Consider the following 57,671-nt stretch of genomic DNA (forward strand, 5'->3'; position numbering starts at 1 on the left):
TCGGAGGTTGGATTTTGGGTCCAATGAGATAAAGAATTATAAAAACAACTAATACAGCGACCAATCCAATGATTATTCTTTTGAGTATCTTCATGATCTCTATTAATGGTTTTTAAAATAATGACCTAAAACAAATGCTCCCCCAGCTAACGCTATATCCTTCAGTAAAGAACTTGCCGCTAATTGATCACCTTCAAGAGCAAGAGGGAAATGCACAAAAAGTGCAAAAACTAATAACATAACAGCCAGTAGATTAGAAATTAGTTGTATTTGCTTTTTAATTAATATGCTTATACCTGCAGCTATAAGCGCTGCCCCTGTTAAGTATACCCAAAAAGTTTGGCCGGGAATAAAAGAGGGTACCACATTTTGTAAAGTTCTAGTGTTTACAAAATGAAATACCCCAAATACCACCATCGGGATGGCAAAAAGAAACCTTCCAATATTTGCTATTTGGCTCATTTTAATCTTCGTTTATTAAAACAACCCAATATAAAAAAAATTATCCTCTAATTTTATCCAATGCTTCATTAACTGCTGCTGCATCTTGTTCGGTCAAAACCATTTCCGCATTATGAAAATCTAAAAGTTCAGGTTCAATTTCTTTTAGTAATTTTTGACCAGCAGATGTAATGACAACATCTACTTGTCTTCTATCATACATGCAAGTAGATCTTTCCGCATATCCTTTCTCCACCAATTTATCTACTAAACGAGACGCGTTTGACATTTTATCAAGCATTCTTTCTTGGATAGAAGAAACGGTTAGAGGATCAGGAAATTTACCTCTTAAGATTCTCAAAACATTATACTGGGGAGAAGTTAATTTATACTTTTTAAAAATCTTATGCTGAATTGAACCAATCCAATTAGCAGTATAAATTACGTTTAAGATCGCTTTTTGTCTTTCGGTTTCGAATTTCGACTGCTTAATTTCTTCTTCTAACTTCATCTTTTTTCTTGTTTTAGACCTTTATGTATTAACTAATAGTTTACTTTATTATGTATTGTTAATACATTAAACACGAAAGTATCTTATTTGTTTCTATGTTTAAACATTTAATCGACCAACTATCTAAAAATTTTGATAAACGTTCCTATTCTACTTATTCCGAAGGACGAGGAGCTAATAAATTTGCCAATAGACGGTACGCTCCTGGGACCCCAGCAGGCAATTCCCTAAAAAAACTTAATCCGGTATAAACAAACTTGCCCTTTCCATAAGGCGCTACCAATAAAGCCCCTTTCTTTTCACTTTCACCAGGATCATTTCCTGCTAAGATTGGTACGTAGCTCTGATCCCAACTACTTGGAAAATATAGGCCACGCTCTTGTACCCAGCCGCCAAAATCATCTTTCATTATTTTATTTGGGTAATTTAAAGCAGGATGCTCCGGGCTGATAAACTCCAATGCAGCTTCTTCTACCGTAATCCTATCTCGTGACAACTGCAACGGGTACGGCCAAAAATCAGTATCAGGCAAACTGTAGGTAGTGTTATATTGCACCAAGTACACCCCACCTGATTTCATATATTCATTCATTTTTCCATAATGCACTTGCAAAGAACTATTAACATTATAAGCTCTGATCCCTGCAATTATTGCATCGTAATTTTTAAGTTCAGCAACACCTATTTTTTCAATATCGATAAAATCTACGGTATAGCCCATTGCTAATAATGCTTCATCGACTGCATCGCCTGCACCTTCTATATAACCTATTTTATCGCCTTTAATTTGTACGTCTGCCAATACCAATTTTTGCTGGGCGTCTCTAATAATCACTTGATTAGGTATATGATCATACTGTATCTCTTGGACACTTTTATCAATTGGCTTACCTTCTACGCTGACATAAGCTTTAAGATCAAATTTGCCTTGATTTTCACCCGCAGTGATATTGATTTTGAAATTTTTTGATGAATTCTTTACTAGATTTTCAAAACGCAAATCATTTTCCTTCATATTAGTTCTCCATCCCTTTGGAAGCTCCAGTTCCAACCTTCCTGAAATATCATCTTGTAAAGCCTTAATTTTAATAGATATCTCTTTTTGCTGGTCTTTGGTTGTAAATATGGACACCTCCTCAGCAAATTCAATTGAAAGCGGAGGGATAATATAAAACGGTTGAATGATTTCTCCATTAATCCTGTCTGAAGATTTATATTTCAGTGGAGTATTAAAAGTTAAATCATTTCCATTCACGTTTAAAGTCACTTCCGCTTCAATAGCAGGCTCATTTTCGGCTTTCCCAATTAATTTTTGATCCTCCACTTTGTACAATCCATTCGAGGAAGGATCATTTAACCAATATGGATTAGAATAAGGAAAATCAGTTGGAATTCTGACTTCAAAGCTGTTCATTTTTACCTGATTATTTTTCAATTCTCCTGAAATACCTAAGTCCATACTAATTTGATTTAATTTAGCTGAAACTATGGCAATTTTGACATCTGAACGATTGACTAGTTCTAGGTTGATGTTCATATTATCGCCAGGAGATGCATATTGATTATCATAAAAAAGCATATGATAAAACCCTGCGCATTGAAGAATGAGATCTTTTACTGCTTTTAGCTTTTCTTTTTTTACTGCTGATTCATCAAGGTTTTCTATAAGTTTCTTAATTGCAAAAAGCTGATCTATTGAGGCCTCAGGATGGTTGAACTGGAAATCAGCTATTAATTTACTAATGGCTTTTTGAATCTTCTGTCCATTTTCGAATTTCGCCCATGAGTGTTCTACCCCTAAAAAAAGCTCCTTATCATCAACTGGCCCATCCCAGTACTCAAAATATTCGGTCTCATCACCCCTGCTTCCTGCGGTACCAAAAGCTTGAGATTTATGCCTACTTCTACTCAAAGCTGCCATTTCCGTATAAGAGATACCCAACAGCGGAGAATAGCCACCGGCATTTTCAGTAACATATTTCGACTTATCAAAATCAGCACCTCTGCTGAAAAACCAAGAAGATGTATTCCAATAGATTTTTTTGGGCTGCCAAGCATTTACCAACTCTAATTGCTCAGGGAAAGCTTTTGGATCACCTGCTTTATCAAAAGCTTCTTTGGCTAATATTGCTGAAGCAGTGTGATGACCATGTGTTATGCCGGGTGTTTGATTAAATCTTGTTATGATAATATCAGGTTGGAAATTACGAATGGTCCAAACTACATCAGAAAGGACTTCTTCCTTTCCCCACTTATTGAAGGTCTCATCGGGATTTTTAGAATACCCGAAGTCATTGGCTCTTGTAAAAAATTGCTTTCCTCCATCTATTTCTCTAGCAGCTAACAGTTCTTGCGTCCTGATTAGCCCCAGACCTTCCCTTAATTCCGGCCCAATTACGTTTTGTCCACCATCCCCTCTGGTAAGTGAAAGATAGGCAGCATCAAATTGCTTTCCATTTTCTAGATAAGCAATGAGTCGGGTATTTTCATCGTCAGGATGAGCTGCAACATATAAAACTCTAGTAGTATTTTCCAGCTTCTGCATCTGATGTAAAATTTCTGAAGCAGGTACAGGATCTTTTACCTGTGCAGAAGTATTATAAGTAAGAATAATGAATAAAAAAATCGATAAGAAATATCTCATTTTGGTAAAATTTTTAGGCGATTTAAGCAAAATCTGATCACTGCGCAAACTATTATGGTTCAACGGCTCTTTTCTGTTTTGAATGCAGCTATGACAATTAATAAAAGTGGTACGAGCCAAACTAAATCATTCATGAGTAAATGAAACATGAATTTTTTAGTGAACTGAGAGTCCATGACAATCAAATAGACTACCAATCCCCCAAAAAGCTTAGCCAAAAAAGATAGTAAAATTGGCCATTTGAACTTTAGGGGTTTAAGAAAACCCATGAATAACATGACGGCCACCACCAATATACCAATAGCTTGATAAAAAACCCATTGATTCTCACTTTGAGCACCTTCCGTCATCCACTTGATATAACTATCCGGACTCCAGATTAGAAAAACACCCCATGCCATATTATAAACTGAGGCAATTAAAAGTACCCCACGCATCCAAGCTTGTATCATCTTTTACTTCATTTTATTAATCCAAAAATACTGCTTCGCTTTAAAGATCCCTAGATTATGTCTTCTTAGTTGAAATTAATCCCAACTTTAATGATTGATTCCAGTATCAACAAGGATAGAACTTATCATCATCAAAAGAGTTAAAGCGAAATGCTAAAATTACAATCTATAAAATTACCCTACATCACATTTTCAATTATTCTTATACTTTCAATCTTTTACCTTTCAGGCTGTAAGGTGACTAAATCGAAAGACATCAGTTATATGGAGCAAGACTCTAGCACTAACTTACCAGAAAAGCAGTTAAATATATTTTCTCCCAAAAAAGTGACTAACCTAAAACCCGTTTTCATATTTGTTCATGGTGGCAGCTGGAATTCCGGTAAAAAGGAGCTATACAATTATTTTGGCAAACGACTAGCCCGTAAAGGAATCGTAGCAGTAAACATTGACTACCCGCTTAGTCCCGAATACAATATTAAAGACATGAGTATTGCCGTTGCAAAATCTGTAAAATGGGTGAATGAACATATCGAGGATTATGGAGGAGACCCCAGTCAAATTTATATTTCGGGCCACTCAGCTGGAGGACACTTGGCAGCACTTGTTAGTTTGAAAGAAGAATATTTTGAAGAATTGAACATAGAAAACCCTATAAAAGGAGCTATTTTGATTGATGCAGCAGGCTTAGACATGTATGGCTTTCTAAAAAAGAAGAATTATCCTGCCGGTACCTCATATTTGAAAACATTCACCAATGATTCTGAAATCTGGAAACAAACCTCTCCTATTTATTTTATAGAAGAAAATGATCCTCCATTATTGATTATGATGGGAGGAAAAACACTACCTGGGATCATCTCCAGCACAGATAGGTTTTTAGAGGAGTACAAAAAAACAAATCCCAACCCCAACTATCACTTACAAGAGGGGAAAAAGCATATTCCTATGATCTTGCAATTCTTCAATAGCAACAATAAGGCCTATGATTGGATAGAATCCTTTATCTCAAATAATAATAAAGATTGAAATCCAAAATTTGACAAACCTCAGAGTATTTCATTAGTTAAAACTTATATAGTTTTGTGCTAATTCTATTTCTTTAAAAATAATTTTCATGGAAAATATTAATATACTTTTAGAAACAGCTTCATCTTACTGCCAAAAAGGCGATTTTAAACAAGGAATACATCTATATTCACAATACATTACAAAAAACAATCAAAATCCTGTTGCATTCTATCAAAGAGGCAAAGCTTATTTTAAGATTAAAGATTATCAGGCTGCTCAATCAGATTTAAGTAAAGCAATAAAACTTAAGCCCGATAGCGCTGAACTTTACGCTGAGCGAGGTTTGATTTATTATATGGCCAAGAAACAAGACGCTGCTATGTCCGACTTCAACATTGCAGTAGAAATGGAACCCGAGAACCCATTCCGATATGCTAGTAGAGCCTTCATTAAAGATCACTTAAATGATCTGCAAGGAGCTAAAAATGATTATCAAAAGGCACTTGAATTAGATCCGGAAGATGCTATTTCGCATAATAACTTAGGATTAGTTTTAGGTAAAATGGGCAATCATAAAATAGCGGAAAAGCATTACAAGGATGCTGAAAAATTAGATCCCAAGAATTTTGGCATGAAAAAATCGAGTGATGAAAAAGCCGATGTCACTCCTCAGCCTAAACCAGAACCTGCTCCGTTACCTACCATTAAGTCAAATCAAAAAGAACAGGCTAAATCAAATTTTGGAAATACGGTAAAAGCGTTATTAACGTCCTCAGAGGAGAGAAAGGAATTTTGGGATTTTGTAAAAGGGAAAGTGTTTGGTAGTTAGAAGTTGGGAGTTGGAAGTCAGAAGTAGGAAGTATTAACTCTTGGTTCTAGTATCTATACTCTAGATTCTAGACTCTATTTTCTAAATTCTAGCTAGTCAATCGTTAGCACTACCTTACCTGTGGTTTTGCCAGACTGAAACAATTTCAACGCTTCATGCATTTGTTCAAAATTGAATCGATGGCCAATAAAAGGAGGTTCCATATGAAGGGCTTCCAATTCTTTCAAGATCTGTTGCATCAACTCTTTCTTCTCGTAAAGCCAAATCAAATTGAATCCTAATATTCCCTTATTGTTTTCAATCATCTTCTGAGGATCAATCTTCGGGCGGGTTAAATATAACCAAGCAAGTCGAGGCCAATTAGGGGAATTACTAGTACCACCATATCTGGCTGAACCATAATTCACAACTCGGCCTTGCGGAGCCAGCATATCATAACCAATCTTAAATATCTTCCCTCCTATGCATTCCATGATTACGTCAAGCGCTCTTCCATGCAAGGCTTCTTCTAAATCCTTTTTAAAGTGTTTCGAACGGACTATATACTTTTGATATCCTTCTTTTTTGAGTAAATTAATTTTAGCCGCAGAGCCAATAGTACCGATAGTGAAAGCTCCACTTTTTTGAGCCATCCTATTCGCTAATATACCAACTCCACCTGCAGCAGAATGAATTAACACCGTATCCCCTTTTTGCAAATTCCCTAAATAAAATAATCCATAATAAGCTGTTAAAGCCTGGACCAAAAAAGAAGCGCCCTCCTCATAAGACCAGCTGTCGGGAATTTTACTGACATACGCACCATCTATATTGATGTGAGTGGTATAAGCTCCAAAGCGCGTTACTCCCATTACTCGATCTCCTATTTCAAAGTCTTGCACTTTAGAACCTTTGGCGATGATTTCGCCTGAGTATTCTAGGCCTGGAATAAACGACCCTTCTGGAGTTGCACTATACAAACCTAGAATAGCAAAAACATCTGCAAAATTAAGTCCGACCGCTTTTACCTTCACCTGTACTTCATGATCCTGAGGATTAGCCAATTCTTCCTCTACTAATTTTAATCTCTTAAAAGAGCCTGCTTTGTGCGTACGATATGATTTTCTTAGTGGCATAGTTTTACTTTATAGCTCAAAAATACGGAATCATGATGGTTTTATTTTCATCTCCATCAACTAATAGGAGCCAATCTCAGTTCTTCACGGCAGCAACGCTTATTGATATCTCACGTTTTGACTCTAGTTTCTAGTTTCTAGACTCTAAATTCTAGTAATTAATCTATTTTCAAATTTGCTATTATTTCCTTGCTAAGCCTTTTATATTTGCAGCCACTATTAAATATTACGACTTTCAACACTAATTAATATGCAAAAGAATTTTATAGAAGAGCTTCAATGGAGAGGAATGATTCATGATATGATGCCAGGAGTTGAAAAACAACTGGCTAAAGAAATGAGCAGTGCTTATGTTGGAATTGACCCAACTGCCGACTCTCTTCATATTGGTCATTTAGTTGGTGTGATGATGTTGAAGCATTTTCAAGATGCAGGACACAGGCCCATCGTATTGTTAGGCGGAGCAACCGGTATGATTGGTGACCCTTCCGGGAAATCAAAAGAACGCAACCTTTTGGATGAGCCTACTTTACGCCATAATGAAGCCTCTATAAAAGCGCAAATTCAAAACTTCTTAGATTTTGATGCTAAAGGAGAAAATAGTGCGCAGTTAGTCAATAACTACGACTGGATGAAAGATTTCAGCTTTTTGGGCTTTATCCGAGATGTTGGGAAGCATATTACAGTCAATTATATGATGGCCAAAGACTCCGTTAAGACACGATTGTCATCAGAATCAAGTGAAGGAATGAGTTTTACAGAATTTACTTATCAATTGGTGCAAGGATATGATTTCCTGCATTTGTTTCGCGAAAAAAACTGTAAGCTCCAAATGGGTGGGTCTGATCAATGGGGAAATATCACCACTGGAACTGAAATGATTAGAAAAATAGATCAAGGAGAAGCTTTTGCTGTCACTTGTCCTTTGATCAAAAAGGCTGATGGTTCAAAATTTGGTAAAACAGAAAGTGGTAACATTTGGCTGGATCCAAAAAAGACGTCCCCTTATAAATTCTATCAATTTTGGTTAAATGCTTCTGATGAAGATATGAGTAATTTCATCAGAATCTTTAGCACTAAAGGCAAAGAAGAAATTGAAGAACTGGAAAAGGAACATCATGAGGCTCCGCATCTTAGAGTTTTACAAAAAGCTTTAGCAGAGGAATTAACTGTTAGGGTTCATTCACAAGCAGCCTTGGAGATGGCCTTAAAAGCTTCTTCTATTCTATTTGGTAAATCTACCACAGTAGAATTGCAAAGCATTGATGAAGACACTCTCTTAAGCGTATTTGAAGGCGTACCGCAGGTAACGGTATCTCGATCCGATTTGGACAAAACTGAAAATGTAACAGACTTCTTGTCTGAACTGACTGAAAAAGTAATTTTCCCTTCCAAAGGAGAAGCTAGAAAGATGATTAAAGGCGGTGGCGTAAGCATCAATAAGGAGAAGATCTTGGATGCCAATGCTGCAGTTGAACTAAGCTTGCTACAGGGCAAATATATACTAGTTCAGCGAGGTAAAAAGAATTATTATTTGGTGACAATAAACTAAGTGAACAAGTTTCCAGCTTGTCAAGTTGAAAAGTTGGATGATAGTTGAAGTCAACAGTTAGAAACGCGAAGTCAGGACTGGAGTGTACAGGTAACCTTAAAACATTGTTAGTCTATATTTAAAAAGACAGAAGATAACCACTACAGTATTTGAAAACAAAGGTCTAGAATCTATTATCTAGGCTCTATAATCTTAAGAAATGAAAGACATAATCATAATTGGTGGCGGTATTGTTGGACTAGCAACAGCTTTGAAAATAAAGCAAAAAAACGGCAAGCTTTCTGTTCTGTTGTTGGAAAAAGAAGATAAACTAGCACAACATCAGACTGGTAATAACAGTGGTGTGATTCATTCAGGTGTATATTATAAGCCTGGCAGTCTAAAAGCCAAAAACTGCATAGACGGCTATAATCAACTACTTAAATTTTGCAATGAAGAGGGTCTACCTTATGAATTATGCGGTAAGGTCATAGTAGCCACAGATAAAAGCGAGCTCCCCACCCTTTCCATGATTGAAGAAAGAGGCGAACAAAATGGATTGAAAAATTTGTCTAGACTCACCAAAGAAGAAGTAAAAGAAAGGGAGCCTTATATAAATGGAATAGCCGGAATCCATGTCCCTCAAACTGGCATTATAGATTATACTGCAGTTTCCTTAAAATATGCTGAAAAATTTCAGGCCTTAGGAGGAGAAATTAGCTTAGATCAGAAAGTAAATAACATTAAAGAAAATGGAGGAATTACGACTGTCATCACTAATAAAGAAAGTTTCGATACTAAGCTCGTAGTAAATTGTGCAGGTTTATATTCAGATAAAATAGCAAAACTAACCTCAGAAAAGCTTGATTTAAAAATCATTCCTTTTCGAGGTGAATATTTTATGATCAAACCCGAAAAGCAGTATCTAATTAAAAATTTGGTTTATCCTGTACCTGATCCGAACTTTCCATTTTTGGGTGTTCATTTTACTAGAATGATCAATGGAGGTATAGAAGCAGGTCCAAATGCAGTCTTGGCATTTAAAAGAGAAGGTTATAGAAAATCATTATTCAACTTGGTAGAACTGGGAGAATCTTTAGCTTGGCCGGGATTTCAGAAAGTGGCTGCTAAATATTGGAAGACAGGTTTTGGCGAAATGTACCGATCTTTTTCTAAATCTGCATTTACCACAGCTCTCCAAAAATTATTACCAGACATTACCGAATCTGACTTGACACCTGGTGGTGCTGGTGTACGTGCTCAGGCTTGTGATAGAAACGGAGGTTTGATAGACGATTTCTTGATTTTAGAGGAAAGCAATGCAATCAATGTTTGTAATGCACCTTCTCCAGCAGCAACCTCTTCCTTATCGATTGGTGATCATGTGAGCGAATTGGCTTTGAAGAGGTTCTAAAGCAACTACTCAATCAAAACCAATTCAGCTTCTATTTCCCTAAGTTTATTTTTAGATAAAACCCATTTCTGAGCTTTGTTGATATAAGTATAAAGTGAAGGACTTTCCGTTTTCACCAATGAAAAGGATGGATTATATTTATACTGGTATTCCTTCTCTGCATACTTTAAAGGAATATCTCTTATTGACCTGTTTTGATCGATGCTTAAGAATTGAATAACAACAAATATGCCCTTTTTAGGAAAATATATATTATAATCCAATAAAGGTATTTTGACCTTACTTCTATTTTTCTTACAATCAAAAACTATATAATCTTTTAACAAGGGATCTTTTGGCATCCCATCCAGTCCTTTAGTGAAAAAATTTATAGAAAATTTAGCGCCGTTTATATAACTCAGTGTCTCAAGCGTTATTGATTCTAAAAAGCGGGTTTCTTCAAACCTATTTTCATATTGAAATAACCTAGCAATTTTATAAGGTCTTCCCCCAGCACCTAACCAATAATTATCTGTAAAAAATGAGGATTTTAACTCTCCAATTACGTTTCTAGCAGGAAATATTTTCAAGCTTCTATCCGAAGTCACTATAAGTTCGCTCATTTGCTTGATATCCTCTTCCAGAAATAGAGTATCCTCAATAGAAGAGTATGGAAATTCTACATTTTTATATCCAATAGAAGAAATCATTAATGTATCATTCTGATTTAGAAGAAGTTTAAAACGACCGTCCAAATTTGAATTTGTTCCATTTTCGGTGTTTTTCAGGTAAATAGATGCATAAGGAATTGGTTCTTTTGTTTCCATATTGACCACCACGACTTCCAATTGAGAAAAGGCAGAAAACTGCATCAATAGTAAAAAGCCAAGTACTAATTTCTTCTTATAATACAATAAGAGGTTATATTTCAATTTCTTCAAAGTTATAATTAAAAACTATTTATCTCTTCAGATCTATATTGATACCTAAACTTATTTTAGAATTATCCAACTTCATCCACTCTCCTTTTATATAGGCATATAGCAAATTAGAACTCTCAGTTGGAAATAGGTTTATTGATGGATAATATTCATTCACTTCTACTTTTTGATTGTTATTAAAATCTGTTTCATTTAAACTTATCATATTTTGCTCAATAATTAATTTTTCAATCCCTACAAAAAACCCGTTTTTGGAAATTCTAATATTCAAGTCTTCCATCCTAATCGTATGGCTTTCTTTTCCAACCTTAATTTTTCTTAAAATGTCTTTAAAATCCAAGAGATTTCCTGGTTTAAGGTCTTCAGTTGCTTCATAAATTCTAATATTAATCAAACTATTAATTCTACTAGACAGAGATACATTTATTTTCTCTATTTTGTATGAGTGATAATCACCTGTTGAGAAATACTGGGCATAAATAACAGGATCAGATTTAGTAATGCTCAGTGAGGCATATGAAGTTGCATTTTTAAAATCAAAGCCAATTCCCACTCTTCTCGGTCCATTTGCTGGTTGAGACAACTGGTTTGTTGATTCATTTAATCTAGATAAATAAACATCGTATACATTAGAATCTGGTCTTACTTTAAGAATTTCGTAGCCCGCTTTATTAAAAGATAAAAACCTTGTAGTATCTAGTTCATTAAAGTTAAAATGGCCATTCTTTTTTGCGGTAGTCCCTGAAGTTTCCTCTTCGTTAAAATACCATATATTGACATATGATAGTTGCTCTTTAGTAGCTTTATCGTACACACAACCTGACAATTGTCCTTTTAAATTAGTAGAAATTAGAAGGAAAATCAATATCGCTAATACTCGCATTTTTAGTATAGAATTAATTAAATTGAGGTTTAATTTTTAAAGTTAGTAATTAAAAAATGACCGAAGAAATCATTTCATATTTCGAAGAATATTGGAATATTAACCCGGATATCCAATCTAAAATATTTTTTAGCCTGCTTAGCATTGTTATTTTAGTCATTCTAAGGTTTTCAGCGCTTAAATTAGTTTTTAAGAATTTCAAAAATGCAAAGGAGCGCTATCTCTGGAAAAATGGTGTAAAAAATATTTACTACATTTTATTACTCATCATTTTAGTGAATATTTGGATTGAAAAGATTGATTCCATCGGTACTTTTTTAGGTCTTGTTAGTGCTGGTTTGGCCATTGCTTTACAGTTACCCATTGTAAATTTAGCCTCTTGGCTTTTTATTATTATTAGAAAACCATTTGAAGTAGGCGATAGAATAGAAATAGGTGATGTAGCTGGAGATGTTATTGATATTCGATTTTTTCAATTTACAGTAAACGAAATTGGAAACTGGGTCGGAGCTGATCAAAGTACTGGCAGAATTATCCATATTCCCAACGGAGAGGTTTTCAAAGTAAGTCAAGCTAATTACAATCAAGGATTCAGTCACATTTGGCTCGAAATGCCCGTATTGGTTACTTTTGAAAGCAATTGGAGGAAAGCAAAAACATTATTAGAAGAAATTATCAATAATCATGCGGAAGAATTATCATTCTCAGCCAAAAGAAAATTGCTTGAAGCTTCTAAAAAGTTTATGATTTTCTACAGTAACCTCACCCCTATTGTCTATACCTCGGTTAAAGATAGTGGAGTGGAATTGACCATTAGATTTTTATCAGAGCCCAAGAAAAGAAGAGTTACTGAAAATGGGGTATGGGAAGAAATTCTTGATACTTTTGCAAAGCATCAGGATATCGATTTTGCTTACCCTACACAAAGAATTTATTACAATCATACAGAAGGTAAGCCGGACACTAGAAATAAGTAATACTTGAATGCTTTGTCGCATACTAAGTATTTGATTCACTATATTCTAAATCCTTATGCCATAATCATAATTAATTTATATTTTTGCCTAAACACAATACAGAAAACTATGTCAAATAACTTATTAGCAGGAAAAAAAGGAATTATCACAGGTGCTTTAGATGAGAACTCTATTGCTTGGAAAGTAGCTTTAAAAGCAAAAGAGCAAGGTGCGAAATTTGTTTTAACCAATGCTCCAGTTGCCTTGAGAATGGGCGGAATTCAGGAGTTGGCTAAAGAATGTAATACTGAGGTAATTCCAGCTGATGCTACTTCAGTTGATGATATCACTAAATTATATACAGAATCAAAGGAAATCTTAGGCGGTAATTTCGATTTTCTTTTGCATTCAATTGGGATGAGCCCTAATGTGAGAAAAGGAAAAGCGTACAATGACCTTAATTATGATTGGCTGCAAAAGACTTACGATATCTCGGCAGTATCTTTCCATAAGATGATGCAAACAGCGGATAAAATGGACATCATGAATGAATACGGTTCCATCTTAGGTCTTTCCTATATTGCCGCACAGCGTACTTATCCTTTCTATAACGATATGGCGGATGCGAAAGCGCTCTTAGAATCTATTGCAAGAAGCTATGGCTATCACTTTGGTAAAAGGAAAAATGTAAGGGTGAATACTATTTCTCAATCCCCTACTCCCACAACAGCAGGATCTGGAATCAGTGGCTTTGAGTCATTTTACAATTTTGCTGAAAAAATGTCACCATTAGGCAATGCGACTGCCGAAGAATGTGCTGATTATATCATCATGATGTTCTCTGATTTCACTAAGAAGGTTACCATGCAGAACTTATTCCATGATGGTGGTTATTCTTTCACGGGTATATCTGAAGAGTTGATTGAGGAAATGAAATAATCAATCATCAAATTAAATATGACAATTAACCTTCCAGATTAATAAATTTGGAAGGTTTTTTTAATTCAATTATCGCCCAATGCTAAAATTCCCAAATGCTAAAATCAATTTAGGGCTCAATATCACCTCAAAAAGAACAGATGGCTATCATGATATTGAATCCTGCTTTTACCCTATCCCTTTAAGAGATGCTTTGGAAATCATTCCTTCCGATAAATTAAGTTTTGAGACTTCTGGTTTAGAAATTTCAGGTAATTCTGCTGATAATTTGGTACTAAAAGCTTATAACTTACTGAAATCAGATTATGATCTTAGACCAGTAGATATAATTCTGCATAAGAATATTCCAATGGGTGCAGGAATGGGCGGAGGGTCTGCAGATGGGGCATTTATGCTTAGCCTGCTCAATAACTATTTCAAGCTGAATATTTCCAAGGAAAAGCTTGAAGCTCATGCTTTAAAATTAGGAAGTGATTGTCCTTTCTTTATTGAGAACAAACCAAAAATAGTTAGTGGCAGAGGGGAGATTTTTGAAAATAGCACTCTTGATTTATCAGGATATCTTTTAGCGCTAGTCTACCCTGCTGTTCATATCAGCACCGCAGAAGCCTACAGTTCTATTAAGCCACAACAATCAAAAATTTCTGTTAAAGAAGTAATCGAAAATCATTCTATTGAAGAATGGGAAGGGATATTAAGAAATGATTTTGAAGAGGGGATTTTTAAAAAATATCCGAAACTAGCAGAAATCAAAAGTGAATTGTACAATTCTGGAGCTATTTATGCAAGTATGACGGGAAGTGGCTCTACTGTATTTGGTATTTTTGATAGTAGCATTGATTCAGAAACAATTGAAGCTGATTACCTGTTGAAATTATAATTCTTCAAAAAAAAACCTCGGAGCAAACTCCGAGGTTAGATAATTTAGTCAACCATAATAATACTCTATTTCATCGAAGGGGGTAAGATCACTGCGTCAATTACATGCACTACACCATTGGATGCCTCGATATCAGCTTTTGCAACTTTAGCTCCACTTACAGAAGCACCACCCTTTAGGCTAATCGTTACTTCCTCTCCTTGAACTGTTTTGGCTTTTTGACCCTCTTTCAAATCAGTTGACATTACTTTAGCACCAATTACATGATAGGTCAAGACTGCTACTAATTGGTCTTTATTCTCAGGCTTCAATAATGATTCAAGAGTTCCAGCAGGTAAAGCTTCGAACGCAGCATTGGTTGGGGCGAACACAGTAAAAGGACCATTTCCACTTAAAGTTTCTACTAGACCTGCCGCCTTGACTGCTGTTACTAAAGTCGAAAGAGATTCAGTACCGACTGCTAACTCAACAATGTTCTTATCTTGAGCCTTAACTGAGAACGATAATCCAACTACTAATGCACTTAATACAATTGATTTCAATAACTTTTTCATACTGTCGTTTTTTTAGTGAAGTAATGAAACCCTAATTGATTGGATTTGTTTAACTGATCTATTTCAAAAAATCTTTAATCGAACACTATCTTGATTTCATAGAACTAAATGCAGCATAAAATTTATTACAACTTCGCGGGATATAACATCAGATTTAACGGACTAAGCTAAATTAAATCGTATCGATAAAACTCCATCTTAAATTTTCCGCTTTCCCTTTTCTGTTGAATCTTCTCACTTTTCGTTGGACATAGTTCAATTCACGATATTCATCTTCCAACCGTCTCAACTCGATGCGTTGCTCTATTAAGGCTTGCCTATAAGATTGGACTCTATTGACTAATTCACTATTTCTGAGTTCATCATCAGTCTGGTTATCGATAGAATAGGTATTCAAATAGCTCTTATTCCTTACTATTGATTTTTCAACATCCTCTAATCGTCCTTTTAGATTAATCACTTTATTTTCTTGATTAAAGGCAAGGGCATTCACACTACTGGTAATTGCAAGAAGAGCACCAGCATATGGAATGGCTTCATTGGCAATGGTATGATCTTCAAAAAATGCTCCAGTAGCACTAAAACTACCTAAGAAAAAAGTAGTGAATAATAGTCCTTTTTTAAGCCTTTGATTCCTTTGTACCCTCGAATCTAATTCTCGAATTTGCTTTCTTAACCCCACAAGCAGGGCGTCCGTTGATCTTTGATAATCAATCAATTGGCCGTACAATTTCTCAGTATTTACGCCCTCATTGACAGTCACTGTAAAGAATTTACTATCAGTAGCCCCTTCGGGATCTGTGACTGTGAACAACACATCAAATTGAACCGGGATTCCATCGGCTTTTACAATATCAAAATCTAGTGTGTCGCTCATTAAGAAAAGCCTATCGTTTTCTTGCTGAACATAAAGCCAGTCAGGCTCATTCTCGAGGGAATACTTCAGTTCTTCGATAGGGTGATTATTGTCTTGAATAAAAACCCGTCTCTTAATATCATAACCTTCCCTTATACTTAAGTTACTTAGCTTGGTAATCAAAGGTGGATCGTTTTGCTCACTTTTGAGCACCGTGATTTCTTTTTCTACGAAATGCTGAGAATCTTCTGCTTCTTCTGCTTTCAATTTGATCGTTACAGGAAATTCTGCACTGATATTGCTCATTTCCATGGAACTTAATTTCCAAGTAAATATTCCGTTTTCATTAATTGTTGGCGCTCCTACTGTTAAAGGAATATCAACCGAATAAACAACAGGATCATTATTAGGATCATAGACTGAAAAATCAATATCCAATTCTTGGTCTGCAGTTATAATGTAGGTGTCGTTTACATTATTTCTTAGTCTAGGGGGTAATTCTTGACCAACGATTTGAAAACGATACTTTCTTCTGTTAACTGCATTTGTGTTATCTATCGCAATTAGATCTAGATCAAAATATTTTTTAGCAGCTTGACTTTGACTAGGTGTCCAATCAAGCAACAGGCGATTCCCAACTACATGTGTTTCAGCTTTTTCAATGGTGGTTAAGTCAGTGTTATTATTCCAAATGTAGGTCAAAACAACATCATCGACATTCCTGCTATTCCTGGTTGAAGCAATAAATTCAAGATTATAAGGTTCTCCCTGTAGTAATTTAATAAAAGCTCTGCTGTCTAAAGAATCGGGCTCCATATCAATAGTAGGAACTGAAGGCCTCGCGTTTACTTTGATTAAAGTTTTAGAGGTCGAGATAATATTATCGGAAGAATCTTTTAAATAGAAAAATGCAGAATGTAATCCGAGATCATCAGCACCAGTCTCCCAGTAGAACTCTCCTTCCTGATCGTCAAAATCAGCGTTTAAAATATCGCTCTTCCATGTAAGTTTAAGCTGCTGATTTCCTTCTTTATTGTACTTAACTAAGAAAACCACTCCTTCCCCTGCTTGAGCTTCAACTAAAGCAGGCGATTCCAAGACTATCTCATTTTGAGCAATAAGGTTGAAAGACCCAATAAATAAAAAAATGAATAAAAACTTTATCCTCAACATGGTAGATCGAATTATCTAATTACATCGCTTTGCAGTGCTCTTCTTCGCACAAGCCTATTTACCATAGGATAGCTTAGCACAGAAAGCAAAATGATACCTGTTCCGATGTAAAAACCAAGGCTCATTTTCTCTTCTTCACCAAAAATAAGAAAAGCTAGTACAATTCCATAAATCGGCTCTAAATTCACTGTAAGGTTTACGACAAAAGCGCTCAATACTTTTTGCACTTTTACAGACATCGAAAAAGCTAGAACAGTACATATTCCTGCCAAAATAATTAAATAAAACCAATCCCACTGCAAAGGAATAAAATTCAAAACTTCGGTATCGAAATAGTATATATAAACTGGAATTAGTAGCACCGAACCGATGAAAGCTCCCATCATTTCATAAAAAGTGATGACATAATGATTATGACGATGTGTTAATTTCCCATTTAATACTGTAAAAACACTGGCTAGCATAGCTGCAAAAATCGCCATTATTAAACCCTCCAAATATTGAAATTCAACGCTAAATATGATGTATAGGCCTATCACGACCATTACACCCAAAGCCAATTCGTAGATTTTGATTTTTCTACTACTCATCAATGGTTCTATTAAACTAGTCCAGAAAGAGCATGTAGCAATTCCCACCAAACAAACGGAAGCAGTAGAAACTCTAGCGGCAGCAAAAAACAATATCCAGTGCAAGCCAATGATCAATCCGACTCCGGTGATTTTCAGAAATTCTTTAAGCCCCACTTTAAAGCTCATTTTCCAAAAATATAGGAGAAATAAAAGAATCAAGGTAGCGAACAATGTTCGGTAAAAAACCACTGCTACTGCAGAAATGTTAATGAGTAGACCTAAGATTGCGGTAAGCCCCCATATCAGTACAATAAAATGCAGTTGCACATAATTTTTTACCTCATTTGTCATCGGGGTACAAATTTATAGAGAAATAATCCGACAATGCTAAAAGTGATATTGGGAAGCCAGACAGCTAAAATCGGATTCATAGTGGAGTTTTCAGCTATCGCTTTACTTAAAATAAAGAATATAATGAAGACGAAAGCTATCACAAATCCCAAGGCTATTTGAAAGCCCGTTCCGCCTCTCTTCTTTTTTGAAGAAACGACCACTCCAATAAACGTTAGTATAATTGCAGCAAAAGGGGCCATAAAACGAATATAACGCTCAATCAGATAGATTTTTACATTGTCCGCACCTCTTTCCTTCAATAAACTGATGTAATCATTCAATTCCGTTAAGGTTAGTGTCTCTTGAAGACCATATGTATTTCCAAAATCTTTTGGAGTTATATTGAGTACAGTATCCATCTCTTTCCCTTCGGTAAATGTCTCTTGAATGCCATCGAATTCCCTTAAAGTCCAGTCTTTTATCTTCCAATTACTTTGGGCTGAATCCCATTCAATTCTTCTTGCACTTAATTTTTCTTTTAAATTTCTGTCCTCTATTACCTCCAAAGTAAAGCGATAGCCTACATCTCTTTGATTATTATAGCTTTCCATATACGCATAGGTTTCAGGCGCTATTTTCAGGTGTATATCTCGATCTGTGAAGTAAAAAGGTTTCTTAATATAAGCTGTTTCAAATGCGATTCTCGTTTTATTAGCATCTGGTATTATATATGCATTTAAATAAAAGCTAGATAAAGCTACTATTCCAGCACCCATCATGTAAGGAAGTAATAAGCGTCTAAAACTCATACCACTTGCAAGCATTGCTACAATCTCAGTATGTCCTGCCATTTTAGAAGTTACAAAAACAGCGGCAATGAAAATGGTAATGGGCGTAATTAAGTTACCAATCCATGGAATAAAGGCCCCATAATACGGCAAAACGTCAATAAGACCCAGATTATGCTCCATGAAATCATCATTCTTCTCCGTATAGTCAATAACCGTAACTATTGCTAGAATTATAAGTACCACAAAAACGAAGGTGGATAAGAACTTTTTGAGTATGTATTTATCTAATATCTTCATAATGATTTTACAATCGGGTCATTAACTTTTTGACCATTTTCTGTTTCCAATCATAAAATGTGCCAGATGTAATTTGTTCTCTAGCTTGCTCCACCAACCAAAGGTAAAAAGTTAAATTATGAATACTGGCAATTTGAGCTCCTAGAATTTCTTTAGAATGCATTAAGTGTCGTAAATAAGCTTTAGTGTAGAAAGTATCCACGTAAGTTCCCAGTGCTGGGTCAATAGCAGAAAAGTCATCCTCCCACTTTTTATTTCGAATATTAATAATACCCTCGGTAGTGAATAACATTCCATTCCTTGCATTTCGAGTAGGCATTACACAATCAAACATATCAACACCTAATGCAATGCATTCTAAAATATTAGCAGGAGTCCCTACTCCCATTAAATAACGCGGTTTATCTTCAGGAAGGATATCACATACAAGCTCAGTCATCTCATACATATCTTCTGCTGGTTCACCGACAGACAAACCACCAATCGCATTACCTGACCTGCCTTTCGAAGCGATTTCCTCTGCGGAGCGCTTTCTTAAATCTTTATAAGTACTCCCTTGAACAATTGGAAATAATGTTTGCTCGTATCCATAATTTCCTTCAGTACTATCAAATTGAGCTATACATCTATCTAGCCACCTATGCGTCATATCCATTGACTTTCGAGCATATTCATAATCGCAGGGATAAGGGGTACATTCGTCAAATGCCATAATGATATCAGCACCAATTTTTCTCTGAATATCCATTACACCCTCCGGGCTAAAAATATGCTTAGATCCATCAATATGAGACTTAAAGGTTACTCCCTCTTCTTTAATTTTTCTGGTACCTGAAAGACTATAAACCTGATAACCACCACTGTCAGTCAATATCGGTTTATCCCACCCATTAAATTTATGAAGTCCACCCGCTTTTTGAAGAATATCAAGGCCTGGCCTCAGGTATAAATGATAGGTATTTCCTAAAATGATTTGAGCCTGAATATCATCCTTTAGTTCCCGTTGATGTACCGCCTTTACAGAACCCGCTGTGCCAACAGGCATAAAAATGGGCGTTTTAATATTTCCATGCGCGGTGGTTAACTCTCCGGCTCGTGCATTGGAGTTTTTATCTTTATTTGAAATCGTAAATTGCATAAGAATGCAAAAATATAGCTTATTAAGAAATTATAGTTTTTATTTTCTAATATCTTTGTTAAAAAGCTGAATCAAATTAAAAGTATGGAGCAAATCCACCTTGTAAGCATTTTATTTATTACTGCATTTATCATTCAATATTATTTTTTATTCCGATATTTTTTATCTTTTGTAAATAAAAAGCCCTCCCTATCAAAACGGCCCAAGGGAAAGCAAGCTGTTTCCGTTATTATATGTGCGCATAATGAATTAAAAAATCTGCAAGAAAATTTACTGCTATTTTTAAATCAAGAATTTGAAGATTTTGAAGTCATTGTGGTAAATGATCGGTCTAATGATGGAAGTGCAGAGTATTTAGACAAGCAAGTAAAGCTTTTTCCTATTTTAAAAACTGTTCCTATTTCAAGTACTCCTATTGGTTTTAATCCAAAAAAATACGCCATAACTGAAGGTATTGAAGCTGCAAAAAATGATATTATTTTGTTAAGTGATGCAGATTGTTATCCTGCCTCTGCACAATGGATTGACAGAATGTCACAATGTTTTACAACTTCAACCTCCATTGTTTTGGGTGCCTCCTTATATGAAAAAAGAAAAGGCTTTCTAAACCAATTCATTCGTTTCGAAACTTTACAGACAGCTTTACTATATTTATCATTTGCCTTTAAGAAGGAGCCCTACATGGGTGTAGGAAGAAATATAGGATACCGAAAGTCATTCTTCTTAGCAAAAAATGGTTTTCAAGGATTTAGATCATTGATGGGGGGTGATGACGATATATGGGTTAATAGGTATGCAAATAAAGAAAACACGCAGATTTGTACTCAAGCTGAAAGCTTAACTTTTTCTAATCCAAAAGAAAGTTGGGGATCTTTCTTCCTACAGAAAAAGCGACATCTCTCCGTAGGGAAATACTATAAAAGTAAAGACAAAATGAAATTAGGCCTTTTCCATTTGTCACAAGCTATGCTATGGATATTATTTATATTAGGCTTAATGTTGGGAAATCCGACTGTTTGTTTAATTTTAAGTTTCCTTATATTAATGCACCTAGTAGGACAATATGTCGTGTTTTATCACCTTAGCATTAATTTTGGGATTAGATTTATGCATTATAATTTACCCACTTTAGAAATCCTTTTTGTGTTATACTATTGGATTTGGGGAATTTATGCTTCACTAACAAAGCATCTTAAATGGAAATAAATAAAAATAGAAATTTTTCAGAGAAGGCACTAAAGGATTTTAGATTAATCGACCAAGCAGTTATTGCAAAAGACCAAATGGCGTATGCTGAGTTGATGAAAAGGTATAAAAAACCTGTTTACCATATGGTGTTAAAAATGGTAAGGAACGTGGATGATGCAGAAGACCTCACCATTGAAGCATTTTCAAAAGCATTTAAAAGTCTTCACCGATTTAAAAAAGACTACACTTTCAGTACATGGTTATTCAGAATTGCCACTAACAACGCCATAGATTTTATTCGAAAGAAAAAATTAAGGACTATTAGCATTCATTCTTCTTACACTGATGATAATGGAGATGCAGTAGAGCTTGATGTGGAAGATAAAGGTAATTTAACCCCCCAAGATAAAGCCATTAAAGAACAGAGAATTGAATTAATGCGCATGTTTGTTGATAAATTACCGGCAAAATATCAGCGATTAGTTAAATTAAGATACTTTCAAGAGCTTTCTTATGAAGAGATAGCTACTGAATTAGAAGCTCCTTTAGGCACTATAAAAGCTCAATTGCACCGTTCACGGGAGCTAATGCGTGAACTTATCACTGGAAAAGAAACTCAATTCTGATATGGACAGCAGTACTATCTTGGAAAAGTACTTTCCTCAGCTGAGTGCACAGCAGAAGGCACAATTTCAGGAATTGGGAAACCTATATGTTGAATGGAATGAAAAGATCAATGTAATTTCAAGGAAAGATATTGAACATATTTATGAACGACATATCCTTCATGCGTTGGCCATAGGAAAATTTCAAAACCTGTCTCGCAAAAAGGTTTTGGACGTAGGGACAGGTGGTGGTTTTCCAGGAATTCCATTAGCTATACTTTTTCCAGATGCAGAATTCACATTGGTAGATTCTATCGGAAAGAAAATAAAAGTCGTGCATGCCATAGTGGATAAATTAGGCTTGGAAAATGTAGATGCTCTTCACCAAAGAGCCGAAAAAACAAAAGGTAAATTTGACTTTGTTGTTAGTCGGGCTGTTACAAGAATGAAAAGTTTTGTTCACTGGGTACACCCAATGATACAATCTGAAAAACCAGAAGATAATTGTGGCATAATTGCACTAAAAGGAGGTGATCTCGAAGAAGAAATGGCAGAAATTAAAAGAATGTACCAAGAAGTATCTATTTCGAAATATTTCTCAGAGCCTTTCTTCGAAACAAAAAAAATCATTTTCGTACCCTTCTAAACTAGTAAAAAATGAAAGTCTTAAAGTGGATATTAATTGTCGTAATTAGCCTTGCAGTAATAGGATTTATTGGTTACTCAATAGTTGACGAAGATTTACCTGAAGGTGAAACAGGCAAAGAAGCTGAGCAACTCACAGAAAAAGTGCTTGCTGCTGTAAATGATTCTGCATGGAAAGAAATTGCCGTAGTGCAATGGAGCTTAGGAGGACAAAAAAAACTAATTTGGGATAAAGATAGACACTGGGCAAAAGTTTCATGGGATAAATATGATGTTTTCATCAAATTGAACAGTAAAGAAGGAGTCGCTTTTGCAAAAAACAAAAAAGTTGAAAGAGATGAGTTATTATCCAAACTAACTAGCGATGCTTACGAAATATGGGCTAATGATTCATTTTGGTTAAATCCGATTACAAAACTAAAAGACGCAGGAACAGAAAGACGCTACGTAGTACAAAAAGATGCCGATTTGGAAGGGCTTTTAGTTACCTATAAAAGCGGTGGCGTAACTCCTGGCGACTCTTATTTATGGCTTATTGATAAAAAAACAAGCATGCCACTGTCCGTAAAAATGTGGGTTCAAATCATCCCGCTCGGTGGATTGAAATTCAGTTGGGAGAATTGGCATACTACACCTGGAGGTGCTAAAATTGCGCAAACGCATGAAAGTTTTTTCACTATTAATATCTCTCCGTTACAAACATGGATCGAAAAAGAAGAATATCCTGGAATAGATGAATTTAAAGTATTAGAAGGACTTCAATAGAATTATTTTCATTCGCAATTAAGATTAATTTGATCATTAATCAGCTAATTGTGAAAGCTTTCCAAAACGAGTACACAAAATTTAATATTAAAATCCTAAATAGATGAAATTTTTAAAATGCTTATACTACCTTTGTATCCCATAAGTATAGCAGGCATTTCAAAATCAACTTATGGCATCTCAAAAAAATACTAAATTCATCTTTGTTACGGGTGGTGTTACCTCTTCCTTGGGGAAAGGGATTATAGCGGCTTCATTAGCAAAACTATTGCAAGCGCGCGGCTTCTCAGTCACTATTCAAAAATTAGATCCCTATATAAATGTTGATCCGGGTACATTAAATCCCTATGAGCATGGTGAATGCTTCGTAACTGAAGATGGAGCTGAAACTGACTTAGATTTAGGACATTATGAACGATTTCTTAATATCAATACTTCACAAGAAAATAATGTCACTACAGGTAGAATCTATTATAATGTAATTACTAAAGAACGGGAAGGTGCCTATCTAGGAAAAACAGTTCAAGTAATTCCCCACATAACAGACGAAATAAAGCGTAACATATATGCTGTAGCAGAAAAAAGTGATTATGATATTGTTATTACAGAAATTGGTGGTTGCGTAGGCGATATCGAATCTCTTCCTTTTATTGAGGCCGTAAGACAAGTAAAATGGGATGTGGGACCAAATAACTTCTTGGTAATCAACTTAACACTCATCCCCTACTTGAAAGCTGCAGGAGAATTAAAAACAAAGCCTACACAGCATGCTGTAAAACAACTGCTAGAATCAGGTATTCAGCCTGATATTTTGGTTTGCAGAACTGAACATAAATTACCTCAAGAAATAAGAAAGAAATTAGCACTTTTCTGTAACGTAAATATAAACTCAGTAATAGAAGCTATGGATGCTGATTCTATTTACGATGTACCTTTGTTGATGAGAAAAGAAAAGCTCGATGAAAGAGTTTTAGCTAAACTGAAGCTTTCCCATAAGGTTGAACCGGAACTGACCCAATGGAAAAATTTCTTAGGAAAATTGAAAAACCCTATTTCAGAAATCAATATTGCTTTGGTAGGTAAATATATCGAGTTACCTGATGCTTATAAATCGATAACAGAGTCTTTCATTCACGCTGGGGCAGAAAATGAAACCAAGGTAAATGTAAAGTGGATTCATTCTGAGGAGGTCAATTCTGAAAATGTAGCCTCATTGCTTTCATCAGTTCATGGTGTTTTAGTAGCTCCTGGCTTTGGAGAAAGAGGTATTGAAGGAAAAATAGCAACGATCAAATATTGTCGTGAGGAAAAATTACCTTTCTTCGGGATTTGTCTGGGAATGCAATGTGCAGTTGTAGAATTCGCAAGAAATGTTTTAGGCCTTAAAGATGCCTCGTCTACAGAAATGCAACAAAAAACCAAAAACCCTATCATTGATTTAATGCTTGAACAGCAAGGTATAACCCAAAAAGGTGGTACTATGCGGTTGGGATCTTATGCCTGCGAACTTCAAAAAAACACTAAAGCCTACCAAGCTTATGGAAAAACGAAAATTAATGAGCGTCATAGGCACAGATACGAATTTAATAACAGATATTTGCAGGATATAGAGGCAGCAGGAATGAAAGCCACCGGGATTAATCCAAAAACCGGATTAGTTGAAATAGTGGAAATCTCTGACCATCCGTGGTTTGTAGGTACGCAATTTCATCCTGAACTAAAAAGTACCGTTTTGAATCCACATCCTTTGTTTGTGAGATTTGTAAAGGCGAGTTTAGAACATAAAATATTATCAGAATCGAATTAATCAAAATTTAGATGGACAAAAATCAAGCGACAGGACTTATCCTGATTTCTATTTTAATGATAGCCTATTTTTGGTTCTTTGCGGACACTCCGCAGCAACCAGAAAATATTGAAAGCAATCAGGTAGAACAAAACGACCAGCAATCACAGGAACCAATTTCATCAAGCAATACTGAATCAACTACTGCAATTGAAAATGATTCTAGTTTAAACCAAGCCATAGTAAATCAGTATGGTGCTTTTGCAGGAATTGCTAAAGGTGAATCTAAAATCTCAACATTCAACACTGAAACTTTAGCGATCCAATTCGATTCAAAAGGAGGTAGAGTCAAGAGTGTGCAACTTAAAGAGTTTGAGACTTTCGATGGTCAACCCTTAATCATTACCAATCAGGAGGATGAAGAGAAGGAATTGCTGTTCAATACTGCAAGTGGCGAAGTCAATTTATTTGACCTCTATTTTGAAATGCAAGGATCTCCAACTAGAACGCTTTCTAACGGTGATACCATTCAGGTCAAATTTGTTGCACAGTTAGCTCCGAATAAAAGTATAGAGCAAATTTATACTCTGTCAGGAAATCAATACCAAGTTGGTTACTCTTTGGCTTTCAATGGTTTCACTAATGAAATCTTAGGAGATCAATTGACTCTTCGATGGAATAAGAAAATGCGCAAGTTTGAAAAGGACCTTGCGCAAAGTAGAACGAAAGTTACTATGAACTACTATTCAGAGGAAGAAGGAATGGATGGCTTGAGCGAACGATCAGATGAAGACAGCGAAGAAATAGCAGCGCCTGTGAAATGGTTTTCTTTCAAGCAAAACTTCTTCATGGAAGCACTTATCACTGATATTCCGATGAAGAGAGCCGAATTCGCAACAGATGTTGAGGATTTATCTGATGAATATGTTAAAAGAGGAAAAGCCAAAGTTGAAATACCATTAGCTGAGGTAACTAACAAAGCAGGAGAATTCAAATACTACTTTGGTCCCAATAATTACAAGACACTTCAAAAAGTAGCCCCTGATTTTGAGGAAAATGTCTATTTAGGTTGGTTCCCAATCAGTTTAGTCAATAAATACGTGATCATCAATGTGTTTTACGTACTTGAAAAATACATCAGTAGTTACGGATTAATTATCATCATTTTAGTATTTTTGATTAAACTTGCTCTTTCCCCTCTTTCCTACAAATCTTATGTTTCTATGGCTAAAACGAAAGTTTTGAAGCCGCAATTAGATGAGATAAAAGAGAAGCATGGAGGCGATATGCAAAAGGCGCAAGCCGATCAAATGGATCTGTACAGAAAAGTTGGTGTTAATCCACTATCCGGCTGTATACCACTATTGCTACAAATGCCTATTTTATTTGCAATGTTTTATTTCTTCCCAAGTTCAATTGAGCTTAGGCAAGAATCATTCTTATGGGCAAGTGATTTATCAACTTATGATAGCGTATTAAGCTTGCCATTTGAAATCCCATTCTATGGTGATCACGTCAGTTTGTTTACCATTCTGATGACTTTATCAACCTTATTGATTACTTGGTCACAAGGACAAGTTAGTTCAGTGCAAGGACCTATGAAAAACATTCAGTATTTCATGCCTGTTATTTTCATGTTTGTATTGAATAGTTTCCCAGCTGCTTTAAGTTTTTACTATTTAATCGCCAATCTGATTACGTTTGGTCAGCAGACCTTGATCAGAAGAATGATTGATGAGGATAAAATCATTGCAATCTTAGAAGAGAATAAAAAGAAGAATGCGAACAAAAAAACTTCCAAATTCCAACAGAGATTACAAGAAGCAATGAAGGCAAGTGAGGAAGCTAAGAAAGAAAAAGACAAGAAAAATAAGAAGAAGAAAAAGTAATTTTACCTTCAAAATAGCAATTTTACTTAAGGTGAGTCTTTTTGACTCACCTTTTTTATGTGAAAGATTTGATAAAAAAAGCTAATTTTTCAATCTAGCTATATTTAGGTGATCAATTAGCTGATAATTTGCTTGACAGTAGATCATCAGGGCCTCTATCATTATTATAGCTAATAATTATCGATACTACTCCGGTCATCTTAACTATAATTCCATTCATCTAAAAAAAAATTAAGAAATACTTGAATAGTGCATTAACTGAAATTATTTCTTTATATTATTGATGAAATACTTATACTTAAACAAGTTAATATGAGATTGTATACTCATCCTAAGTTAAGAATCACAATTGAAGAAATAAGCAGTATACCTTATGTAAAGGAGGTATGGAGAGGTGTTTTTAATCCTGTAGTTTTCAGAGATTTAATAGATACTTCACTTGATATTTATCGACAAGAAATCAAAAAGCACAAAGTGACAGGACAAGATAAGTTTCTTCTTTATGCAGATGTTACAGAATTAGAAATGATTAGACAGGAAGAGATTACTTGGCTGGATTCTGAGATTAATCCTCAGTATGAAAAACTTGGTTTCACTCATCAAGCTGTAATTGCTCCAGTTACTCAAATTGCATCAGATAAGGTAGATGAATACAATACTGCTGATGAGAATGCGCCTTTTGTCACCAAAGTATTTAGAGACCACAAAAAAGCCATAAAATGGTTCTTGGATCAAGTTTATTAAAGACTATTTTAGAATAATTTTATCCATAGACTTCGTAAATTTCTCCTTTCCAAAAACCGAACTGACAAAATCTTAATTTCCCCACCTTCCCTTAATAAGGAAACTATTCGGAGTGAAATGCGCAGACAATGAGATCATTACTAGATCAAATTTGCCTTCACTGAATTTCAGAATACCCTTTCTAAAGCCCTGCATTTCTGGTTTTAATGATAAATATTAAAATCAATAAAGACTGTTTAAGCTCTATTCAAACAACTTCACATCATCTATCAACTCAGGGGTTACTTTAAAAAACTCTTCATGTAAATTAAAGGTCGGTTCCCCGTTGCTTTCTACCTCCTGATAAAAACTTTCTTCATTCATCTCATATGAGTTGACGTTATCCCACAAGTTATACCTTAAGATGTTCATAACCTGCCTTTTCAGGGTTTCATCTACAATCAAAAATAAAGACTCCAATCTTCGTTCAAATGAACGAACCATCATATCTGCACTTCCACCATATAGCTTTGGTTCTCCATCATTATGAAAATAATAAATACGTGAATGTTCCAAATAATTACCAACAATTGATTTCACCGTAATATTCTCACTCAATCCTTTTCTGCCGGGCCTTAAACAGCAAATCCCACGTACAATTAATTTAATCTTAACTCCAGCTTGAGAGGCTGCATAAAGTTCTTCAATTGACTCTTTATCTTCCAAAGAATTGATTTTAATACAAATACCAGAGGGTAATCCTGCCCTAGCATTTTCAGCTTCATGCTGGATCAAATGAATCAAGCGAGTTCGCATATCTTTAGGAGCTGTTATTAATCGCTCATATTCATGCGGTAAGCTATGCCCTGTGATTACATTAAAAAACTCAGAAATATCCTGAGCGTATATCTCATCAGTAGTCATGAGGCCAATATCTGTATACAATCTTGCTGTTTCCTCATTATAATTACCACTAGCCATATGCAAATAGCGAGTTACTTTCTCCTTCTCCTTTCGGACAATCATAAGAAGTTTAGTGTGCGTTTTATAGCGACTAATTCCATAAATTACAAAGCATCCTGCTTTTTGAAGCCTTTTTGCCTCTCGAATGTTATTTTCTTCGTCAAAACGAGCCTTTACTTCAAATAAAACAGATACGTGAATTCCATTTTCAGCTGCCTTAAGCAATGCATTGGTAATTCTGGAATCATCTGCCAATCGATAGATGGTTAGTTTAATAGACAAGACCTTTGGGTCTTCAGCTGCCTTTTCTAACATATCAATTACGGGCTCAATATTATTGTAGGGATGGTGTAATAGGATATCTCTGTCCTTTAATATTTCAAAGATATTGTCAGATTCGGATTTATGCTCGGGAAATGCCAATGGCGGAACTGGATCGGGGGTAGCAGGTATTTTATCCTTAAACTCAGTATGTTTGATGATTTGCCAAAGCGCACTATAATCAACTAAATCCCCCTTCTTGAACTTGAAGATATTGTCTTTGTCTATTTCCCATCGGTCACATAGAATCTTCATCATCCATTTGTCGTAATCCTTATCGATTTCAATGCGCACTACCCTACCCGTCTTTCTAGTTTTCAGCTTTTTTCGCATCTCCTCTAGAAAATTAGCTTCGATATCGTCACTTTCCTCCAAGGTAAAATCTCCATTTCTGGTAATCCGAAATAAATTGACGGATAGAATCTCTATATTTCTAAATAACTTATCAATATTCGCTTTTACTAACTCTTCAATAGGAATAAAAAGCATTTTATCCTCTCGCTCCACCTCATAGAACCGCTGTATATTCTGGGGAATCTGAATAAACGAAAGTTTCTTATTATCCTTCTTTTCACCAAATGATCGAGTAACTACCGAGAATATAAGGAGCTTATTCATCAGAATCGGGAAAGTGTGATAATTATCATATACCATAGGTGTCAGCATTGGAAATATGATCTTATCAAAAAAACTATTCGCTTTTTTCAATTCATTAGAAGTCAAATCGCTCAGCTCAGCAATTTTAAAATTGCTTTCTTCAAAAATGGGTTCCAATTCATCTTCAAAAAGCCTGTTTTGTGATTTCACAAAATTTTGACATTCTGTTAAAAGCTTTTTTCTGAAAGGTAATTCTCTCAATCCTGAATAATCAATACGCTCTCTCCCATAATCAATATAATTATAGAGCGAACCGACTCTAATCATGAAAAATTCATCAAGATTGGAAGCAGTAATTGCCAAGAACTTGAGCCGATCAAATACATTCCTGTTAGGCTTTCTAGCCAGATCCAGCACTCTGTAATTGAATTGCAACCAGCTTAAATCTCTGCTGACTAAATTACTTTTATTTATTAATGATGTTATTCTATCTATTGCCATGTGTAATCAATCAATTCCTAAATTTAAAAAGCTTTTGGCTTATTTGTTCGCTAAGGAAGAAAATTTTAGTTTAAAGTCTGAAATCAACCTTAAACAACAAATTACAGAAAATGCGCCTAATTGTAAGCTTCCTTTGCATTAATCTATTGTTAATCTGCCAAACTCAAGCACAAAAGAAAACGAAAATTATCCTTTCAGCAAATGAATGGCAAGATGAAACGTTGATTTTGGAAAAAACCGACCAACATTTCATTCCTGAATATTATGCTTTTAAAAAAATTCAGTCTCAAAATAGAGATTATGCTTTTGAATTGGAAAATGCTGATTTCTACAATTTAAGAGTTGCTGGCAATACTTATGGAATCTATTTGCAGCCAGGATTTAGCTATGACTTAAAAGTAGAAAATGGGAAGCTACAAGTGGAGTCAGAAGATCCTTTGAACTTTCAATAATAAAAAGATTAATTTTACATTACATTAAATCTATAAATAGTTTTTATGAATGACTTTATTAGGCTAATAATAATTTCAAGTATATGTTTCATCAGTTCAATTTATTTAAATGCACAATCTAATTTTTTAGATGGATTTTATATTAACAAGCAAGGAGATACTATTAATACAAAATTATATTATTATTCTGGTAGCAACTCATATCGAATTTTTGAAACTCTTTCAGAAGATGGAAATATCACTACTTATTTACCAAAAGATGTTATAGGTTACGGATATAAAAATGATGCTTCATTTTCTTCAAATGTGATTGATACTTTGTTTCTACAAAATGTAATTAAAGGGGCTATATCTTTATATGAAAAGCAAAATATTTACTATATAAGTACAAAAGATACAGTTTATCAAATTAAAAATTCTTCAAAGTTGGAAGAAAGAAGTGGAAAAACTTATATCACCAACCAAGATATCTGGAAAGGACAACTATATTATTTAGCAAAAAATGATTTAGACCTCAGAGAATTAATCGATAGACTCTATTTTAGAAAGGAAGATTTGAAAAAATTCGTAATTCAACTAAATATAAAAAATCAGCATAACTATACAGACTTAGACATTCAGAACAACTTAAATAAATTTAATTGGGGCTTGAGAATTGGTCAGCAATTCAATAGACTGACAAAAAATAGTGGCGGTTATTATCCGGACATCAATGACATATATATAAGTCAAAGTCAAACAATAAGTCTTTTTGCAACATATAATGTGCCAGAATTTTCTAAATCACTGAGCTTCAACACCGAATTATTGCTTAGCCAAATAAAGTATAGTGGATCGAGAATAGATTCCAATTCAAGTCCAGTTAATCAATATGAGACAAATTTCAATTATATCCAGATAAGTACACCTATTTATCTCACCTATAGATTAAATCAAAATAGTTTATTCTTAAATGTACTTGCTGGTGTCAATACTCAATTTAATATTAATGACGAGTATATTACTAAAAGAACAACAATAATAGGGCAATATGAACAAGAATCGGTAGAACAGCCATTTGCTCCTTACAATTTTCAACCTGGATTTCTACTAGGTTTATCAGTTGGATTACAGCTAAAAGAAATAGAAATTGGAATTGACACACGTTATATTCGTTTTTCTAAACTAAATAAGGAACTGAATTTATTTGTAAATCAACAACATATAAATTCTGGCTTCTACATTAAATTCTAATAAAAAATGATCATTTCACCTCTATAGTAATTAAATCTTTGATAGTTACATTTCCCATAAAACTGCCAATTAAAACTATTAGTATCGTGATGAGCTTACACAAATCAGCCTTTTTTATTCAAACGGCTTTCTAGATTATTAGCCAATATGTTACACCTTTATTAACTTTAATAGACTTCACCTTAAGCTTCTATTAATATATTTTCATTCTATTTTGATACATCATAATTCTATGTATATTTGTTCTATGTATTCAAAAGAACTATTAAAAGGCACGCTGGGAGTTATCATTTTAAAGCTTCTAGAAGAGAACGGAAAAATGTACGGCTATGAAATCTGCCAAAAGGTAAAGGATATTTCAGATGGCAAAATCCTCATTAAAGATGGAAGTCTCTATCCTACTCTACACAAACTCTTGAAAGATGGTATTTTGACCACCGAAGAGGTAAATATTGGAAAACGAGTCCGAAAGTACTACACCCTAACACCAAAAGGAAAGAGTGAGAAGAAAATGGTAGTGCAGGAGCTAGAGGATTTTATGGAGACTTTGAACAAGATTGTATTTACTGATAACAAAACCTCTCCTGCCTTATGATTACTGATGAACAACTAGACTTTATCAGCCAAAAAGTCAACAGCAGTGCTATTTCCTCAAAGGATATTCAAGATGATCTGATCGACCACTTTTGCTGTTTGATTGAAATTGAAATGCAGAGAGGAAAATCTTTTGACGAAGCATACAGCAAAGCCTATCAGCAAACTACACCCAATGGTTTTGCAGAAATACAACATGAATCTTTCTTTTTATTAAACCATAAAAAAATAATACTCATGAAACAGTTCACTTACATTTCGGGCTATTTATTTGCCCTTTCATCAACAGTGGGAGCATTTTTTAAAGTAATGCATTTCCCTGGCGCAAACATTATGTTATTCTCTGGTTTACTGGGGCTTTCTTTCATTTTCTTGCCTCTATTGCTGGTCAATAAGTTTAAAGATAAAGTATTCAATGTCATGTCTGAAAAACTAAAATGGATATTTGGAACAGCAAGTATTATGCTCATTCTACTTGGTAGTGGATTTAAGATACTTCATTTACAAGGTGCAATGGTGATTTTCGGATTAGGAATGATCAGTTTTGGTATTTTATTTTTACCATTCTTGTTTTTCAGAATGTATAAATCCAGCCAGGAAGAGGCTTTTAAGCAAGAGGAGGCATGAATAAAATAATCTATATATCAGTTTGGCTATTTAGCTTTATCTTTGTAGTAGGATTTTTTTTTAAGATTTTAAGCCTACCTTATGCTACCATTTTGCTTTATCTGGGAGGCACTGTCTCGGGACTCATTTGTTATCCAATATTGTTCGTCTACAGATGGAGACTACACAAACTAACGGAAAATAGAATGCTATTTCAATGGATTTTTGGTCAGGGAGCTATTGCTATACTTGTCATTTCTACTTGGCTTAGATTTATCAATCACTTCTCTGCTAATGTCACCTTAGTTATTGCATTTTCCATTTTTGCTTTTGCTTTTTTACCCCTACTATTTTTTAATATGTACAAGCAATCACTAAAGGAGACCTGAATTTCATTGTTGAACAAACACCATGCAATGCTGCCATGGAAGATTACTGATGTTTTCTTTCAATTTAAAACCGGCAGCATTCATTTCTTTAACTGCCTGTTTCTCACTCATTTTATGCAATTCCTTAATGGGCACACTTTTATCTTCAGCTCTATATTCAATTAAATAGATTTCACCCTCTGGCCTCAATGATTTCTTAATGGAGGTTATCATTTCAATAGGATAACTAAACTCATGGTAAACATCTACCATTAATACTTTATCAATAGTTTTTTCTGGCAAATTTACACTCTGTTCAGTTCCTTTTATTAGGTTGATATTATTTAATCCCGCTTCATCTTTCTTTTCCCTAATGGCCTGCAGCATCTCTGGTTGAATATCTACTGCATATACTTCCTTAGCTTTGGGAGCCATTTTAAAAACATGAAAACCCGAACCTGCACCTATGTCAGCAATCACATCATCAGGCTGAATATTCATATTTTTCAACAGTTTCGATGTATTTTCCTCTTTTTCCCTCTCTGGTCTTTCTAGCCAATTTATGCCTTGATAGCCCATCACATATGCTATTTCTCTACCCATATACCATTTCCCTGTACCAAAACGGTCACCAGATTTATAGGTGTAATTTCCATCATTTTCATTATTCTGGGCCTTACAACTGAAAAAAAATGATAATAAAAGTATAAATATTGCTAGCTTTCTCATAAATACAGATCTATTCAATAAAACCGCCGCATGGTCAAAAGGTTTAAAATTTGAAATCGGATCAAAACCAACAAAAAAAGGACTGAAAAACAGTCCTTTTTTTAAATCAAATAATTATCAATCAATTATAAATCCTTTTTAACATCCCATTTCTCTAAATAGTCAGCAACTCTTCTTACGACCATTCCACCTAAAGAACCATCAACAACTCTGTGATCATATGAATGAGATAAGAACATTTTATGTCTAATCGCAATAACATCTCCTTGAGGCGTTTCTAAAACAGCGGGCTTTTTAACAATAGCACCTAAGGCTAAAATACCTACTTGAGGTTGCATAATGATTGGCGTACCCATTACATTCCCAAATGACCCTACATTTGAAATCGTAAACGTACCACCTTCCAACTCCTCAGCCTTCAATTTACCATCTCTAGCTCTTCTAGCTAAGTCATTCACCTTATTAGCTAATCCTCTAATATTCAACTGATCAGCATCTTTAATGACAGGAACTATCAAATTACCACTTGGTAAAGCTACTGCCATTCCGATATTGATATGTTTCTTTTTGATGATTCTATCCCCATCAACTTGAACATTAATCATTGGATAATCTTTGATAGCTTTTGCCACTGCTTCAATAAAAATAGGAGTGAAAGTTAAATTCCCATTTTCTTGTTCCTTAAAAGTGTTCTTATGTTTATTTCTCCATTGTACAACGCTAGTCATATCCGCTTCAACAAATGAAGTAACATGAGGAGAAATACGTTTCGAATCAAGCATCCTTCCAGCGATCATCTTCCGCATTCTATCCATTTCAATGATTTCGTCATCACCAGAGATGCTAACCGGTACACCTTGAGGAGCTGATTGTGCACTAGGCGCTGATTTTGGAGCACTTTGTGCTGGTTGACTAGGTGCTTGAGCTGGAGCTTCTCCCCTATTGTCTATGTATGATAAAATATCTTTCTTAGTTACTCTTCCCTCTTTCCCAGTTCCAGAAATAGACTCTAACTCAGCCATTTCAATGTTTTCTTCTTTAGCAATATTTCGTACTAAGGGAGAGAAGAACTTACCAGATTCAGATCGAGCTGCTATTTCATGTCCATTATTTCCGGAATCTGAAGCAATATTAGACTCTCCTGATGCAGTTTCTGAAGAAGAACTTTCTTGCTTTTCCGGTTGTGTAGCAGCTCCATTATCGGCAGCGGCAGATCCTCCTTCAGTTTCAATAATAGCTATCGGTTTACCAACTCCTACTATATCACCTTCTTGAACCAATATTTGTTTTAAAATACCTGCTTCTAATGCTGGAACTTCCGTATCTACTTTATCAGTAGCTACTTCTAAAACTGATTCATCCTCTTCAATAGTGTCACCCTCTTTTTTCAACCAGGTCAGCACTGTTGCTTCCATAATACTTTCACCCATCTTGGGCATTACCATTTCTACCGTTGCCATGAAATAATTAGTCGTTTATTGAAATGAAAAAAACTTTTTGAAATATTATCAATCTTAAGAAAGGACGATTTCCTTCCATTATATTGTGATTATGATCTGAAAGGTTCAATTTCCATAGTAAAACCAAATCAAATTTGTACAAAATTAACATTTATAAACTTTTTCTCAATTATTTTGAGCTTAAAGTTTGCCGAACCAAATTTAATAATGAATTAGATGTCATTTCGATATTACCGTGTCTATCAAACTGAAAATGATACAATTTAGTTTGGGTTTCCTTTCCATCTGCCAAAGCTACCCACACTGTGCCTACTGGTTTTTCTTTCGAACCTCCTCCTGGGCCGGCTACTCCACTAGTAGAAATACCAATATCCGCACCGAAAAGTTCGCGGACTCTTTCAGCCATTTCTATAACCGTTTGTTCACTTACCGCTCCGTACTTTTCAATCGTTTCTTTTTTAACTCCCAGCACATCCATCTTCAAATTGTTGTGATAGGGATTAATACCCCCTCGATAGTACGCAGAACTTCCTGCATTTGAAGTTAACAAATGGGCCAAATGTCCGCCGGTACAACTTTCTGCAACAGCAATAGTAAGTTTCCTTTCCAAGAGTAGTTCTCCAATTTTACTTGCGAGATTATTCTCATCTGTTCCGTAGATATATTTGCCCACTAACTTGTAAAGTTTATCTACTTCTTGATCTATCAATTTTTTTAAACGTTTCTCTTCATCACCTGAGGCTGTCAGTCGCATTTTTACTTGCTTTAATCCGGGTAAGTAAGCCAGTTTAATTTCACTTGGAAGGTTATTTTCCCAGTCTTCTAACTTTTCAGCTAGTATACTTTCCGGTATACCGACCGTTTTTACCATTTTATGGATCAGAACTGGGGTTTTAAATTTTTCTTTAAATCGTGGTATGACGGTATCCTCCATCATATATTTCATTTCACTAGGAACACCTGGCATTGAAATAAAAACTTTTCCCTCTTTATCAAACCACATGCCTGGAGCTGTTCCATACTTATTTTCAATTGGTGTACACTTTTCAGGTAATTCAGCTTGACCTCTGTTTAATTCATTAAGCTCTCTATCTCTTTTAGCAAATCTCTCACGAAGGTCTTCTAAAATATCTTCGTGTAGGATCATAGAAGAATCGAAATACTCGGCCAAAAGTGGTTTTGTCAAATCATCTTTTGTAGGACCAAGACCGCCAGTAATGATAATAATATCAGCATTGTTTTCAGCCTCTTCAAAAGCGCGCATCATAGCTTCTCTTTCATCCGAAACCGTAACTTTTCTTTTAACTCTAATACCTAATTTATCTAGCTCTGCACTAATAAAATGAGAATTAGTATCTAAAGTTTGACCGTACAATATTTCATCTCCTATGGAAATGAGTTCTGCGTAAATGTTGTTCATAAAAAATTAGATTAACGACTTATTACAAATAAAAAGGATGCTTCATTTTTCCCTTTCCTAATAATCAAATAATAAGCTCCTTGTTTTAAATCAGAGATATCAATTATTTCTGATTGTAGTAGCTCCAAACTATTATTGGCTTTCAACACTTCCTTTCCTTGTGTATCTATAATACTGTAAGTATCAAATTTGAATTGGTCTTTTCCAGTCAGATGAATGAATTTATCAGCAGGATTAGGGAAAATAGAAAAATACGATTTCAATTCGCTATTACTGCCTAACAATGGATCATTGAAAACTACAAGTTGCTTTTCTGCCACCGCAATGCAACCTAAGGTATCCTCAACATTTAATTGAACCTTAAAAACTCCCGCTTCAGATAAGCTATGAATAACACTCGACTTGCTAGCGATTGTACTATTATTGATTTTCCAATTCCAATTGCTACTGCTTGACGATAAGGCTTCTAACTGGATTTCCTTTTCAAATGCCAAATTAATAGTATCGTGAGATATTGAGAATTCTGCAGTCAAATCACTTACAAAGATAGGGACTTCTATAACCTCTGAAGGATAAACATTTTCAACATTTACAGCAAATACACTCATGTCTTCACTTACTTCTGCAATGTTAACGTTTGCTCCCTTTCCAATAAATTGAGTCAATTCAGAATCTTCAAAATAATAAACCTTTTCTGAATTCAGAGCAGAAATCGTAACACTCTCACTCTGACACAAATAGTAATTTTCGAATTCGGGGTTTTGGCTTGCTGTGTTTTGGAAAGTAACTGTATCTCGACAATTGTTTTCTGATATAGCTATTAATTTCAGATCACCTGTCTGCAACTTTCTTAATTCAAAATTGATTTCGTTTTGAGTACCTAGAGTATCATCGTTTATCATCCATATATGATCTTGAGAAAAATCGCTTTTACTTGTTGCTAAAGCCCTCATTTGCTTATTTTCAGATGACATATCAAGAATTACCTCCATTCTAGCCTTAAGTGGAATCACTTTTACCTCTACTTGAATAGTTTCAGAAGGAAATTGATCAGATTCGTTTCTCACATAAAGCAAAGTGTCAGAGCTTAGGTTCTCAAATATAAATGTGGGACCTTGATATATCTTAGTCGTTAATAAGCTATCTGAATATACTGCCAATTGCCCAATACTTGGATCTTGCAAAATCAAATCTTCGTTTATACAAACTTCTAAATCGCCTACTTGAGGTTTTCGAGATCTATTAAATACTTTAAATGATTTAGTAACAGTATCATGACAGCCAATTGCACTACCTATAATTAACTCAGCAGAATAATCTCCCACTGAATCAAAAATGATATTGGGGTGCTGCTTTTGAGAAATAAAACCATTGCTAAACTTCCATTTCCAGCTAGATGCGTTTTCACTTTCATCTTGAAACCTAAAGGAGTTTACCTCTTCTTGGTTAATTAAAAGGGTATCTGATGGCAAAGAAAAATTTGCTACAGGCTCCTGAATCGAAATTACTAATCGCTTTCTTAACCCTTCTATTCCCAACGAATCCCGCTCTACTACATAAAATATGGAATCTTTACTTAAATTTCCTACTTCAAAATCTGTCCCGGAATAGAGAATTGTTTCATCAGTTGCGGATGTATAAATATCATACTCATGATTTTCTGGAGCAGATATAGTGGGGCTGTCGTTTTTACAAATAAAAACCTGTCTACCAAAAGGTGGCAAAGTAAAACTTAAAGAGTCTTTTTTCTTTGCCTTTGTTACCAATGATTTTAAATCATTTAAATTATCTGCTCGCATAACTGCCAAGGAAATAGCGTGAACAGAAAATGGCTCAAAATCTTTTAGCAAAACACCCTGAATACTGCCCACATTATTGCCTCCCGCTTTCTCTCCAGCTAACTGCTTGCTAAAAGCATTCCGTAGTGCATTTTGTATTATATCCTGCTTTAAGCTATCGTTTTCCAAGTCACTTGTATGTAAGTTTTCATCTCCTAGATCAAATGCAAAAAAAACTGAATCTTGTATTGACAATAAACTTAGACCAACATATTCAGTCGCTGCCTCATCGTAAGCATACGAAAGTTGGAGTGCGCTATCATATTTTAAAGTATTACTATTTTTATCCGCTAAGGCATAATCAGTGAATAAAGTGAAATACAAAGAATCGTATGAATTTTCACTCCTGTTCTCTACTCTATATTGATGAATTAAAAAGTCCTTTTCATCATCCCACCCTAAAAATCTTTGGTCAATATAAAGATCAAGGGAAATTGGAACTTCATTCTTTTCTGTAAAAACACTCCTTACATCAAAATCAGCAGTAATGTCATCGTATCGCTTTAGTGACTTGAAGCTTTGAAAATCATCTATATATTGAAAGGAATTAGCCCCAATAAGTGTGTTTCGGACAAGGCTATCATCTCCTGCAAAAAGAACCAGTCCCATATGATCAATCAGATCACTTCCATTGTGAGTTACTGCGTAGTTATCAAAAGGAGTTTCAGCACTTCTACCAAAATTACCCGTTGCTGTAAAGCCAAAGTTCCAACCATTATAATTGAAAAGCCTAATTTTCGGACTACTTTGAATTTGAAAAGATTGATAGTCTTGGTAAAACTCGCCTTCAAATAGAATTCTAAAATTTAGTGCTTCATCTTCAGGCAAATTTTCTGATAAGATCACTCGATATTTACCATTCTGAGTACTAATTTTCTCAAATGTCTCTAAAGATTCAATAGTGTAATCCGCTTGTATAATATTCACATATGGGCTAGAAGAAGTCAATTTAGCATCTACGTTCTCTGTTGATTCTAAATAATTGGTGAATTCGAGCGTAATTTCCAAGGTATCTCCAAAATAAGCTGCTTCCTCTAAACCATTGGAATAACTCAAATCACTAATTCTTATGGCAGGTGTATCAAAATTGGCAATTGCTTTGAAAACATTTAACCTGCCTTTACCAAATTTGTACTGTAAATCACTATTGCTGCCCACGTCACTAATATCATCGCTGCTGACCCTCAACTGCTCCATAACTTGTAGGGCATTCCATTCAGGAAATACAGAACGAATCAAGGCTGCGGCACCCGCCACCATAGGGGCTGCGTAAGAAGAACCACTATCATTATCATAAGTATTATCATTTTCCGTAGTGTAAATACCTACTCCAGGAGCCACTAAATCAATAAAATCACTATAAGTTGCATTTATGTTTCTACTGTCATCTGAATTAACATACCCAATTGAAAGTACATTGTCATATGAGGCAGGGTAAAAATCTAGTTCCGCATTAGTATTTCCTGCTGCGGCAACAACCACTACATCTTTCTCTAATACAGCATAATTAATAATATCTTGAGCAAACTGTGAGTAGCCTCCGGCACTTCCCCAGGAAAGGTTTATAATATCACAGCCTTGATCAGCGGCATAAATTATACCTTCATAACTGTTTCTGGAAAAATTGTTTTCGGTTTTGAAAATCTTAATCGGCATGAACTTAGTATTAAATCCAACACCAGCAATCCCCTTACTGTTATCAGTGGACGCAGCTGCTATCCCACTTACGCCAGTACCATGAGTACTTCCATCCGCTTCAGGAGAATTATCATTATCAGCAAAATCCCAACCGAAATAGTTATCAGTATAGCCATCGTTATCATTATCAATTCCATCAATTGGATCAGCTTCATTTAAATACAGGTTTCCCTCTAAATCTTCATGATCTAAATCTGCTCCCGTATCTATTACTCCAATTACAATATCTTCATTACCTTGAGAAACGTTCCAAGCGTCATAAATATTAATCTGCGCCAAATGAAATTGTGCTTGCCCAAATTGTGCTTCCGGGTCGTTCGGAACATAGAGAGGTTTTACATTAGGATACTGCTCAGCATATTCAACATTCTCAAAGCCACGTAAATAAGCAATATATTCTTTTTCGTTGACCCTCTCATTTATCTCCAACTTGTAGAGATTATCTAATCTACTATTGCCCGCTGTTCTTTGATTCGTTCTAACTTGGCTTTTTATATCTTGAATGTTCTCAATTAAGGCATCTTCCTGAAGACGTACAAAACTCAGCTGCTTAAGTGGATCTTTTCTTGTCAATTGATCTTCCTGCTTGAGTTTTACTACAATTAGCCCTGGGACATAATCTTGAGCTAAACTTTGCTGAATAATAAAGAGACTCAGCAAGAGTGGTAAAATGTACTTCATAGATTATTTTTTAAGGTGTTGTTTTTTTAAAAACTTTCCCTCTCACAGAAAAGCATTTTCTCACTTCAAATCTTAAATGTATATTTAGGCTTTGAGAATATAACGCAAATTTAAAAATATTATCCATGAGTTTATACGAAAAGCACAAAGACACTTTAAAAAAGGCAATAGATGCAGTTCATGACCGCTCGTTTTATGCACAGTACCCTGAACACCCGTCTCCAAAAATATACGGAGAAACTGCCGACAAAGATGGTCAAGATAAATTTAAAGCAAGCTTAGATAAAAAATTTGAGGATCTACTACAAACAGACCCAGAAGCCTGGGTTGGTCAGGAAGAATCCCCCTATTTACAAAAACCATTAGGTATATTATATCCTTCATTTAGTGCAGAAACTTTAATTGATAAAGCTCAAAAAGCATGGACTCAATGGCGAAATACTTCTATTGATGATAGAGCTGCTATTTTGGTGGAAAGTTTGGACAGATTTAAAGAAAGATTCTTTGAAAACGCATACGCTACCATGCACACTACAGGACAAGGATATATGATGGCTTTCCAAGCCTCTGGGCCACATGCTGCAGACCGTGCCATGGAAGCTGTTGCTTTTGGATACGATGAATTGAAAAGATTCCCTGAGAAGAAATTCTGGGATAAGCCAATGGGTAAATTCAATGTACAATTAAATAAGAGCTGGAAACCAATGCCAAAAGGTTTGAGCTTAGTTGTGGGTTGCAGTACTTTCCCTACTTGGAACTCTGTTCCAGGATTATACGCATCTTTAATCACTGGAAATCCATGTATTGTAAAGCCGCATCCGGGCGCAATTCTACCAATGGCAATTGTGGTGGCTGAAATACAAAAAGTATTAAAAGAGAATGGAATTGATCCAAATGTTTGTCAATTAGCCCCTGACACTTATGATAAAATGATCACTAAAGATTTGGCAGAAAACAAAGCAATCAAATTGATTGATTACACTGGAAGTTCAGCCTTTGGAAGCTATTTGGAAGGATTAGAAGGTAAAATTGTATTTACTGAGAAAACAGGCGTAAATTCAGTGATTTTGGATTCTGCGGAAAACATTGATAAAGTGGCTCAGAATTTAGCCTTTTCGGTTTGTTTATATTCTGGTCAAATGTGTACTTGCCCTCAAAACTTCTTTATTCCTGAGGGCGGAATCAAAACTCCTGATGGGACAGTCAGCTTTGACGATTTTGCTCAAAAATTAACAGAAAACATTAACGGTTTAGTAGATAATCCGAAAGCTGGACCCTTTGTATTAGGAGCAATTCAAAATGCCAATACTTTAAGCCATACTGAAGAAGCTAAAAAATTGGGCGGAAAAGTCTGGTTAGAAAGCAGAAGCATTCAAAATCCAATGTTTGAAAAAGCAAGAACTGCTACGCCTATTGTGGTTGAAATGAATGCTGCTGACGAAGATAAATTCACAAAGGAATTATTTGGGCCAGTCGTTTTATTAATTAAAACTAAGGATACCAATCAATCTGTAGATTTAGCTTCTAGCTTAGCTGAAAACCATGGAGCCATCTCTTGTGCTGCTTACACTACAGATGAAACCACTAAAAATCTTATAATGGATCAAATGGGAATGGCGGCTACTTCTGTTAGTTTTAATCTAACAGGTGCTATTCATGTTAACCAAAATGCTGGTTTCTCAGATTTCCACGTAACTGGCGGTAATCCTGCTGGAAATGCTTCTCTCACTAATCCAGAGTATCTGATAAAAAGATTTACTTGGGTAGGTTTTAGAGAACCTGCTGAAGGATAATTTATAAATATCAAAATTCTAAAACCCGAGTCTAAAGGCTTGGGTTTTTTTATATCTAAAATTATCTCAAAGCTTCTTCGTAACCGTAATGGGTAAAATACCACCTCTTTATTATAGTGTAATACCTAACTGAAAATAGGTAATACGCTAATGTGTTCTATTTACTTTCTCCATAACTTTCTGGAACAAATTCGAAATCAAAAGTTGCTCGCTTTTAAAGTTAAGCATCTTACTATTTTGATTGAAATTAAAAAAGTACCAAGCACTAGTAGAGTACTTAAAAAAATGTAGTTCTACAATATTATTGTTTAACGCTATTTACAATAGGGCAAATAATATGAATTATGGAAAACCTTAACATTTTACTCGTAGAAGATAATGATATGGATATCTTAATAACAAAAGAAATTTTAAGTACTAGCAGAATTTTACAAACACTAAATATTGTCAGTACAGCTGAAGAGGCGATTTCATATGTTAATCAATGGGCTCCTTTTCAGCAAATAGAGAAGCCCGAGCTAATATTACTAGATATAAATTTACCCTTCGGCAATGGATTTGGAGTTTTGGTAGAAGTGAAGGAAAATCCTGAAATATGCGATATCCCTGTGGTTATTTTAACCTCATCAACTTGTCAATATGACAAAGAATTTGCCCTGAAAAACGGTGCCGATTACTATATGGAGAAGCCTTTAGATATCCCTGCCTTAAAAACCTTTCTAAAAGAAGGTAAAAAAGCGGTCGAATTGCAGGAAAGTCTTGTAACCCCTTAAGAACTTGAATTTACATTTATCTAAACTAATCTAGGTCTATTTACTACCTAAGCTATTAGAAGGCTCTATACTCATTTCCGATAATTTCTCTCCTCCCTTTATGCCAAAATCCAGTGTTCTGATTGGGAAAGGAATAGTAATATCCGCCTCATCAAATGCATCTTTAATAGCCATGATAGCTTTAGAACGCATCTCTAAAAAACTTGGATTAGTCGGGTAGTCGATCCAAAATTTAATTTCAAAATTAATTGAACTACTGCCAAACTCAGAGTAGGTAAATATCATATCCTCCTTTCGAATCACTCCTTCCAAATTGTGCAGGGTATTCAGAACTAATTCCTTCACTTTCTGTAAATTATCTCCATACGATACACCAACAGCCAAATCAATCCTCCTTTGTTTTAAAACTGAGTAATTTGTGATAGGATTGGATAGCACATCTTTGTTAGGTACATATACTTCCTGCCCTTGAAAAGTTTTAATAACAGTCACTCTTAGATTTGTTCGAGTCACTTCTCCCATCAAATCTCCTAGCTGGATGACATCATCTATCAAAAAGGGTTTTCTGAAAGCTAAGATTACTCCTGAAACAAAATTCGCGGCAATATCTTGAAATGCAAAACCGAGGGCTAATCCTACTACTCCAACTCCGGCCAGTAAAGAGGTAACTGCCTTGTCCAGGTTAAGAATGTCTAGTATGATAAATAGGCCAATGCCAAGCATGGCATAATAAATAATAGTTGAAAAGAGATTCTCAAGCGCTTTATTGTCTGATGATTTGCGAAACACCTTGACAAACACTTTTTTTATCAGCTTTGCAATAACAATGAATACTATGAGTAATACAACCGAAAGTAGCATATTAGGAATCATATCAACAAAGACATCAAACCAAGTATTTATCTTTTCTGTAATAACTTGTAATGGTTCACTGATCTCACTTTTCACAGAATCTAGCTTTCTCTCTTGCATTTTTTATCAATTTGATATTCTCCTATTTTAAAATAATGTGCGATTAAGTTCTCAAATATTTCCCTAAAACCAAAATATTTCCCTATCATTAGCAAATGTGCTATGATATAAGCTCTTTTATTCAAAAGAAAAAAAAATACACTCAGCGCCATCCTGACAAGAATATGAGTGCTTTAGAAAACCTTTTCAATGAGAAAGGAGAACCTGTACAACCCATTTTTCATACTACTGGTTTTGATCATCCCAAACTGGCAGTGATCACAAATAAAAACCCAGATGAATTCACGCTATTTCAGTGGGGATTGATACCATTTTGGACGAAAGACTCAGAACAAGCTGAGGATATTCAAAATAAAACGATAAATGCTCGAGGCGAAAGCATTTTTGAAAAACCGGCATTCAGGAAAGCTGCTGCTGATAGGAGATGCATCATTATGGTAGATGGATTTTTTGAGCATCAGCATCAGAAAAAGCAATTAATCCCATACTACATCAGCTTAAAAGATCAATCCCCTATCAGTTTAGCAGGGATTTGGGAAGAGTGGGAGAATCCGGATGATGGACAAAAAATTTCAACGGTAAGTGTAGTGACCACAACGGCTAATTCTCTTATGGCAGAAATTCACAATAATCCGAAACTAAAAGAACCTAGAATGCCTTTAATTCTTCATCAGGAACTAGAATCAGAATGGTTGTTAGATATGAAAGATAAAATTAGCGAAGAACAAGTAAAAGCGTTAATCCAACCTTTTGACGAAAATCTGATGAACGCTTGGCCCGTAAAACCTATTAGAGGAAGAAAAAACAAATCACAATCTGCTGCCTTATTAGAAAAACATGAATATGGTCAACAATTGGGTTTATTCTAAATGTGAAGACTCTAAAATTGGATTGGGATTAAATCAATGTACCATAATAGGAATCCATTATCCTTTGGTCGATTCTAGATTCCTACTATGTACTTGATCAAATCTAATTTGTTTCTAGAATTTGGAATAACTCATCCAATTTAGGAGTGAGGATGATTTCCGTTCTTCGATTCTCCTTTCGTCCCTCTGCATTTTCGTTGGTCGATTTAGGAGAAAACTCACCTTTGCCCGCTGCAGTTACTCTTTCGGGTGATGCTCCATTATTTGTTAAAATCCTCACAATGGAAGTAGCTCTCAAGACACTCAGGTCCCAATTATCTTTTAAATAGCGATTATTACCTGAAATTGGCACATCATCTGTATGTCCTTCCACTACGATATTTACATCTTTATTATCTTTTAAAACTTGAGCTAACTTCTTTAAAGCCTCCACTCCTTTCGCATCTACAACTGTACTTCCTGAATTAAATAAAAGCTGCTCTGCCAATGAAACATAAACTTTTCCATTCTTCACTTCCACTGTTAAATCGTTTTCTTTAAAATTTAGTAAAGCTTCGCTCACTTTTTGCTTCAAAGCATTTACAGCAGCTTCTTTATCCGCTAGTACCTTTTCCAACTCAGCAACTCGCTCTTCTCGTTCGGCCAGATTAGCGGCTAGCTCATCATTCCTTTGCTTGGAAATTTCCAAATCGGCTTCCATTTGCAATAGTTGCTTTTCTTTATTCGCTAAGTCTTTGTTAAGTTTCCCGCTGCTACTCATTAATTTATCATAATAGTCGTTTAAAGTCGTATATTGCTGTTTTAAAGAGTCCAGACTGTTTTGAGAATTTTGATATGCCTGTCTTACTTGACCAAGTTTCTCCTTTTCTTCCGTAAGTTCCGCTTCTAAGGATTCTATTGCATTAACTTTCATTTGAACTTCATCCTCTAAAGCCATTTTCTCAGCATCGAGTTTTACTTTTTCAGCTAAGAGCTCATCATATTTCTTCTGGGTAACGCAAGCAGCACTGCTAAAAATTACTAAAGCAATAAAAATTGTTCTTACTATCATTTTTTAATGTTTTATTATATTGAAGTCTGTAACGAAACTAATCAACTATTGATTGTCTCAATGCAAAATATAAAGTTATGAAAAAGAAATTAGTGGTTTTAACAGGGGCCGGAATAAGTGCAGAAAGTGGGATACCAACCTTTCGAGGTGCAGATGGCTTGTGGGAAGGACATGATGTAACAGAAGTTGCTTCTCCCCAAGGATGGAAAATGAATCAGGCCTTGGTTCTAGATTTTTACAATAAAAGAAGAAAAGCAGTTGTAGAGGCTGAACCAAATGAAGCACATAAGATGCTAGCGGAATTGGAATACTATTACGATGTCGAAATTATCACCCAAAATATAGATGATCTACATGAAAGAGGGGGTTCATCCAAAGTTCTTCATTTACATGGTGAAATAAAAAAAGCCAGGAGCAGTGTCGATGAGAATCTTGTTTATGAACTAGAAGACTTGGAAATAAAAGTAGGAGATTTATGCGAAAAAGGTTCCCAATTACGGCCTCACATAGTGTGGTTTGGTGAAATGGTGCCCATGATCGAACCTGCTGCAAAAATTACTGCAGATGCGGACATTTTATTAGTGGTCGGCACATCTTTGCAAGTATACCCTGCTGCAGGATTAATTCACCAAGTTGGCCATAGGGTACCCATATATGTAATAGACCCTAGCACTCCGGAATACTATGGAAGTAATCAAATCACAGCAATTCCCAAGAGCGCAGTGGAAGGAATGAAGGAAATAAGTAGAAGGCTGAAATCTGAAAGTTAATATCAAGAAACTCAGGCTTATCTAATGAATAGATTTAGATAAAAATTGCTTAGTCTAGCACCTTGCTAATCTTATTGGCTTGATGCATTAGCTTGCTTAGCTCTTCATCATTTCCAGCCTCTAATTTTGTCTGGAAATGTGTCAATTGGGAAATGTATTCCTTTAAAGCATTATTGAGATACTTTTTATTCTGCAGAAAAATAGGTGCCCACATCTCGGGTGAACTTCTAGCTAACCGAACTGTACTTTCAAAACCACTTCCTGCAAGATTAAAAATGCTTTCCTCGTCCTTTTCGATATTCAAAACCGTTAAACCCAACATAAAAGAGCTGATATGCGAAAGATGCGAAACGTAGGCCAAATGCTTATCATGGTTTTCTGCATCCATATAAACATTAGTCATCCCAACTAAATTGAATAGCCATTGAGCGCAGTCTTGAGCAGCTCTATGACTTAGTTCAAATTCACAGATAATATTGTTCTTTCCCGCAAAAAGTTTAGGAAATGCAGCTTCAGGCCCTGAATATTCTGTTCCAGCTATTGGGTGCGCTGCTACAAATTGAGCTCTTTTTGGATGATTCCTAACCTGATGACAAATAGTGCCCTTCGTAGACCCTGTATCTATAATCACCGTGTTGTTTGAGATTCTTGTTAAAAGCGCAGGAAGCATATTGTGAATTGCATTAACTGGAATGGCAAGAATTACTAGATCAGACTGCTTAACTTCTAAACTATCGGCTAATTTTATCTCATCAACCAACTTTAACTCCAGTGCTTTTTGTGTATGATCTGAGTTCTGGTCTACCCCATAAATTGTGATCTCAGGAAACTGATGCTTTATGGACAATGCAAAGCTCCCTCCTATTAATCCTAAACCAAAAATACTCAGGCTATTTATATTTTTTTTCATGATTGATAAGTTTCAAGTCGGTTTAATGCAATCTCAAACTGCTCCTCCTTTGCGCATAAAGATATCCTTACATAGTCCTGACCTTGCGTACCAAAAATAAAACCAGGACTAAGAAAGAGGTGATATTCGTATAATAAATGATCCACCCATTTTTCACAGTCAGAAATATTAGAAGGCAATTTAGCCCATATAAATAACCCCTGTTGGTTTGCATCAAAAGAACAACCCAGTTTCTGAAGCACCTTCTCAGCTAAAACTCTTCTTTGTTTGTATACACTATTAAGGTTTTCAAACCAATCACTCCCTAGTTTAAGAGCTTCTGCAGCAGCTAACTGTAATGGCTTAAACATACCACTATCCATATTGCTTTTTACCTTAACAATGGCATTGATAAATTCAGCTCTTCCAGAACACCAGCCTAGCCTCCAACCAGCCATATTATGAGATTTACTTAATGAATTTAGCTCAATCGCCACTTCAGAAGCTCCCTCAATAGATAAAATGCTTTGATAATGCATATTTAAAATCATTGAATAGGGATTATCATTTATAATAAGAAATTGATACTTTTCAGCTAACCCAACCAATTTATGAAGATCTTCGGTTGCATATTGCACACCAGTCGGCATATGAGGAGAATTAAGCCAAAATAATTTTACTCTACTTAAGTCCATCTTTTCCAGAGATTCAATATCCAACTGCCAATTATTTTCTTCTTTGAGATCGTAAAATCTGATTTTAGCTTGAGCCAATTTGGTAACAGCTGCATAAGTGGGATATCCAGGATTTGGAATGAAGACCTCATCACCAGGATTAACAAATGCTTGAGTGATATGCATAATCCCTTCTTTTGAACCGACCAAGGGAAGAATTTCACGGTTAGCATCTAATTTAACTTCAAAATACTGCGAATAATAATCCGCAATTGCATTTCTTAATTCAGGAATGCCTCTATATGATTGATAAGCATGCAGATCTGGCTTAGAAGCATAAGTTTTTAAAGCCTGAATTACTTTATCATGGGGTGCTAAGTCTGGGCTACCAATACCCAAATTTATAATAGGAAAATCAGAATTATCTAGACTTTTTACCTCTTCCAGTTTTTTACTAAAGTAGTATTCCTTGATCTCAATAATTCTATCTGCAGTTTCAATCATGCCTCCAATTTACGATAAACAAAAAAGCCTGAACAAATTTGCTCAGGCTTTAATAATAATATTTTACGACAAAAGTTTAAATATCGATCTTTGCGTATTTTGCATTTTTCTCTATAAAATCTCTTCTAGGAGGCACTTCATCCCCCATCAACATGCTAAATAAGTGATCTGCTTCAGCAGCGGACTCAACAGAAACCTGTTTCATTTTTCTAGTTTGTGGATCCATAGTAGTATTCCACAATTGCTCAGGATTCATTTCACCCAAACCTTTGTATCTCTGCAAGTGAACTGCACCTTCCGTACCATCTGGAGAAATCTCCTTCACTACTTCTACTCTCTCATCTTCAGTAAATACATATCGTTCTGTTTTACCTCTTTTAATTAAGTATAAAGGAGGTTGAGCGATATAAACATACCCCATATCGATTAGCTCTCGCATATATCGGAAGAAAAGTGTTAAAATTAGCGTACGAATGTGGGACCCATCCACATCAGCATCGGTCATAATCACTATTTTATGGTATCTTAATTTATCAAGATTTAATGCTTTTTCATCATCTTCAGTTCCAAAACGAACACCCAAGGCCGTAAGAATATTCTTGATTTCATCATTATCATAAATCTTATGCTCTTGCGCCTTCTCTACATTCAAAATTTTACCTTTCAAAGGCAAAATAGCCTGGAAATTTCGATCACGACCTTGTTTAGCAGATCCACCTGCTGAATCTCCCTCAACAAGATATATTTCACATAAGGCAGGGTCTTTTTCGGAACAATCCGCCAGTTTACCTGGTAAACCACTACCAGACATTACGTTTTTCCGTTGAACCATTTCACGAGCTTTCTTAGCAGCATTACGTGCTTGGGCAGCTAAAATCACCTTTTGAACAATGGTTTTGGCCGCTTTTGGATTTTCTTCTAAGAAATACTGTAAGGTTTCAGAAACGCAGCTTTCTACTGCTCCCATCACATCTGAATTACCTAATTTAGTTTTAGTTTGACCCTCAAATTGAGGTTCAGCAACTTTTACAGAGATAATTGCTGTTAGTCCCTCGCGAAAATCATCCCCTGTAATTTCAATTTTTTGCTTTTCTAAAAGCCCAGACTTATCTGCATAACTTTTTAGCGTTCTGGTCAAAGCTCTTCTAAAACCTGAGACGTGAGTACCACCCTCAATTGTGTTAATATTGTTTACATAAGAAACCACATTTTCACTGTAAGAAGTGTTGTAATTTAAGGCTACTTGAACAGGGACATTATTTTTTTCTCCTTCCATGTAAATAGGTTCAGGAATTAACTTCTCCCTACTTACATCCAAGTACTGTACAAACTCCAACAAACCTCCTTCTGAGAAAAAGTCTTCCTCCTTGGAGTTTCCTTCTTCGTCTTTCTCTCTATGATCTTGTAATTTTATCTTTATACCGGCATTTAAATAAGCCAATTCTCTCAAACGAGAAGCTACGGTTTCGTATTTAAATACTGACTCAGCGAAAATAGTCTCATCTGGCTTAAACTGAATTTTGGTTCCTGTTATGTCGGTTTCACCAACAGGCTTTACTGGCGCTTTCGGAAATCCTTCAGAGTATTCTTGCTCATAGATTTTTCCATCGCGACTATAAACAGTCGCTCTCAACATTGAAGATAAGGCATTTACACACGAAACCCCTACACCGTGAAGACCACCTGAAACTTTATAAGAATCTTTATCAAATTTACCACCTGCGTGAAGCACTGTCATAACCACTTCCAAAGCAGAACGGCCTTCCTTTTCATGGATATCAACGGGGATACCACGACCGTCATCCATTACTGTAATGGAGTTATCTTCATTAATTTCCACAGCGATTGTTGTACAATGACCTGCCATAGCTTCATCAATGGAGTTATCCACCACTTCCCAAATCATATGGTGAAGTCCTTTAATCCCAACATCACCAATATACATGGCTGGTCTTTTCCTTACCGCTTCTAAACCTTCTAATACGGTAATATTACCGGCTGAATATTCCTTGTTCTTATTATCTTTTTCTGTACTCATAGTGTTTTTACCAAAAGGTCAAAAATAGGTTATTTTAATGGATTTTGATAGCTTTATTATGTGTTTTTTCCACTTTTTAGCTTTACCCCTTCTTGAAAGAATCTAAATCAAAATTTGTCACTATAAACTTAATACTATATATTTAGTTTTAAAATGATTTCTATATGAAAAAACTGACATTTCTAATAATAAGTATACCCATATTTTGCCATCTTACTGTGGCCCAAAAATTCTATAACAAACAAGATTCTATTGATTATCATCATTACAGCATGATTATGTCAGGCGGTTATAAAGTAACTGTAGAGAATGGTATTTTGAAAAGAACGATAGTAGATAGTAGTTATCAGAATTCTGATAATTACATTAGTTTTGATTCCGCCTATAAACTAATGAAGGAGATTAAAAAGTTTGATTACGAAATTCGAAAACCAAGTGAAGAATATACTAAAGGCCATGATTTAGATATAACTAATGAGTTTGATACCATTACCCACATTTCTTTTGAAGGAAGAGATTTAAAAAGACTGCCTATTTTTAAACTATTGAAATGTAAAAACCTACAAGAGATTGAGTTGGTAAATACTTCCGTTAAAAAAATTCCCTGGTTATTAAACTGGTCAATTTTTGGATTGGATAGTTTGATGACTTTAAGGATTTATAATCATGCACCAAACAAAAGTATTAAATTCAAGAAAAACACCAGTGTTGAAGAGATGGTTTACAGAGATAGCCCCTTCTCTCCTCTTCCAACAAATTTACATAAACTAAAAAATGTTAAGGAGATAGACCTTGCAAGAAATGACTTCCGACAAGATACTAAATTTCATCTTGAAAAGCTTCAAAATTTAGAGCATCTCAATTTGTCGCGTAATAATATTGACTTAAGTAATTTAGCTGAGGATACTGTACATAATTTAAAATATTTAGTGCTATCCTTCAATAATTTAACAGCTATTCCTAAAGAAATAGGCTTTTTAAAAGATCTAGTAGAATTACAATTTGCTGAAAATGACATTAAAAGTGAGGGGATTCATCCTGCCTTCGCAAGTTTAAAGAAATTGGAAGTGCTCTCATTTTATAGGAATGATTTAGACAGTATCCCACCCTTTATTTTTAAGCTGAAAGACTTAAGAGAACTTGACTTATACTACAATAGAATCGAAAAACTTCCAGAGGAATTGGGTAACTTAAAAGATTTAGAGAAATTTTATGTGGCTCATAATCGATTCTATAGCATACCTGAAAGCATTGGTCAATTAAAATCCTTAAAAGAGTTTTATATTCACCACAATAGAATTTCCTATTTACCCGAAAGCATTGCCAATTTGAAACAAATCACGGATTTTCACATACACAATAATTATTTTCAAGGCTTTCCTGAGTTTATTTTGAACTACAGAAAATTAGAAGATCTTGATTTATCTCATAACGACATTCACACTTTTCCGAAAGAATTAGTCCATTTAGATAATCTGAAATACTTATGGATGCGTGGAATTACATTCGAAGCATCTAATAAAGAAGAGGCTGAAGAATTGAAAACAACTCTTGAAACTTTACAGAAAAAAGGAGTTAAAATAAGCATTGAACTAGATCAAAAACAGTAAGCTAGTAATTACCAATCGATAGGATCTTTATTTTGAGCCGTTAAGAATTCATTACATCTGCTAAAGGGCTTCGACCCGTAAAAACCTCTATGTGCAGCAAATGGTGAAGGATGTGCGCTTTCAATGACAAAATGCTTATTTCGGTCAATGACAATTCCTTTCTTTTGAGCATATGCGCCCCATAAAATAAAAACCAAGTCTTCTTTGTCGTTAGAGAGTTTTTGAATAACTGCATCAGTAAATTCCTCCCATCCCTTCTTTTGATGAGAGCCAGGGGATTTAGCTGCAACAGTGAGCGTAGCATTCAATAGTAGCACTCCTTGTTTCGCCCATACTGTTAAGTCTCCATTCGGAGGCATTTGTTTACCTAGGTCTGATTTACGCTCCTTGAAAATATTCACCAGTGATGGTGGCATTGGCACACCTGGATGCACAGAAAAGCATAAACCATTTGCTTGGCCAGCACCATGATAAGGATCTTGCCCCAAAATCACGACTTTGACCTCATTAAAAGGACATGCATCAAAAGCCCTGAATATTTCTTTTGCAGGAGGATAAATGGTTTTGCTTTGAAATTCGGATTTCACAAAGCTTGTTAAGCTACTAAAATAATCCTTTTCAAATTCATGGGACAGTTTACCTTTCCAGCTCTTTTCGATTTTCACATCCATAGATCTCAATTTATTCAAAATTATAAAAAGTAATAAAAATCTAATAGTTTTAGTTAAATGTAATAAATGAATAAACTATTTACGCACTCGATTCGTTGAATTGTTTATATTTACATTATGGTTCAGTCAATCACAAAAGGGATACACGTTAGTGTACAGACAGAATTCCAGCCGGAGTACAGCAGTCCTGTTCAATTCCATTATGTTTTTACGTATAAAGTTATTATCGAAAACAAAAGTGACCAGACAGTACAATTGCTAAGGAGACAATGGTTTATTCACGATGCTGGTTTCGAAATAAAAGAAGTAGAAGGTGAAGGGGTCATAGGGCAACAGCCAATATTAGAACCTGGCCAAAAGCATACTTACGTTTCTGGTTGTAATTTAAAATCTCCATACGGAAAAATGCATGGGTATTACTTTATGGAAAGAATGTTGGATGGACAGTTACTTGAAGTTAGAATTCCCGAATTTAATATGATTGTACCTTACAAACTTAATTGATAATAAGATTTAATATTGTCATATGAAGTAGATGTATATAGCAAATCTCAAAATTTGTCTTCACTTTTTCTAGGTAATTTCAATTAGAACTTAAAGCCATTGAATTTCTTTTTAATAAAAGAGTATATTCTTTACTATCATTTAAAGACGGACGAACATTCTCTGCAATCTTCTTTTTTTTATCAATTCTATCTGGAGTACATCAAAAGGAAATCGTCTTCAAATCAATGGGATATTATAGAAAATAGCAGAAAACGATTACTAAACGATCATTCTAAAATCGAAATATTTGATTTGGGTGCTGGATCGAAAGTAAATAATTCACATCGAAGAAAAATAAAATCAGTTGCTAGATATAGCTTATCTAGTCCCAAATTCTCACAGTTATTATCTCTATTAGTCAAAGGCTTTAAATGCAAACAAGTAATAGAACTGGGGACTAGTTTAGGGATTAATACGGCCTATTTAGCTACCGCCAAGACAGATTGCCAGATCACCACTTTTGAAGCAGATCCTGCTGCTTTAAAAATAGCGAAAGAGATTAATGCAAATCGTAAAAATATACATTTCCAAAAAGGAGATATCGCTTACTTACTCCCTGAATACCTTCATAAATCAAATCCCAAAATTGATTTAGTTTATGCCGATGCAAACCATACCTATGCAGCTAGTATTGAGTATTTTAATATCATTTTACCTTACATTACAAAAAATTCAATTTATGTTATGGATGATATTCACTGGTCATCAGGAATGAAGAAAGCTTGGGAAGAGCTGAAGAAGCGGGATGAAGTAAGTTCTAGTATTGACTTATTTGATGCAGGACTTTTGTTCTTCAATCCTGATTTTAAAAAGCAGCATTACATTTTAGAATTTTGACTTTTTAGGATTCATCTTAATAAATAGTTCATTGCCCATTCTTTCAGGAATCGAATTATAGGCAGTTTCCATTTTAATAATTTCGAAGTATTCTGAAAAGAGCTGCTCGTATTCCTGCTGATCACCACCAAAAGGCGGATGATCTGAAAAAAGTGAAATATTAAACAGCAAGCCAACCAAACAGCCATCTGGCTTTAATAACTGAACCATCTTCTTTGCATATTTTTTTCTCATCTCTGGATTGATGGCACAAAAAAACGTCTGTTCGATAATAAAGTCAAATTTCCCTTCAATCTCAAAAAAATCTTTATTCACTAATTGACTTTTTGGAAATTCAGGATATTTTTTTGAAAATTCTTGAAGTGGCTTTGGAGACAAATCCACTAAGAAAACATTCATGAATCCGTTTTCCCATAAATAAGCTGCTTCGTAAGCATTTCCGCACCCTGGAATAAGTATTTTTGACTTCTTATCTTCTACTTGATCCATAAAATGAGTGATTGCAGGTGACGGATAACCTATATCCCAACCGAGTTGGTTATTAATATATCGTGCAGTCCAGTAAGATTCATTTAACTCCATGCGGTAAAATATAATTTTTGTTTAAATTTGCAGTTTGTTTTTAACGAAGAAAATATACTATTTGTAGTATAAATCTAGTTATTCATCAGCAAACTTATTAAAAAGTTGGACCTATTATGTCAGAGGAATCAAAAAAATCAAATTACAGCTACTTAGAGAAAGAGAACAAAAACTCTAATAAAAAAATTATCATCATTCTATTTTTGGTAGTAATTGCAGCGGTAATTGGCATCAAATTCTATCTCGATTCAGAAAAAGAGAATGACCGGCTACAGCAAAATTTAGAGCAAACATATGGTGAGCTTGATAGCATTAGTACTCAATTAGACTTAAAAATTGCTGAAATTGAATCACTAGGCGGAGATATCACAGAACTTCAACTTATTAGAAAAAATTTAGAATCTGAGAAAGAAGATTTAAAAAAATCTAATAATTGGGCAGCAAGTCAAATAGAACGTTATAAAGATAAAGTAGGTGGATATGAAGAGCTTCTAAATCTTCAAGACGAAAAAATCAAAAAGTTAGAGGCCATCAACAAGGAGTTACTTTCTGAAAATACAAATTTAAAATCAGAGAAAAACGTACTAAATGACAGCATTTCTAGATTGAAAAATAATCGTGAAGTACTAGAGGATAAGGTAGAAATGGCATCTAGGTTAAAAGCGGAGAACATCAAAATTATTGCTATTAATGCTAGAGGTCGTGAAAGAGATGACAAAGAGTACAAACCAAGACATATTGAAAAACTCAAAATTCAATTCAATTTAGCCGAAAATAGTGTAGCTCAACCTGAAGGAAAAGATATTATTTTAAGGGTCATTAATCCGTTGGGTAATGCCTTATTCGATGTGGCGACAGGCTCAGGTTCATTCATGATTAGTGGAAAAGAAATGTTTTATACTGCCAAGCAAGAAATACTTTTCGACAATACCCAACAGCAACTTTCTTTTATTTACGATAGAGGAGAAGAGTATAAAGAGGGAGTTTATCAATTAGAGCTTTATGCCGATGACTATTTAATTGGTAAGGAAAAGTTTGTAGTGAATTAAACCGTTCTATTGAAAGCAGAGCACCTTAATTTAGCGTTAAAGAAATTTAGCTACAGGTTTTCCTGGATCAAATATTTATTGATATTAATCCTCATCACCCTCCATTTTAAATCAAATAGTCAGGGAGATGACCAATTTTTGATTCCAGAAATATCTATTGGTTCGATAGTACCCAATTATTTAAATTCCCCTACTTTTGGAGTTAAATCAGGTGCTTCTTTAACCTATTATAAGAATTGCTTAGCAGAAACTCAGACTAATCGCTATTATAATTACCCACTACTAGGTATTCAAGCAGGTCTCTACAGACTTGGGAATCCAAGCGTATATGGTAATGAAATAAATTTAATGCCTATTTTGGGATTAAAAATGAATAAAGGACTATTCCAATGGGGGATTGGTCCCACCTACCACACTAAAACTTACAAACAAAACTCGGATAATTTATCAATTGGTAGTCACTTAAATTGGTCTTTCCAGTGGATGTATTATCGTTCGTTTCACATTTCAAAGGTTCGTGATTTACGAGTTGGATTTGGATACCGACATTCCTCCAACGGTCATACACAACTACCAAACTACGGACTCAATTCTGCTATCATTTCAGTTTCAATAATTCCTCAGGAACTGAATGTATCAGTAGCTTCAAATCAAAATATAGAAAAGAGCCAAGTTCCATTTATAAAGGCTAGAGCTGGAGTGGGGCTTCATGAATTCGGGAGCACCACCTCTCCTATTGGT

53 protein-coding genes (2 of these 53 running past the window's edge) are annotated in these 57,671 nt (G+C 34.9%); 28 read left to right on the plus strand and 25 right to left on the minus strand.

The genetic code is table 11. From position 1 onward, the window contains the following. From B9Y84_RS03685 to B9Y84_RS03705, 5 genes are all read right to left on the minus strand, one after another. Positions 1 to 94: the 5' portion of an alpha/beta hydrolase gene (locus B9Y84_RS03685; protein WP_085515731.1), read on the minus strand. The gene continues 908 nt to the left of window position 1, outside the view; only the first 94 of its 1,002 coding nucleotides appear in the window; it begins with the start codon at positions 92 to 94; the stop codon falls past the left edge of the window. An 8-nt stretch (positions 95 to 102) separates the two neighbouring features. Continuing rightward, positions 103 to 462 carry a DoxX family protein gene (locus tag B9Y84_RS03690; protein ID WP_085515732.1) on the minus strand — a complete coding sequence of 120 codons (360 nt, stop codon included), beginning with the start codon at positions 460 to 462 and terminating at the stop codon, positions 103 to 105. A gap of 40 nt (positions 463 to 502) precedes the next feature. Beyond that, entirely contained in the window at positions 503 to 952 is a 450-nt protein-coding gene (locus B9Y84_RS03695; RefSeq protein ID WP_085515733.1) for a MarR family winged helix-turn-helix transcriptional regulator, read from the minus strand. A gap of 154 nt (positions 953 to 1,106) precedes the next feature. Continuing rightward, positions 1,107 to 3,596 (minus strand): PIG-L family deacetylase, encoded by a 2,490-nt coding sequence (locus B9Y84_RS03700; protein ID WP_085515734.1) that lies wholly within the window; start codon positions 3,594 to 3,596, stop codon positions 1,107 to 1,109. Between the two features lie 59 nt (positions 3,597 to 3,655). Beyond that, a complete protein-coding gene (locus B9Y84_RS03705; protein WP_085515735.1) occupies positions 3,656 to 4,048 on the minus strand; it encodes a hypothetical protein in 393 nt (130 codons plus the stop codon). 150 nt (positions 4,049 to 4,198) lie between these two features. Between B9Y84_RS03705 and B9Y84_RS03710 the strand changes: the two genes are divergently transcribed. After that, a complete protein-coding gene (locus B9Y84_RS03710; RefSeq protein WP_085515736.1) occupies positions 4,199 to 5,077 on the plus strand; it encodes an alpha/beta hydrolase in 879 nt (292 codons plus the stop codon). 88 nt (positions 5,078 to 5,165) lie between these two features. Next, on the plus strand, positions 5,166 to 5,888 hold the full coding sequence (locus B9Y84_RS03715) for a tetratricopeptide repeat protein (protein ID WP_085515737.1): 723 nt from the start codon (positions 5,166 to 5,168) through the stop codon (positions 5,886 to 5,888). A 92-nt stretch (positions 5,889 to 5,980) separates the two neighbouring features. Here the strand turns inward: B9Y84_RS03715 and B9Y84_RS03720 are convergent, their stop codons facing one another. Beyond that, positions 5,981 to 7,003 carry a synaptic vesicle VAT-1 family membrane protein gene (locus tag B9Y84_RS03720; RefSeq protein WP_085515738.1) on the minus strand — a complete coding sequence of 341 codons (1,023 nt, stop codon included), beginning with the start codon at positions 7,001 to 7,003 and terminating at the stop codon, positions 5,981 to 5,983. A 250-nt stretch (positions 7,004 to 7,253) separates the two neighbouring features. Here B9Y84_RS03720 and tyrS point away from each other — a divergent pair, with 250 nt between their 5' ends. After that, positions 7,254 to 8,555 carry a tyrosine--tRNA ligase gene (gene tyrS / locus B9Y84_RS03725; protein ID WP_085515739.1) on the plus strand — a complete coding sequence of 434 codons (1,302 nt, stop codon included), beginning with the start codon at positions 7,254 to 7,256 and terminating at the stop codon, positions 8,553 to 8,555. Positions 8,556 to 8,754: 199 nt separating this feature from the next. Continuing rightward, a complete protein-coding gene (gene lhgO / locus B9Y84_RS03730) occupies positions 8,755 to 9,948 on the plus strand; it encodes an L-2-hydroxyglutarate oxidase (protein WP_085515740.1) in 1,194 nt (397 codons plus the stop codon). A gap of 5 nt (positions 9,949 to 9,953) precedes the next feature. On the opposite strand, the gene B9Y84_RS03735 is transcribed toward lhgO, so the two are convergent. After that, positions 9,954 to 10,868, minus strand: coding sequence for a carboxypeptidase-like regulatory domain-containing protein (locus B9Y84_RS03735; RefSeq protein ID WP_139827932.1), 915 nt, complete (start codon positions 10,866 to 10,868; stop codon positions 9,954 to 9,956). A gap of 19 nt (positions 10,869 to 10,887) precedes the next feature. Continuing rightward, the gene (locus B9Y84_RS03740) at positions 10,888 to 11,751 is read right to left on the minus strand and encodes a peptidase associated/transthyretin-like domain-containing protein (protein WP_085515742.1); all 864 of its coding nucleotides are present in this window, start codon (positions 11,749 to 11,751) and stop codon (positions 10,888 to 10,890) included. 56 nt (positions 11,752 to 11,807) lie between these two features. On the opposite strand from B9Y84_RS03740, the gene B9Y84_RS03745 reads away from it, so the two are divergent. From B9Y84_RS03745 to ispE, 3 genes are all read left to right on the plus strand, one after another. Beyond that, on the plus strand, positions 11,808 to 12,728 hold the full coding sequence (locus B9Y84_RS03745; protein WP_085515743.1) for a mechanosensitive ion channel family protein: 921 nt from the start codon (positions 11,808 to 11,810) through the stop codon (positions 12,726 to 12,728). A gap of 108 nt (positions 12,729 to 12,836) precedes the next feature. Further along, positions 12,837 to 13,646: an enoyl-ACP reductase FabI gene (locus B9Y84_RS03750; RefSeq protein WP_085515744.1), complete on the plus strand. Its 810-nt coding sequence runs from the start codon at positions 12,837 to 12,839 to the stop codon at positions 13,644 to 13,646. A gap of 79 nt (positions 13,647 to 13,725) precedes the next feature. Next, positions 13,726 to 14,526 carry a 4-(cytidine 5'-diphospho)-2-C-methyl-D-erythritol kinase gene (gene ispE / locus B9Y84_RS03755; RefSeq protein WP_085515745.1) on the plus strand — a complete coding sequence of 267 codons (801 nt, stop codon included), beginning with the start codon at positions 13,726 to 13,728 and terminating at the stop codon, positions 14,524 to 14,526. A 65-nt stretch (positions 14,527 to 14,591) separates the two neighbouring features. Here ispE and B9Y84_RS03760 read toward each other — a convergent pair whose 3' ends face one another. From B9Y84_RS03760 to tgt, 5 genes are all read right to left on the minus strand, one after another. Beyond that, the gene (locus B9Y84_RS03760) at positions 14,592 to 15,080 is read right to left on the minus strand and encodes a fasciclin domain-containing protein (RefSeq protein ID WP_085515746.1); all 489 of its coding nucleotides are present in this window, start codon (positions 15,078 to 15,080) and stop codon (positions 14,592 to 14,594) included. 172 nt (positions 15,081 to 15,252) lie between these two features. After that, complete coding sequence (locus B9Y84_RS03765; RefSeq protein ID WP_085515747.1) at positions 15,253 to 17,109, minus strand: hypothetical protein; 1,857 nt, start codon at positions 17,107 to 17,109, stop codon at positions 15,253 to 15,255. A gap of 11 nt (positions 17,110 to 17,120) precedes the next feature. Further along, positions 17,121 to 18,032: a DMT family transporter gene (locus B9Y84_RS03770; protein WP_085515748.1), complete on the minus strand. Its 912-nt coding sequence runs from the start codon at positions 18,030 to 18,032 to the stop codon at positions 17,121 to 17,123. Further along, the gene (locus tag B9Y84_RS03775) at positions 18,029 to 19,102 is read right to left on the minus strand and encodes an LptF/LptG family permease (RefSeq protein ID WP_085515749.1); all 1,074 of its coding nucleotides are present in this window, start codon (positions 19,100 to 19,102) and stop codon (positions 18,029 to 18,031) included. The genes B9Y84_RS03770 and B9Y84_RS03775 overlap by 4 nt, the downstream gene beginning before the upstream one ends. Positions 19,103 to 19,109: 7 nt before the next feature. Then, positions 19,110 to 20,240, minus strand: coding sequence for a tRNA guanosine(34) transglycosylase Tgt (gene tgt / locus B9Y84_RS03780; RefSeq protein WP_085515750.1), 1,131 nt, complete (start codon positions 20,238 to 20,240; stop codon positions 19,110 to 19,112). Between the two features lie 84 nt (positions 20,241 to 20,324). Between tgt and B9Y84_RS03785 the strand changes: the two genes are divergently transcribed. The 7 genes from B9Y84_RS03785 to B9Y84_RS03815 all read left to right on the plus strand — a co-directional run bounded on the left by B9Y84_RS03785 (position 20,325) and on the right by B9Y84_RS03815 (position 27,862). After that, positions 20,325 to 21,446 carry a glycosyltransferase gene (locus B9Y84_RS03785; RefSeq protein ID WP_085515751.1) on the plus strand — a complete coding sequence of 374 codons (1,122 nt, stop codon included), beginning with the start codon at positions 20,325 to 20,327 and terminating at the stop codon, positions 21,444 to 21,446. Continuing rightward, on the plus strand, positions 21,437 to 22,054 hold the full coding sequence (locus B9Y84_RS03790) for an RNA polymerase sigma factor (protein ID WP_085515752.1): 618 nt from the start codon (positions 21,437 to 21,439) through the stop codon (positions 22,052 to 22,054). Before B9Y84_RS03785 ends, B9Y84_RS03790 begins: the two co-directional genes overlap by 10 nt. Next, positions 22,020 to 22,679 carry a 16S rRNA (guanine(527)-N(7))-methyltransferase RsmG gene (gene rsmG / locus B9Y84_RS03795; protein ID WP_317043232.1) on the plus strand — a complete coding sequence of 220 codons (660 nt, stop codon included), beginning with the start codon at positions 22,020 to 22,022 and terminating at the stop codon, positions 22,677 to 22,679. The genes B9Y84_RS03790 and rsmG overlap by 35 nt, the downstream gene beginning before the upstream one ends. A gap of 11 nt (positions 22,680 to 22,690) precedes the next feature. Next, positions 22,691 to 23,443: a hypothetical protein gene (locus B9Y84_RS03800; RefSeq protein ID WP_085515754.1), complete on the plus strand. Its 753-nt coding sequence runs from the start codon at positions 22,691 to 22,693 to the stop codon at positions 23,441 to 23,443. A gap of 172 nt (positions 23,444 to 23,615) precedes the next feature. After that, positions 23,616 to 25,250 carry a CTP synthase gene (locus B9Y84_RS03805; RefSeq protein ID WP_085515755.1) on the plus strand — a complete coding sequence of 545 codons (1,635 nt, stop codon included), beginning with the start codon at positions 23,616 to 23,618 and terminating at the stop codon, positions 25,248 to 25,250. Positions 25,251 to 25,261: 11 nt separating this feature from the next. After that, positions 25,262 to 27,118, plus strand: coding sequence for a membrane protein insertase YidC (gene yidC / locus B9Y84_RS03810; protein WP_085515756.1), 1,857 nt, complete (start codon positions 25,262 to 25,264; stop codon positions 27,116 to 27,118). A gap of 312 nt (positions 27,119 to 27,430) precedes the next feature. Beyond that, positions 27,431 to 27,862, plus strand: coding sequence for a hypothetical protein (locus tag B9Y84_RS03815; RefSeq protein WP_085515757.1), 432 nt, complete (start codon positions 27,431 to 27,433; stop codon positions 27,860 to 27,862). A gap of 243 nt (positions 27,863 to 28,105) precedes the next feature. On the opposite strand, the gene ppk1 is transcribed toward B9Y84_RS03815, so the two are convergent. After that, positions 28,106 to 30,223: a polyphosphate kinase 1 gene (gene ppk1 / locus B9Y84_RS03820; protein WP_085515758.1), complete on the minus strand. Its 2,118-nt coding sequence runs from the start codon at positions 30,221 to 30,223 to the stop codon at positions 28,106 to 28,108. A 110-nt stretch (positions 30,224 to 30,333) separates the two neighbouring features. Between ppk1 and B9Y84_RS03825 the strand changes: the two genes are divergently transcribed. From B9Y84_RS03825 to B9Y84_RS03845, 5 genes are all read left to right on the plus strand, one after another. Next, a complete protein-coding gene (locus B9Y84_RS03825) occupies positions 30,334 to 30,675 on the plus strand; it encodes a hypothetical protein (RefSeq protein WP_139827933.1) in 342 nt (113 codons plus the stop codon). Between the two features lie 45 nt (positions 30,676 to 30,720). Beyond that, positions 30,721 to 31,908 carry an outer membrane beta-barrel protein gene (locus tag B9Y84_RS03830; RefSeq protein WP_085515760.1) on the plus strand — a complete coding sequence of 396 codons (1,188 nt, stop codon included), beginning with the start codon at positions 30,721 to 30,723 and terminating at the stop codon, positions 31,906 to 31,908. A 247-nt stretch (positions 31,909 to 32,155) separates the two neighbouring features. Continuing rightward, entirely contained in the window at positions 32,156 to 32,503 is a 348-nt protein-coding gene (locus B9Y84_RS03835) for a PadR family transcriptional regulator (protein ID WP_176223699.1), read from the plus strand. Then, positions 32,500 to 33,129, plus strand: a complete 630-nt coding sequence (locus tag B9Y84_RS03840) for a GldL-related protein (protein ID WP_085515762.1) — start codon at positions 32,500 to 32,502, stop codon at positions 33,127 to 33,129. Before B9Y84_RS03835 ends, B9Y84_RS03840 begins: the two co-directional genes overlap by 4 nt. After that, entirely contained in the window at positions 33,126 to 33,497 is a 372-nt protein-coding gene (locus tag B9Y84_RS03845) for a hypothetical protein (RefSeq protein ID WP_085515763.1), read from the plus strand. The genes B9Y84_RS03840 and B9Y84_RS03845 overlap by 4 nt, the downstream gene beginning before the upstream one ends. A 3-nt stretch (positions 33,498 to 33,500) precedes the next feature. On the opposite strand, the gene B9Y84_RS03850 is transcribed toward B9Y84_RS03845, so the two are convergent. From B9Y84_RS03850 to B9Y84_RS03865, 4 genes are all read right to left on the minus strand, one after another. Continuing rightward, the gene (locus B9Y84_RS03850; protein ID WP_085515764.1) at positions 33,501 to 34,205 is read right to left on the minus strand and encodes a class I SAM-dependent methyltransferase; all 705 of its coding nucleotides are present in this window, start codon (positions 34,203 to 34,205) and stop codon (positions 33,501 to 33,503) included. A gap of 125 nt (positions 34,206 to 34,330) precedes the next feature. Next, entirely contained in the window at positions 34,331 to 35,665 is a 1,335-nt protein-coding gene (locus B9Y84_RS03855) for a dihydrolipoamide acetyltransferase family protein (RefSeq protein ID WP_085515765.1), read from the minus strand. A 169-nt stretch (positions 35,666 to 35,834) separates the two neighbouring features. Continuing rightward, positions 35,835 to 37,085 carry a competence/damage-inducible protein A gene (locus B9Y84_RS03860; protein ID WP_085515766.1) on the minus strand — a complete coding sequence of 417 codons (1,251 nt, stop codon included), beginning with the start codon at positions 37,083 to 37,085 and terminating at the stop codon, positions 35,835 to 35,837. An 11-nt stretch (positions 37,086 to 37,096) separates the two neighbouring features. Further along, positions 37,097 to 41,302, minus strand: a complete 4,206-nt coding sequence (locus B9Y84_RS03865) for a S8 family serine peptidase (protein WP_085515767.1) — start codon at positions 41,300 to 41,302, stop codon at positions 37,097 to 37,099. A gap of 125 nt (positions 41,303 to 41,427) precedes the next feature. On the opposite strand from B9Y84_RS03865, the gene paaN reads away from it, so the two are divergent. Next, on the plus strand, positions 41,428 to 43,095 hold the full coding sequence (gene paaN, locus B9Y84_RS03870) for a phenylacetic acid degradation protein PaaN (protein WP_085515768.1): 1,668 nt from the start codon (positions 41,428 to 41,430) through the stop codon (positions 43,093 to 43,095). 344 nt (positions 43,096 to 43,439) lie between these two features. Then, a complete protein-coding gene (locus tag B9Y84_RS03875) occupies positions 43,440 to 43,868 on the plus strand; it encodes a response regulator (protein ID WP_085515769.1) in 429 nt (142 codons plus the stop codon). A 36-nt stretch (positions 43,869 to 43,904) separates the two neighbouring features. Here the strand turns inward: B9Y84_RS03875 and B9Y84_RS03880 are convergent, their stop codons facing one another. After that, positions 43,905 to 44,840, minus strand: a complete 936-nt coding sequence (locus tag B9Y84_RS03880) for a mechanosensitive ion channel family protein (RefSeq protein WP_085515770.1) — start codon at positions 44,838 to 44,840, stop codon at positions 43,905 to 43,907. A 95-nt stretch (positions 44,841 to 44,935) separates the two neighbouring features. On the opposite strand from B9Y84_RS03880, the gene B9Y84_RS03885 reads away from it, so the two are divergent. Next, entirely contained in the window at positions 44,936 to 45,709 is a 774-nt protein-coding gene (locus B9Y84_RS03885) for an SOS response-associated peptidase (protein WP_085515771.1), read from the plus strand. 103 nt (positions 45,710 to 45,812) lie between these two features. On the opposite strand, the gene B9Y84_RS03890 is transcribed toward B9Y84_RS03885, so the two are convergent. Next, entirely contained in the window at positions 45,813 to 46,760 is a 948-nt protein-coding gene (locus tag B9Y84_RS03890; protein ID WP_085515772.1) for an OmpA/MotB family protein, read from the minus strand. 77 nt (positions 46,761 to 46,837) lie between these two features. On the opposite strand from B9Y84_RS03890, the gene B9Y84_RS03895 reads away from it, so the two are divergent. After that, entirely contained in the window at positions 46,838 to 47,530 is a 693-nt protein-coding gene (locus B9Y84_RS03895) for an SIR2 family NAD-dependent protein deacylase (RefSeq protein ID WP_085515773.1), read from the plus strand. Between the two features lie 49 nt (positions 47,531 to 47,579). Here the strand turns inward: B9Y84_RS03895 and B9Y84_RS03900 are convergent, their stop codons facing one another. The 3 genes from B9Y84_RS03900 to gyrB form a co-directional block, all read right to left on the minus strand. After that, on the minus strand, positions 47,580 to 48,440 hold the full coding sequence (locus tag B9Y84_RS03900; RefSeq protein ID WP_085515774.1) for a prephenate dehydrogenase: 861 nt from the start codon (positions 48,438 to 48,440) through the stop codon (positions 47,580 to 47,582). Then, the gene (locus tag B9Y84_RS03905) at positions 48,437 to 49,597 is read right to left on the minus strand and encodes a pyridoxal phosphate-dependent aminotransferase (protein ID WP_085515775.1); all 1,161 of its coding nucleotides are present in this window, start codon (positions 49,595 to 49,597) and stop codon (positions 48,437 to 48,439) included. The genes B9Y84_RS03900 and B9Y84_RS03905 overlap by 4 nt, the downstream gene beginning before the upstream one ends. A 76-nt stretch (positions 49,598 to 49,673) precedes the next feature. Then, entirely contained in the window at positions 49,674 to 51,635 is a 1,962-nt protein-coding gene (gyrB, locus tag B9Y84_RS03910; protein WP_085515776.1) for a DNA topoisomerase (ATP-hydrolyzing) subunit B, read from the minus strand. A gap of 164 nt (positions 51,636 to 51,799) precedes the next feature. On the opposite strand from gyrB, the gene B9Y84_RS03915 reads away from it, so the two are divergent. After that, entirely contained in the window at positions 51,800 to 53,245 is a 1,446-nt protein-coding gene (locus tag B9Y84_RS03915) for a leucine-rich repeat domain-containing protein (RefSeq protein ID WP_085515777.1), read from the plus strand. A gap of 8 nt (positions 53,246 to 53,253) precedes the next feature. On the opposite strand, the gene ung is transcribed toward B9Y84_RS03915, so the two are convergent. After that, a complete protein-coding gene (gene ung, locus B9Y84_RS03920) occupies positions 53,254 to 53,916 on the minus strand; it encodes a uracil-DNA glycosylase (protein WP_085515778.1) in 663 nt (220 codons plus the stop codon). Between the two features lie 117 nt (positions 53,917 to 54,033). Between ung and apaG the strand changes: the two genes are divergently transcribed. After that, positions 54,034 to 54,420 carry a Co2+/Mg2+ efflux protein ApaG gene (gene apaG / locus B9Y84_RS03925; RefSeq protein WP_085515779.1) on the plus strand — a complete coding sequence of 129 codons (387 nt, stop codon included), beginning with the start codon at positions 54,034 to 54,036 and terminating at the stop codon, positions 54,418 to 54,420. Between the two features lie 99 nt (positions 54,421 to 54,519). Beyond that, positions 54,520 to 55,299, plus strand: coding sequence for an O-methyltransferase (locus B9Y84_RS03930; RefSeq protein WP_085515780.1), 780 nt, complete (start codon positions 54,520 to 54,522; stop codon positions 55,297 to 55,299). Here B9Y84_RS03930 and B9Y84_RS03935 read toward each other — a convergent pair. Beyond that, positions 55,288 to 55,881: a methyltransferase domain-containing protein gene (locus tag B9Y84_RS03935; protein ID WP_085515781.1), complete on the minus strand. Its 594-nt coding sequence runs from the start codon at positions 55,879 to 55,881 to the stop codon at positions 55,288 to 55,290. The genes B9Y84_RS03930 and B9Y84_RS03935 overlap by 12 nt on opposite strands. Positions 55,882 to 55,997: 116 nt before the next feature. Between B9Y84_RS03935 and B9Y84_RS03940 the strand changes: the two genes are divergently transcribed. Continuing rightward, a complete protein-coding gene (locus B9Y84_RS03940) occupies positions 55,998 to 56,930 on the plus strand; it encodes a coiled-coil domain-containing protein (RefSeq protein ID WP_085515782.1) in 933 nt (310 codons plus the stop codon). 9 nt (positions 56,931 to 56,939) lie between these two features. Beyond that, positions 56,940 to 57,671: the 5' portion of an acyloxyacyl hydrolase gene (locus B9Y84_RS03945; protein WP_085515783.1), read on the plus strand. The gene runs 456 nt beyond the window's last position; 732 of the gene's 1,188 nt are visible here — the first part of the coding sequence; the start codon lies at positions 56,940 to 56,942; the stop codon falls past the right edge of the window.

Source organism: Marivirga sericea (assembly GCF_900177665.1).
GTDB classification, from domain to species: Bacteria; Bacteroidota; Bacteroidia; order Cytophagales; family Cyclobacteriaceae; genus Marivirga; species Marivirga sericea.

What these genes read in the sequence shown, in the direction of transcription:
- B9Y84_RS03690 (WP_085515732.1), bottom strand. Translation starts at nt 462, where the DNA reads ATGAGCCAAATAGCAAATATTGGAAGGTTTCTTTTTGCCATCCCGATG.
- B9Y84_RS03695 (WP_085515733.1), bottom strand. Translation starts at nt 952, where the DNA reads ATGAAGTTAGAAGAAGAAATTAAGCAGTCGAAATTCGAAACCGAAAGA.
- B9Y84_RS03700 (WP_085515734.1), bottom strand. Translation starts at nt 3,596, where the DNA reads ATGAGATATTTCTTATCGATTTTTTTATTCATTATTCTTACTTATAAT.
- B9Y84_RS03705 (WP_085515735.1), bottom strand. Translation starts at nt 4,048, where the DNA reads ATGATACAAGCTTGGATGCGTGGGGTACTTTTAATTGCCTCAGTTTAT.
- B9Y84_RS03710 (WP_085515736.1), top strand. Translation starts at nt 4,199, where the DNA reads ATGCTAAAATTACAATCTATAAAATTACCCTACATCACATTTTCAATT.
- B9Y84_RS03715 (WP_085515737.1), top strand. Translation starts at nt 5,166, where the DNA reads ATGGAAAATATTAATATACTTTTAGAAACAGCTTCATCTTACTGCCAA.
- B9Y84_RS03720 (WP_085515738.1), bottom strand. Translation starts at nt 7,003, where the DNA reads ATGCCACTAAGAAAATCATATCGTACGCACAAAGCAGGCTCTTTTAAG.
- tyrS (WP_085515739.1), top strand. Translation starts at nt 7,254, where the DNA reads ATGCAAAAGAATTTTATAGAAGAGCTTCAATGGAGAGGAATGATTCAT.
- lhgO (WP_085515740.1), top strand. Translation starts at nt 8,755, where the DNA reads ATGAAAGACATAATCATAATTGGTGGCGGTATTGTTGGACTAGCAACA.
- B9Y84_RS03740 (WP_085515742.1), bottom strand. Translation starts at nt 11,751, where the DNA reads ATGCGAGTATTAGCGATATTGATTTTCCTTCTAATTTCTACTAATTTA.
- B9Y84_RS03745 (WP_085515743.1), top strand. Translation starts at nt 11,808, where the DNA reads ATGACCGAAGAAATCATTTCATATTTCGAAGAATATTGGAATATTAAC.
- B9Y84_RS03750 (WP_085515744.1), top strand. Translation starts at nt 12,837, where the DNA reads ATGTCAAATAACTTATTAGCAGGAAAAAAAGGAATTATCACAGGTGCT.
- ispE (WP_085515745.1), top strand. Translation starts at nt 13,726, where the DNA reads ATGCTAAAATTCCCAAATGCTAAAATCAATTTAGGGCTCAATATCACC.
- B9Y84_RS03760 (WP_085515746.1), bottom strand. Translation starts at nt 15,080, where the DNA reads ATGAAAAAGTTATTGAAATCAATTGTATTAAGTGCATTAGTAGTTGGA.
- B9Y84_RS03765 (WP_085515747.1), bottom strand. Translation starts at nt 17,109, where the DNA reads ATGTTGAGGATAAAGTTTTTATTCATTTTTTTATTTATTGGGTCTTTC.
- B9Y84_RS03770 (WP_085515748.1), bottom strand. Translation starts at nt 18,032, where the DNA reads ATGACAAATGAGGTAAAAAATTATGTGCAACTGCATTTTATTGTACTG.
- B9Y84_RS03775 (WP_085515749.1), bottom strand. Translation starts at nt 19,102, where the DNA reads ATGAAGATATTAGATAAATACATACTCAAAAAGTTCTTATCCACCTTC.
- tgt (WP_085515750.1), bottom strand. Translation starts at nt 20,240, where the DNA reads ATGCAATTTACGATTTCAAATAAAGATAAAAACTCCAATGCACGAGCC.
- B9Y84_RS03785 (WP_085515751.1), top strand. Translation starts at nt 20,325, where the DNA reads ATGGAGCAAATCCACCTTGTAAGCATTTTATTTATTACTGCATTTATC.
- B9Y84_RS03790 (WP_085515752.1), top strand. Translation starts at nt 21,437, where the DNA reads ATGGAAATAAATAAAAATAGAAATTTTTCAGAGAAGGCACTAAAGGAT.
- B9Y84_RS03800 (WP_085515754.1), top strand. Translation starts at nt 22,691, where the DNA reads ATGAAAGTCTTAAAGTGGATATTAATTGTCGTAATTAGCCTTGCAGTA.
- B9Y84_RS03805 (WP_085515755.1), top strand. Translation starts at nt 23,616, where the DNA reads ATGGCATCTCAAAAAAATACTAAATTCATCTTTGTTACGGGTGGTGTT.
- yidC (WP_085515756.1), top strand. Translation starts at nt 25,262, where the DNA reads ATGGACAAAAATCAAGCGACAGGACTTATCCTGATTTCTATTTTAATG.
- B9Y84_RS03815 (WP_085515757.1), top strand. Translation starts at nt 27,431, where the DNA reads ATGAGATTGTATACTCATCCTAAGTTAAGAATCACAATTGAAGAAATA.
- ppk1 (WP_085515758.1), bottom strand. Translation starts at nt 30,223, where the DNA reads ATGGCAATAGATAGAATAACATCATTAATAAATAAAAGTAATTTAGTC.
- B9Y84_RS03825 (WP_139827933.1), top strand. Translation starts at nt 30,334, where the DNA reads ATGCGCCTAATTGTAAGCTTCCTTTGCATTAATCTATTGTTAATCTGC.
- B9Y84_RS03830 (WP_085515760.1), top strand. Translation starts at nt 30,721, where the DNA reads ATGAATGACTTTATTAGGCTAATAATAATTTCAAGTATATGTTTCATC.
- B9Y84_RS03835 (WP_176223699.1), top strand. Translation starts at nt 32,156, where the DNA reads ATGTATTCAAAAGAACTATTAAAAGGCACGCTGGGAGTTATCATTTTA.
- B9Y84_RS03840 (WP_085515762.1), top strand. Translation starts at nt 32,500, where the DNA reads ATGATTACTGATGAACAACTAGACTTTATCAGCCAAAAAGTCAACAGC.
- B9Y84_RS03845 (WP_085515763.1), top strand. Translation starts at nt 33,126, where the DNA reads ATGAATAAAATAATCTATATATCAGTTTGGCTATTTAGCTTTATCTTT.
- B9Y84_RS03850 (WP_085515764.1), bottom strand. Translation starts at nt 34,205, where the DNA reads ATGAGAAAGCTAGCAATATTTATACTTTTATTATCATTTTTTTTCAGT.
- B9Y84_RS03855 (WP_085515765.1), bottom strand. Translation starts at nt 35,665, where the DNA reads ATGGCAACGGTAGAAATGGTAATGCCCAAGATGGGTGAAAGTATTATG.
- B9Y84_RS03860 (WP_085515766.1), bottom strand. Translation starts at nt 37,085, where the DNA reads ATGAACAACATTTACGCAGAACTCATTTCCATAGGAGATGAAATATTG.
- B9Y84_RS03865 (WP_085515767.1), bottom strand. Translation starts at nt 41,302, where the DNA reads ATGAAGTACATTTTACCACTCTTGCTGAGTCTCTTTATTATTCAGCAA.
- paaN (WP_085515768.1), top strand. Translation starts at nt 41,428, where the DNA reads ATGAGTTTATACGAAAAGCACAAAGACACTTTAAAAAAGGCAATAGAT.
- B9Y84_RS03875 (WP_085515769.1), top strand. Translation starts at nt 43,440, where the DNA reads ATGGAAAACCTTAACATTTTACTCGTAGAAGATAATGATATGGATATC.
- B9Y84_RS03880 (WP_085515770.1), bottom strand. Translation starts at nt 44,840, where the DNA reads ATGCAAGAGAGAAAGCTAGATTCTGTGAAAAGTGAGATCAGTGAACCA.
- B9Y84_RS03885 (WP_085515771.1), top strand. Translation starts at nt 44,936, where the DNA reads ATGTGCTATGATATAAGCTCTTTTATTCAAAAGAAAAAAAAATACACT.
- B9Y84_RS03890 (WP_085515772.1), bottom strand. Translation starts at nt 46,760, where the DNA reads ATGATAGTAAGAACAATTTTTATTGCTTTAGTAATTTTTAGCAGTGCT.
- B9Y84_RS03895 (WP_085515773.1), top strand. Translation starts at nt 46,838, where the DNA reads ATGAAAAAGAAATTAGTGGTTTTAACAGGGGCCGGAATAAGTGCAGAA.
- B9Y84_RS03900 (WP_085515774.1), bottom strand. Translation starts at nt 48,440, where the DNA reads ATGAAAAAAAATATAAATAGCCTGAGTATTTTTGGTTTAGGATTAATA.
- B9Y84_RS03905 (WP_085515775.1), bottom strand. Translation starts at nt 49,597, where the DNA reads ATGATTGAAACTGCAGATAGAATTATTGAGATCAAGGAATACTACTTT.
- gyrB (WP_085515776.1), bottom strand. Translation starts at nt 51,635, where the DNA reads ATGAGTACAGAAAAAGATAATAAGAACAAGGAATATTCAGCCGGTAAT.
- B9Y84_RS03915 (WP_085515777.1), top strand. Translation starts at nt 51,800, where the DNA reads ATGAAAAAACTGACATTTCTAATAATAAGTATACCCATATTTTGCCAT.
- ung (WP_085515778.1), bottom strand. Translation starts at nt 53,916, where the DNA reads ATGGATGTGAAAATCGAAAAGAGCTGGAAAGGTAAACTGTCCCATGAA.
- apaG (WP_085515779.1), top strand. Translation starts at nt 54,034, where the DNA reads ATGGTTCAGTCAATCACAAAAGGGATACACGTTAGTGTACAGACAGAA.
- B9Y84_RS03935 (WP_085515781.1), bottom strand. Translation starts at nt 55,881, where the DNA reads ATGGAGTTAAATGAATCTTACTGGACTGCACGATATATTAATAACCAA.
- B9Y84_RS03940 (WP_085515782.1), top strand. Translation starts at nt 55,998, where the DNA reads ATGTCAGAGGAATCAAAAAAATCAAATTACAGCTACTTAGAGAAAGAG.